This is a genomic window from Enterobacter sp. MALB-1 (assembly GCF_041021625.1).
GTDB classification, from domain to species: Bacteria; Pseudomonadota; Gammaproteobacteria; order Enterobacterales; family Enterobacteriaceae; genus Enterobacter; species Enterobacter oligotrophicus.
The window spans coordinates 57524-113754 of sequence record NZ_JBDPJL010000001.1; the positions used below are offsets into that span (position 1 = coordinate 57524).

Here is a 56231-nt window from a genome sequence, read left to right on the forward strand (position 1 = left end):
ATCTACCACAGTAAGATGACAATTTAAGCATTACTGTGATGAATGAATGAGAGCGATAAGGCAGGATTTGTAAACAAGAACGGCAACTAATGTTGCCAGTAATTTATGCGAGGCGCAGCAAAATGGCTCCGCCTGCAATACCCAGTGCTGCCGCGACGCGCAGGCCCGCAACCTTTTCTTTTAAAAGCACAAACGCAATCAGCGCCCCGAAAAGAATCGAGGTTTCACGCAGCGCCGCGACCACCGCCAGCGGTGCCTGCGTCATCGCCCAGAGCGCCAGACCATAAGAGCCCATGGTGCCAACCCCGCCGAGCAGCCCCTTTTTCCAGTGCAGACGCAGGTAGCTGGACGCTTCGCGCCGACGCGCCACCATCGCCCAGCTCAGCAGGCAGAAGCCGTTCATAAAGAAGGTCCATAGCGTGTAGCCCAGCGCGGTGTCCGATACCCGCACGCCAGTGCCGTCCACCAGGGTATACCCGGCAATAAAACAGGCGTTCAGCAGCGCCAGCCAGATCCCTTTGCGTGACTGCATGCGCCCGTTCATCGCCATCGCCAGTATCGACAGGCAGATCACCCCGATGCCGGCCCAGGCAAGCCAGGAAAGGTGATCCCCGAGCGCCAGTACGCTGATCAGCGCCACCAGCAGCGGCGCGGTGCCACGCATCAGCGGATAGGTCTGGCTCATATCGGAGACCTGATAGGTTTTCGCGACCAGCACGGTGTACACCACCTGTAAGGCACAGGAGACGATCAAAAACGGCCAGCTTGCGGCAGAGGGCTGTGGAGAGAAGGGGAGCAGCACCAGGGCAATCAGCGTGGCGGAGCCGCTGACGCTGATCGCGGAATAGAGCTTATCCATTCCGGCTTTAACGATGGCGTTCCAGCTGGCATGCAGCAGTGCGGCGAACAGCAAAATGCAGAAAACGGTGATGGTCATGGCGTATCGGGTGGTGAATTGTCACTTAACTGTAACATTCACATCCTGCTGCTGCCAGCCGGTTACACCGCGCAAAAAAGACGGTGCGTTACCCGCGGTTCGTCCGAGACCAGCGTGAAACCCGCCTGGTGATAAAATCCGTAAGCGGCGTCCGGGGCATGGGTATTGAGGAAATCAAACCAGATGCTGGCATCGGCCATCACCACGGTTAACAGCTGCTTGCCAATGCCCAGCCCGCGGCACTTCTCGCTCACGTAGAGATGACGGATGCGCCCGGCGCGTGGCTGCTGGCTGAACGGATCGCGGTTGAGGCCGCATACGCCCACCAGTTTGCCGTTGAGAAACGCACCCAGCAGCTTTTCACCCGGCGCGTTGAAGCGGTTTTCACCGCGCTGCCAGTTCTCTTCCAGCCTGCGCAGCATGTTGAAATTCAATGCGATACTTTCCGCCTTCAGGGCGATATAGCCCGGTTCATCTGGCGTAACAGGCTCAATTAACAGACGCGACATAGCATTCCCTCGTTATTAAAGAGGGGCGGTTGCCCGCCCCTCTCAGGTGCGACTTGAACCTGAATCACCGAAGGTATTTCAGGACAGCATCAAGCAGTTGCAATACAGCAACAATGAGTTTGAGGATAAGAACCACCATATCCACTACGCTCATACGCGTCTCCTTCTGGTCAAAAGGAGCACGATGCTGGCGTACCTTTCCGCCGCCTGTTGCCAGCACCTGGATTGACGTAACACAGTGTGCTCACTTCAGGGGGTTAAGGCACTGACGGCACCACCCGTTTCAGCCAGGACGTCGTTGCGCCGGTAGAACTGCGGCCCCCTCGCTCACTGCGAACACCTTCAGTATAGATAAATACTGTATGCATGAACAGTATTTTCTGGACAAATTTTAGAAGGCGATCCATACTCAAAAACGTCAAAATCCGTGCCGGAATTGCGCGTTCGTCTGCGATCGCGTATACTTTTTGCGTTGACGTAACACAGTGTGTTCTGCGGCGACCAACCGCAAAACCCTGATAAAAACCTCGCTTAGGCGGGGTTTTTTGTTTTCTGTCTTAGCGAAAATGATGTCTCCCGTTGACTTATTGGCAACAACTGTTATCGTTGCCATAATGGCAACGGACGCGGCAGGCATGCAGTATGCATTTAATCTCTATGAAGGCAATTTTGGATGCGGTAACCCAGTTTCCGCAGCACAAGGAAGAACTTCTTTTTTTAGGACGTATTATCGAAAAAAGCCATTGCCCAACGCCTGCTGCGCTAAGAAAAATCTTTCCGACGCTAGATAACTTCAAATATCTCGATAAGCATTATGTTATTGATGTTGCAAACAACAATCTCAGAGTAGTGGCTCTCATCTTCTTTGAAAGCCAAAAGTTTTATGTGCGCCATGTTTTTACTCATAAGGAATATGACCGTTTTACGGAGAAACATCGCACTAAGGGGAAGAAATGATGATCGTCGCTGATGCAATGAAAGCAACGCATGCCCTGGTTGCCGCTGTTCCTTTACTGGGTGAACATCCGAACGAGAAAGATTACCAGGACGCACTCGAACTGGTGGAATATTTGCTCATAAACGAGCCTGGTAGCCCGTTACTGGATCTGGTGTGCGCCAGAATTAGCCGTTACGAAGCGAACCGACCTGAAATGGTCGCATTACGCCAGGAGATGGAATCTGTTCCAGTAGGGATTGCGGTTTTAAGAACCCTTATGGATCAATACAAACTGACTCTCTCCGATTTTCAGGATGAAATTGGCAGTAAATCAATGGTTTCAAGGGTGCTTAATGGGCAGCGACAGCTCACGTTGAGCCACATTAAAAAACTGGCGGCCCGCTTTGGTATATCGCCTGCGCTTTTTATTGAGTGAGTTAAAACCGACTTTTTGAGTGTCATCATTCAATAAACGAAACGTGATCCCTGACGCATTTTTGCGCAGATGAAAATATTTCCATTGTCACGCTGAAAAACCTGTGGTTGTATAAATTCTATCAATGATTCCAAACACAGGTTCCTAATGACTCCATCTCTGTTCACCTCGACCCTACTAAAAACTGCGCAACCAGCCGCAGTGGTCGTCGTGCGTGTGGTGGTGGTCGTCGGCAATGCGCCGTAGGGACTGGATCAACACACGAATCCAAAACCCCGCCGGCGCAAACCGGGCGGGGTTTTTTGTTTAGACGCCTCCCGGAAAGTCGGCTCATAAAAGGACTGGAGCATGGCAATTTTGGGCACAACATCCACGAAGACGCGTTTTACGGGCGCGCAGTTAATCGTTCACTTACTGGAACGACAGGGCATTACCACGGTTGCGGGCATCCCTGGCGGGACAGTGCTGCCGCTGTATGATGCGTTAAGCCAAAGCACGCAGATCCGCCACGTACTGGCGCGCCATGAGCAGGGCGCAGGTTTTATCGCTCAGGGGATGGCGCGTACACAGGGCAAGCCGGCGGTCTGCATGGCCTGTAGCGGCCCTGGCGCAACCAACCTGGTGACCGCCATCGCCGACGCACGGCTCGACTCCATTCCGCTGATCTGCATCACCGGCCAGGTGCCGTCCTCAATGATCGGTACTGATGCGTTTCAGGAAGTGGACACCTACGGCATCTCTATCCCCATCACCAAACATAACTATTTAGTTCGCGATATCGCCGAGCTTCCACAGGTTATCAGTGATGCATTTCGCATTGCGCAGTCTGGCCGCCCAGGCCCGGTGTGGATAGACATTCCTAAGGATGTCCAGACCGCAGAAATTGAGATCGACGTGCTGCCGGAGCCGGGCGAGCGTGCCCCCGCGCCGGAATTCAGCGCTGAGAGCGTGCGCGATGCGGCGGCGATGATTAACGCCGCCAAACGTCCGGTGCTCTATCTGGGCGGCGGGGCGATTAACGCCGCGGATGAAATCCGTCAGTTCGCCGAAAAAGCCAGCCTGCCCACCACCATGACCCTGATGGCGCTCGGCATGCTGCCTAAAGCGCACCCGCTCTCTCTCGGCATGCTGGGCATGCACGGCGCGCGCAGCACCAACTACATCCTGCAAGAGGCTGATTTGCTGATTGTTATGGGGGCACGTTTTGATGACCGGGCGATTGGTAAAACCGAGCAGTTCTGTCCGAACGCCAAAATCATTCATGTGGATATCGACCGCGCCGAACTGGGTAAAATCAAGCAGCCGCACGTGGCGATTCAGGGCGATGTGGCTGAGGTACTGGCGCAGCTGATCCCGCAAACGGACGCGACCGGTCGCGAAGAGTGGCGTCAGCTGGTGGCCGATCTGCAAAACGAATTTCCGGGTGCGATCCCAACCGAGGGAGACCCGCTGAGCCACTACGGACTGATTAACGCCGTGGCCGCCTGCGTCGACGACAGCGCCATCATCACTACCGACGTCGGTCAGCATCAGATGTGGACCGCGCAGGCTTATCCATTGAACCGCCCGCGCCAGTGGCTGACCTCCGGCGGCCTGGGCACCATGGGCTTTGGCCTGCCCGCCGCAGTCGGCGCTGCACTGGCCAATCCCGATCGCAAGGTTATCTGTTTCTCCGGCGACGGCAGCCTGATGATGAACATTCAGGAAATGGCGACGGCGGCCGAAAATCAGTTAGACGTCAAAATCATTCTGATGAATAACGAAGCGCTGGGGCTGGTTCACCAGCAGCAGAGCCTGTTCTACAAACAGGGCGTGTTTGCGGCGACCTATCCGGGGATGATCAACTTTATGCAGATTGCCGCCGGCTTTGGCCTGCACACCTGCGATCTGAATGCCGAAGAGGATGCCCACGCGGCGCTGCAGACGGCGATCGATCGTCCTGGTCCGGCGCTGATCCACGTGCGTATCGACCCTGAACAAAAAGTGTATCCGATGGTCCCGCCGGGCGCGGCCAATACTGAGATGGTGGGAGAATAAGCCATGCAAAAACAACATGATAACGTCATTCTGGAACTCACCGTCCGCAACCACCCAGGCGTCATGACCCACGTCTGCGGGCTGTTTGCCCGCCGCGCGTTTAACGTGGAGGGCATTCTCTGTCTGCCGATTCAGGGCAGCGAGCACAGCCGCATCTGGCTGCTGGTCAACGATGACCAGCGTCTGGAGCAGATGATGGCGCAAATCGACAAGCTGGAAGACGTGACTAAAGTGGCGCGCAACCAGTCCGATCCCACCATGTTTAACAAAATTGCGGTGTTCTTCGAATAAATCGCTTAAGGTAAGCGCCCAGGTCGGCCTGCGAGTATCGCCCTTGTAGGCCGGATAAGCGCAGCGCCATCCGGCGCTTTCAGACCGCAGGAACAAACATGACCACCATCGCCCTTATCGACGACCATCTAATCGTTCGCTCCGGATTTGCCCAGCTTCTGAACCTTGAGCCTGATTTTCAGGTGGTGGCAGAGTTTGGCTCCGGCCGCGAGGCGCTGGCTGGCCTGCCGGGGCGTGGCGTGCAGGTCTGCATTTGCGATATCTCAATGCCGGATCTCTCCGGGCTGGAACTGCTGAGCCAGCTGCCGAAAGGGTTAGCGACGATTATGCTCTCAGTCCACGACAGCCCGGCGCTGGTGGAGCAGGCGCTCAACGCGGGCGGGCGTGGGTTCCTCTCAAAACGCTGCAGCCCGGACGAACTGATTGCCGCCGTGCGCACCGTCTCGACCGGTGGCTGCTACCTGACGCCGGATATCGCCATCAAGCTGGCGACAGGGCGGCAGGACCCGCTCACCAGACGCGAACGCCAGGTTGCGGAAAAACTCGCTCAGGGGATGTCGGTAAAAGAGATTGCCGCTGAACTGGCGCTGTCGCCAAAAACCGTCCACGTTCACCGCGCTAATCTGATGGAAAAACTTAACGTCAGCAACGACGTTGAGCTGGCGCGTCGTATGTTCGATAGCTGGCAATGAACGCCGTCTTTTCACGGCTGATCGCCGTTGTTGCCAGCTTTTTTATCTTTTCCGCCGCCTGGTTTTGCCTGTGGAGTATCAGCCTGCATCTGGTGGATCGCCCGGAGCTGGCAGTGTTGTTGTTCCCCTTTGGTTTGCGTCTGGGGCTGATGCTGCAATGCCCGCGTGCGTACTGGCCTGTGCTGCTGGGGGCTGAGTGGTTGATGCTGGCCTGGCTTGCGCAGGAGGTGGCACTGGCGCATTTGCCATTATTGATGACCGGAAGCGTACTCACGCTTCTTCCGGTTGCCCTTATCTCACGCTACCGCCACCAGCGAGACTGGCGCACGCTGCTGCGTCAGGGGGCGGTATTGATTGCCGCCGCGCTGCTGCAGTCCCTGCCGTGGACAGGCGAAAAGGAGATGCTCAACGCCCTGCTGCTGACGCTCACCGGTGGCCTGACCCTCGCGCCGACCTGTCTCGTTATCTGGCACTACCTCACCAGCACCGTCTGGCAGCCGCTCGGCCCTGCGCTGGTTTCTCAGCCGGTGAACTGGCGCGCCCGGCATCTTATCTGGTATCTGCTGCTGTTTGTGGTCAGTCTGTGGCTGCAGCTTGGCCTGCCTGCTGAACTCTCGCGCTTCACGCCGTTTTGCCTGGCGTTGCCGATCATTGCTCTCGCCTGGCATTACGGCTGGCAGGGCGCGCTGATCGCCACGCTGATGAACGCCATCGCGCTGATTGCCAGCCAGACCTGGCACGACCACCCGGTGGACTTGCTGCTTTCCCTGCTGGCCCAGAGCCTGACCGGGCTGCTACTGGGGGCGGGTATCCAGCGTCTGCGTGAACTGAATCAGTCTCTGCAAACCGAGCTGGCGCGCAACCGTCGTCTGGCGGAACGCCTGCTGGAGACGGAAGAGAGCGTGCGGCAGGAGGTTGCCCGCGAGCTGCATGACGACATCGGCCAGACCATCACCGCCATCCGCACCCAGGCGGGCATTGTTCAACGTCTGGCGGCGGAAAACGCGGGCGTGAAGCAGGGCGGGGCGCATATTGAACAGCTCTCGCTGGGCGTGTATGACTCCGTTCGCCGTCTGTTAGGGCGGCTGCGTCCGCGCCAGCTGGATGACCTCTCACTTGAGCAGGCGATACGTTCCCTGATGCGCGAGATGGAGCTGGAGAGCCGTGGCATCGTCAGCCATCTCGACTGGCGCATTGATGAACGCCCGCTGAGTGAAGGCCAGCGCGTCACGCTGTTCCGCGTCTGCCAGGAAGGGCTGAACAACATTGTGAAGCACGCCAGCGCCAGCGCGGTCACGCTGCAGGGCTGGCAGCAGGAGGAGAGCCTCAAGCTGGTGATTGAAGACGACGGCTGTGGCCTGCCGCCGGGTTCCGGCCAGCAGGGCTTTGGCCTGGCGGGTATGCGCGAGCGCGTGAAGGCGCTGGGCGGCACGCTGACGATCTCCTGTACCCACGGCACGCGCGTTAGCGTGAGTTTACCGCTGAGGAGTCACCATGTTTAAAACGCCTGTCAGTGCCGCGCCTGTAAGCGATAAAGCGGAAATCGACGCCCGCTACCGCTACTGGCGTCGCCATATTCTTTTCACTCTCTGGCTCGGCTACGCGCTGTTTTACTTCACGCGCAAAAGTTTCAACGCCGCCGCGCCGGAAATCCTCGCCAGCGGCGTGATGACCCGCACCGATATCGGCCTGCTGGCGACCCTGTTTTACATCACCTATGGTCTGTCGAAGTTCTTCTCTGGCATCGTCAGCGACCATTCTAACGCCCGTTATTTCATGGGCGTCGGGCTGATTGCCACCGGCGTGGTTAATATCCTGTTTGGCTTCTCCACTTCGCTGTGGGCCTTTGCGCTGCTGTGGGCGCTGAATGCCTTTTTCCAGGGCTGGGGCGCGCCGGTGTGCGCCCGCCTGCTTACCGCATGGTATTCGCGCAACGAGCGCGGCGGCTGGTGGGCGATATGGAACACAGCGCATAACGTCGGCGGGGCGCTGATCCCGATCGTGGTAGGCGCGGCGGCACTGCACTACGGCTGGCGTGCGGGGATGATGATCGCGGGCGGCCTGGCGATTATCGCCGGGCTGTTCCTCTGCTGGCGTTTGCGCGATCGCCCGCAAACCGTTGGCCTGCCTGCGGTGGGCGACTGGCGGCACGACGAGCTGGAAGTGGCGCAACAGCAGGAGGGCGCTGGGCTGACTCGCAAAGAGATCCTCACCAGATACGTGCTGCTGAACCCGTATATCTGGCTTCTCTCGCTCTGCTATGTGCTGGTCTACGTGGTGCGCGCAGCGATCAACGACTGGGGCAATCTGTACATGTCCGAGACGCTCGGCGTGGACCTGGTGACAGCCAACTCGGCGGTGACGATGTTTGAACTGGGCGGCTTTATCGGCGCGCTGGTGGCGGGCTGGGGCTCGGATAAGCTGTTCAATGGCAACCGTGGGCCGATGAACCTGATCTTCGCCGCCGGGATTTTGCTCTCCGTCGGCTCGTTGTGGCTGATGCCGTTTGCCAGCTATGTGATGCAGGCGGCGTGCTTCTTCACCATCGGCTTCTTCGTGTTTGGCCCGCAGATGCTGATCGGCATGGCGGCGGCGGAATGCTCGCACAAAGAGGCGGCAGGCGCGGCGACGGGTTTTGTCGGGCTGTTTGCCTATCTCGGCGCATCGCTCTCCGGCTGGCCGCTGGCGCGGGTGATCGACATTTGGCACTGGAGCGGGTTCTTCGCGGTGATCGCCATTGCAGCGGGAATTTCCGCGCTGCTGCTGCTGCCGTTTTTGCACGCACAGGCCCCGCGCGAAGCCAGTGTGATGTGATGCGCCTCACCTTTTCGCCCCGAATGGCGCAAAACTAAGAAATTTTCCCGGTTTTACCTGGACACTGTCTCAGGCATCTCTCCTGGCTGATTTTTACAATGCCTGCCATTCGCAGGTAAAAATCAGCTCAGGAGCAAACCATGCTGGCCTTCTTAAATCAGGTGCGCAAACCGACCCTGGATCTGCCGCTCGATGTGCGGCGCAAAATGTGGTTCAAACCGTTCATGCAGTCCTATCTGGTGGTCTTTATCGGCTACCTGACCATGTACCTGATCCGCAAAAACTTTAACATCGCGCAGAACGACATGATCTCCACCTATGGGCTGAGCATGACGCAACTGGGGATGATCGGCCTGGGCTTCTCCATCACCTACGGGGTGGGGAAAACCGTTGTGTCCTACTACGCGGACGGTAAAAACACCAAGCAGTTCCTGCCGTTTATGCTGATCCTCTCCGCCATCTGTATGCTCGGCTTCAGCGCCAGCATGGGCTCAGGCTCCGTCAGCCTGTTCCTGATGATCGCCTTCTACGCCCTGAGCGGTTTCTTCCAGAGCACCGGCGGGTCGTGCAGCTACTCCACCATCACCAAATGGACGCCGCGCCGCAAGCGTGGTTCCTACCTCGGCATGTGGAACATCTCCCACAACCTCGGCGGTGCGGGGGCGGCTGGCGTGGCGCTGTTTGGTGCTAACTACCTGTTCGACGGCCACGTGATCGGTATGTTTATCTTCCCGTCGATTATCGCCCTGATTGTCGGCTTTATCGGCCTGCGCTACGGCAGCGACTCCCCGGAATCCTACGGCCTCGGCAAAGCCGAAGAGCTATTTGGCGAGGAGATCAGCGAAGAGGACAAAGAGACCGAAGAAAACGAGATGTCCAAATGGCAGATCTTTGTTGAGTACGTGCTGAAAAACAAAGTGATCTGGCTGCTCTGCTTCTCGAACATCTTCCTCTACGTGGTGCGCATCGGCATTGACCAATGGTCTACCGTGTATGCCTTCCAGGAGCTGAAACTCTCTAAAGAGGTGGCGATTCAGGGCTTCACTCTGTTTGAAGTGGGGGCGCTGGTCGGCACGCTGCTATGGGGCTGGCTCTCCGACCTCGCAAACGGTCGTCGCGCGCTGGTGGCCTGCGTCGCGTTGGCGCTGATCATCGCCACGCTGGGTGTGTACCAGCACGCCAGCAACCAGTACGTTTACCTGGCTTCACTGTTCGCGCTCGGTTTCCTGGTGTTTGGCCCGCAGCTTTTAATCGGCGTGGCGGCAGTGGGCTTTGTCCCGAAAAAAGCGATCGGCGCGGCCGATGGGATTAAAGGCACCTTTGCTTACCTGATCGGCGACAGCTTCGCCAAATTAGGTCTGGGAATGATCGCCGACGGCACGCCAGTTTTCGGTCTCACCGGCTGGGCGGGCACCTTCGCGGCGCTGGATGCGGCAGCGATTGGCTGTATCGTACTGATGGCGATGGTGGCGGTACTGGAAGAACGTAAGATCCGCCGTGAAAATCGCGTGCAGAAATTGAAAGCAGCCTGAGTGTGCAGGTGACTTCTTTGCCCGGTGTGATGTCGGGCTTTTTTATGCCTGCCGCTGACTGGTCTCCAGCAGCAACCCGCGCAGCCACACCTGCGCGGGGTTTCGATGGGCTCTACCGTGCCAGGCCATGCTTTTGGTGAATCCCTGCACCGAAACCGGCGTATCACACACATATATTCCCACCCGGTTTTCCGCCATCCGCTCTGGCACCACGGCAATCATATCGCTGACCGCCAGCACTTCCGGCAGTACCAGAAAGCTACTCACCGATAATCCCACGTGCCGCTCGCGGCCCACACTCGCCAGCGCGTCATCAGTGACACCGTGAAAACTTTCACCCTCATAAGAGACCAGCACGTGCTCCAGCGCGCAGAATCGGTCTAACGTCAGCGGCTTTCCCGCATCAGGGTGATCGACACGCATCATGCACACGTACCGTTCATCAAAAAGTGCGCGGCTGTGGAGTTCGTCCGGCGTCGTGTGGGGGGTCAGCAGGGCGAGGTCGATTTTCCCCTGTTCGAGTTGGGCGACGAGACGATCGGGTTCAACCGGCACGACGCGCACACGAATAGCGGGAGCCTGTACCTTCAGCGCGGCGATAAACGGCACAATCACCGCGCGCAGGGCGTAATCGGTGGCGGCAAGGGTAAACGTCAGGTTTGCGCTGCCCGGCTCAAAAGTGACGGGCTGCAACAGCACGTCGATATCCGCCAGGATGCGCTTCACCGGTGCAGCCAGCGCTTCCGCGCGCAGGGTTGGCACGATGCCGTGCGGGGCGCGGATAAACAGCGGGTCGTCGAAGGCGTCCCGCAGGCGGTTGAGCATGCCGCTCACCGCGGGCTGGGTCAGTGCGAGACGCGCCGCCGCGCGGGTCACGCTGCGCTCGTCCAGCAGGGCGTCCAGCGCTTTCAGCAGGTTAAGATCCAGCGTGCGCAAATCCACTTTCATGGCGTTTTTCCACCTTTTTTCAGATCACTATTATGGCCTTGCCCGCTGTTGACGACATGCGTTTCCCGCTATGATGAGCGGCTGATTTAAGGAGAACGCATGGTCTGGATAATGCTGGCAACGCTTGCCGTGGTGTTTGTGGTCGGATTTCGGGTCCTGACCTCGGATTCCCGCCGGGCAATCAAACGGTTAAGCGAGCGACTGGGGATCACCCCGGTGCCGATAGAATCGATGATCGACCAGTTCGGTAAATCGTCCGGCAATGAGTTTATCCGCTACCTTGAGCGCCCCGACGAGGCTCACCTGCAAAACGCCGCTCAGGTATTGCTGATCTGGCAGGTCTGCATCGTAGATGGCAGTGAAGAGAACCTGCATACCTGGCACCGCCTGCTGCGTAAAGCTCGCCTGGCCGCGCCGATCACCGATGCGCAAATCCGCCTCGCGCTTGGTTTTATGCGCGAAATGGAGCCAGACCCGCAAGAGCTTAACGCCTTCCAGCTACGCTATAACACGCTCTTCCTGCCGGAAGAGGGCGTATTCTATCTGCACTGATATCATCAGGCGTGATGAAGAGTATAAAGCATCGTCATTAGATTTATATCACTCTGGCGTGCATCCTCACCTCATCAACCAATACGATGAGGTGAACCATGAAACAATCCGCCATTATCTGGCCGAACGATTACCTGCCAGGCACCACCGATAACTTTGCGTCTAACGAAATCATTGTCGCCGGTCTGACGGCAAAAGAGATCTGGGCGCAGCTTAACGACGCCACTCTGTGGCCCAGCTACTACAGCAACGCCGACGATATTCGTTTCCACGACGGCAGCGGCCCGGAACTGAGTGAGAACGCGCGCTTTCGCTTCACCACCTTTGGTTTTCCGGTTGAGGCGCAGGTGACGGAGTATGTTCCTCCCGTGGACGGTGAAGCCGCACGCATTGCCTGGCACGGCTGGGTCGAAGGCGATGCGAATTCGCGTCTGGATGTGATCCACGCCTGGCTGTTTGAAGACTTACCGGGCAACCGCGTGCGCATTCTGACCCAGGAGTCGCAGAAAGGCGTGCCGGCGCAGGAATTAGCGCGCACCGTGACGAACCCGATGATTAACGGGCATCAGGAGTGGATCGTGGGATTAGCGAATGCTGCCGCTAAGGCTCGCGGGTAATTTTGCCCGGTGGCGCTTCGCTTACCGGGCCTACAAGCCCCGTAGGCCGGTGCAAGCGCAGCGCCGCCCGACAAGAAAAGCAGCAAAAGTTGTCAAATCGTTAAATCCGTCACACTTTTGATGATAAACTGCGCGACTTTTCCGCACGTTTTTATCTTCAGGTGATGCCATGACAGAACATATCCAGCCCACGACCAGACCGCAGACCACCGAGGTTTCACGCCCTAACTGGTCGGCGGTTTTCTCCGTGGCATTCTGCGTTGCCTGCCTGATTACCGTTGAGTTTTTGCCGGTCAGCCTGCTGACGCCAATGGCGCAGGATCTGGGTATTTCCGAAGGCGTGGCGGGGCAGTCCGTCACCGTGACCGCGTTTGTGGCGATGTTCGCCAGCCTGTTTATCACTCAGGTAATCGGCACCGTCGACCGTCGTAAAGTGGTCATTCTTTTCAGCGTCCTGCTGACACTCTCTTGTCTGCTGGTCTCCTTCGCCAATAATTTCTTGCTGCTGTTGCTCGGACGGGCCTGCCTGGGGCTGGGACTAGGCGGCTTCTGGGCGATGTCCGCCTCGCTCACTATGCGCCTGGTGCCAGCACGCACGGTGCCAAAAGCGTTGTCCGTTATCTTCGGTGCGGTCTCTATCGCGCTGGTGATTGCCGCGCCGCTGGGCAGCTTCCTCGGCGGGATCATTGGCTGGCGTAACGTTTTCAACGCGGCGGCGGTGATGGGGTTACTTTGCATTGTGTGGGTGTGGAAAGCGCTGCCGTCCCTGCCGGGTGAGGCGGCGCACCATAAACAGAACATGTTTGCGCTGTTGAAGCGCCCCGGCGTGCTGGCGGGGATGACCGCCATTTTTATGGCCTTCGCCGGGCAGTTTGCCTTTTTCACTTACATCCGCCCGGTCTTTATGACCATGGCCGGGTTTGACGTGGATGGCCTGACGTTGGTGCTGCTGAGCTTTGGTATCGCCAGCTTTGTCGGCACCTCGCTGTCGTCCCAGTTCCTGAAACGCTCCCTGAAGGTGGCGCTGGCGGGGGCACCGCTGGTACTGGCGATCAGTGCCGCGGTGCTGGTGCTGTGGGGCAGCGACAAATGGGTTGCGTCGGCGATTGCGATTATCTGGGGCTTTGCCTTTGCGCTGGTGCCGGTGGGCTGGTCGACGTGGATCACCCGCTCGCTTGCCGATCAGGCGGAAAAAGCCGGGTCGATTCAGGTGGCGGTGATCCAGCTGGCGAACACCTGCGGCGCGGCGGTGGGCGGCGTGGCGCTCGACCATCTGGGGCTGACGTCACCGCTGGTGATTTCCGGCACGCTGATGCTGCTGACGGCGCTGCTGGTGGCGGGGAAGGTTAAAGCTCGTTGATTGATAAATAATCACCTCATCGATATACTTGTACCGTAACTTGTACAGGAGGAAGTATGCAGGTTGTGACGTTTACCGAAGCACGAAGCCGACTTAAAGATGTGTTGGACGACGTGAATGACAACGTGGAGACGACCATCATCAGCCGCCGCAACGGCGGTGATGCGGTGGTGATGTCTCTGCAGCACTACAACTCGATGATGGAAACCATCCATCTGATGAGTTCGCCTGCTAACGCCAGCCGACTGATGGAGTCAATCGCACAGGCAAATACCGGAAAAACCACGCAGAGGGATCTGATAGATGACCAGGCTACTGATTTGGACTGATAACGGCTGGGATGATTACCTGTGGTGGCAGGAGCAGGACAAGAAAACGCTTCGCAGAATCAATAAATTGATTGAAGATGCGAAGCGCCAACCCTTCGATGGCCTGGGTAAGCCGGAACCGCTCAAAGGTAATCTTTCCGGATACTGGTCCCGCCGAATCAACGATACCGATCGTCTGGTCTACGGGGTGTCGGATAGCGCTCTGACTATTTTGATGTGCCGCTATCACCATTATTCGTAGATCACGCCGATGTCTGAACCCGTCTTCTCGAATCCATTGAAATCAACACCACCGACGACACAATCAGCAGCGTCCCCAGCCAGTCCGGCAGGGTGAACGCCACGCCAAGCAAAACCACCGACAGCAACGCGCTGCTCAGCGGCTCGGCGCAGCTCAGAATGCTTGCCTTCGGCCCGCCTATCATCTGCGCGCCTTTCAGATACAGGCTGAATGTCAGCGCTGTGCCAATCACCACCAGATAGAAAAACGCCAGCAGCAGGCTGCCGTCGATCACAAACGTCGTCCCGCGCCCGGCGTAGAACGGCGTTAACATCAATCCCGCGATTAACATGCTCCAGCCGACAATCGGCAGCGTGCCGTAGCGGGCGATCAGCGTCGACGGATACGTGGTGTAAAATGCGGCGGCAAACGCCGAGGCGATGCCGAAGAACAGCGCGGCAGGGGAGATAGAGAGCGAGGTTGGGTCGCCGTGGGTCACCAGCAAAAACGTGCCGATAAGCGACGTCAGAATGGCGGACAGGACAAACACGCCGGGGCGCTTTTTCCGCGCCAGCGCAAACCACGCCACGATGACCGTCGGTGACAGAAACTGCAGCACGGTGGCGGTGGCGGCGTTGGATTTTTCAATCGTCAGCAGGAAGGTGAGCTGCACGGTGAGCGCGCCGACCAGCGAGAAAATCAGCAGGCTGAGGGCGTCTTTGCGATGTTTGATGACCGAGAAAATCTTGTCGCCGTGAACGAAAGAAAGCGTCAGTAAGATCACGCCGGTAAACAGCAGGCGAACCATGGTCAGGTAAGGCGAAGAAATGTGGCTTTTCTCCATGATGTACTGCGCGCAAACCCCGGAACTGCCCCATAAAACGGCGGCGATCAGGACGTTCAGCATCCCTTTGCGTGTGGAACCCATGTACTCCCCTGCTATGTTGGTTTTTTTCTAGCATAACATGGGATCTTGCCGGGTGGCGCTGCGCTTACCCGGCCTACAAAACCTTGTAGGCCCGTGCAAGCGCAGCGCCGCCGGGCGAAACAAACGACGCTCTACTAGAACCACGCCTCCCACATCGCGCCGACGTTGAAGTCGTCGAGCGTTTCGTCTTTGGTGCCGTTCACGCGCGCGGTGCGTTCGTTATCCACTTTGCCGCCGGTCACGTAGAAGCGCAGCATCGGGCGGAACTCCGGCCCCATGGCGATAGACATGTTCTGCGACAGGGTCAGCTTCCAGCCCTTGTTATCGCCGCCGTTGTCGTAATCCACGTGCTGCCAGCCCGCTTCCAGCCAGGTGGAGTGAACGTCGTTCCACCAGTGCATCGGGCGCACGATGGCGTTGTAGTTCTTGCGGTTGTCGGTTTTGTCGCGGCTGTTGTCGTAGTCGTGGAAGGCGAGGATGTACTCCACCTGCGTCTGTGGCGTGAATTTATGCAGCCCTTCGAAGCTGGCGTAGACCGTGGTCAGGTCCTCGGTTTTGTTAAACACGCTGTTATCCGAGTTATCAGAGTAGCGGGCAATCACCTTGTTTACGCCGCTGTCGTTGGTGTGGCTCAGCACCACGCCGCCTTGCCACGCGTTCAGACGCTCGTCGCTCTCCACCGCTTTCGAATCAAAGCCGTAGTTGGCGTACAGTTCCAGGTCGATCGGGCCGAGCTTCATGCCGTGGATTTTTGAGGTCGCCGCGTAGTTGCCCTTATCGCCTGTGCCGGAACCGCCGGTACAGGTGATGCGCGACGGGTTGGCTTCATCTTCCATCACTTCCGGGCTACAGGATTCCACTGCCGCCACGGTCGCCACGTCAAACTGCACGCCGCCGATGTCGAAGTTCTTCACCCCGGCACCCTGGCCGTCGTGGTTCATCCAGAAGTAATCGTTGATGCCCTGTTGCGGACGCTGGTGGAAGTCGCGACCGGCCCAGAAGTAGGCGTTCGGGTTAGACGCCATAATATTGGTCACGCCCGCGTAGGCTTTTTTCAGGTTAACTTCGTCGCCCCAGTGGTCGATCATCACGTTGATGTCCCAGATAGCGCCGTTTTCACCCTTAAAGGCTTTGGAGAGCTGGAACTCGCCGCCGTTGCCTTCGTTACCCAGTCGGCCAATCGCGGATGCGCCGTTGTAAGAGCCATCCACCGCCACGTATTTCTGATCGGCGGCCTGGAAATGCGCGCCGTAGCGGGCATAGCCGGTAAATTTAATCCCGAACGGAATCGCCATATCCGGGGATTGCGCCGCGCTTTGCGGCTCGGTCACCACGTCCGCTTTTTTCGCGACCGCCGCATCCATTTTGGCCTGACGTTCTGCCAGGGCTTTGTCCACCGCTTTGGCCACAATGGCGTCGATTTGCTCCTGCGTAAATTCTTGTGCAAGTACAGAAATTGGGCAAAGCGCGGCGATAACCGCCATTGTTAATGGAAGTTTTTTAATATTAGTCATGGTTATCTCAATATAGTTTAATTTTATCCAGACAATAACCATCCCGCTCCGATCTGACAGAATATGCCGCTATCATCAGAACAAGTTGATTTATATTTTAAGGTACAGAAGTTTTACATTAACGTTTATTTCGCCATAGGCTATCTCTGATATAAATGAATAATCTCTTCGGATAATTCACGCGCCAGCAGGGAGTTCATTAAATGATCCTGCGCGTGAACCATGATTAAGGTCATCGGCTGACGGGCTTCCCCCGCATCCTGCTCGATCAGCTTGGTCTGCATCTTGTGCGCCTGGCGCGCGTAGCCGTCGGCTTCGCGCAGCAGGCTTTTGGCCTCGTCAATGTTGCCCTGGCGCGCCGCGTGCAGCGCTTCAAAGCACAGGCTGCGGGACTGACCGGCGTTGACGATAATTTCCATTACGGCTTCTTCTAATGCGATCATCATCATTACTCTTTATCAAAGCTGTTATTTAAGGCGGTAGCGGCAAACCACTCTCCGCTCTTTTTGATGGTGCGTTTCTGCGTATTTAAATCGAGCTGGATAAATCCATAGCGATTTTTATAGGCATTGCACCACGACCAGTTATCAATAAATGTCCACATGTGGTAGCCAAGACAATTGCACCCTTCGCTAATACCTTTATGCAGCCAGGCTAAATGCTCAGAAATAAACGCGATGCGGTATTGATCGTTTATCTGGCCATTTTCAATAAAGCGCTGCTCGTTTTCGACGCCCATGCCGTTTTCAGAAATAAAGCAGCGAGGGTTGCCGTAATTGTCGCGCAGGTTAACCAGGATATCGTAAATACCCGGCTCATAGATTTCCCAGCCGCGGTACGGGTTCATCTTGCGACCCGGCATCTCATAATTGTCAAAGAACCACTCCGGCATAAACGGGGCCTGCGGGTTTACCGCGCTGTCGCGGCACTTCACGCGACGCGGCTGATAGTAGTTCACGCCGAGCAGGTCGATTTTCCCTTCCGCGATCAGGGTACTGTCTTCCGGTTTGCAGGCTGGAAGCTGATCGTATGCTTTCAGCAATGCCACCAGGTCTGCCGGATATTCACCGCGCAGAACCGGGTCGAGGAAGCTGCGGTTAAACATCAGATCCGCAATGTGCGCTGCCTTCACGTCCGCCGGGTTTTGCGAGCGCGGGTAGGACGGCGTCAGGTTCAGCACGATGCCGATCTCACCCGCGTAATGCCCGGCGCGGTAGGCGCGAACCGCCAGCGCATGAGCCAGGATGGTGTGATACGCCACGGTCGCCGCGCGACGGAAATCCACCACGTTCGGATAGTGAAAATCGTACAGGTAACCGCCCTCCACCGGCACGATCGGCTCGTTGAAGGTAAACCAGTGCAGCACGCGATCGCCGAACAGCTCGAAGCAAATCTGCGCATAACGGGCGTAAGCGTTCACCACGTCACGGTTTTCCCAGCCGCCGATCTCCTGCATCGCCATCGGCATATCGAAATGGAACAGGGTAATAAACGGCGTGATGCCCTGTTCAATCAGCTCGTCAATGACCTGATTATAAAAATCGACCGCGTCCGGGTTCACTTCACCGATACCGTCGGGGATCAGGCGCGCCCAGCTAATCGAGGTGCGAAAGCTGTTGTGGTTCAGCTGTTTTAACAGCTGAATGTCCGTTTTCCAGTGCTGATAAAACGTGGAGGTCTGTTGCGGCCCCACGCCGTTGTGAAAACGGTTCGGCTCGCGGGCAAACCAGTAATCCCACGTGGTTTCACCCTCTCGTGACCCTTCCGTCTGGAGAGCGGAGCTTGCGCTGCCCCACCAGAAGTTATCGGGAAATGCGTATTTCATGACTCTTCCTCTTTGACTTAATGGCTTGCTGTTTCAGCGGCACCGACGGTTGCCTGGGCTTTCTGCTCTTCGTTTTTGATGAGCGTACGTTCATAAGCACGCAGGAACGGCAGGTACATCAGCGCGGACATCGTCATGCACACGAGGCACATCACCACCGGGCTGAGCGCCCAGTTTGCCGCCCACGAAGCGCCAATCGGCGCGGGCGTGGTCCACGGCGTTAACGACACCACCTGCGCCAGCCAGCCGAGTTTGGTTGCGCCGTAGGCCAGGCAGGCGTTCACCAGCGGAACAAACACGAACGGGATGAACAGCATCGGGTTCATGATGATCGGCGCGCCGAACAGAATCGGTTCGTTGATGTTGAAGAAACTTGGCACCACGCCCATTTTGCCGATGGTGCGCAGATGCGTGACGCGGCTGCGCAGCAGCAGGAACGCCAGCGGTAACGTCGAGCCTACGCCGCCAATCAGCAGGTAGTGATCCCAGAAGCCCTGCAGGTAAACATGCGGCAGCGCCGCGCCTGCAGCCAGTGCCGCCTGGTTTGCGGAGAGGTTCGCCATCCAGAACGGGTTCATGATGCCGGTGACAATCAGCGAACCGTGGATACCAGCAAACCAGAAGATCTGGCACAGCAGCACGGAGAGCAGAATGGCGGGCAGCGAGTCAGACGCGGAAACCAGCGGCTCCAGCAGATGCATAATTGCCTGCGGGATAATCATCCCGGTTTGCGCTTCAATGAACAGATTCAGCGGGTGCAGGGTACCGATCACCACCATCACCGGGATCAGGATCTCGAACGAACGCGCCACGCCGGTCGGCACTTCTTTTGGCAGGCGGATGGTCACGTTGTTCTGCTTCAGCCACGCGTACACGCGGGTAGAGTAGATCGCGGTGATCAGCGCGGTGAAGATCCCCTGGCCCGACAGATACTGAGTGGAGATCTTGCCATCGGCATATGGCGCGGCAACCAGCAGAAACGCCATAAAGGCCAGCAGGCCGGACATCACCGGGTCGAGGTTAAACTGACGACCCAGGCTCGCGCCAATCCCCACCGAAATGAAGAAGGTCATCACGCCCATGCTGAGGTTAAACGGCAGCATCAGCTGTTCGCGGTAGGTCTGGGAGAAATCCAGCCAGCCGCGGGCGAAGCTGTTGGTGGTATCCGCCGAGAACGGCGGGAAGATGAACACCAGCATAAACGAGCCGATGATCATAAACGGCAGCGCGGCGGTAAAGCCGTCGCGGATTGCAATCACATACTTTTGCTGTCCGAGCTTAGCGGCCAGCGGGGTAATTGACTGCTCAATAACCGCGACCATGGATTGATATAACGAACTCATGTGAACACCTTTTAGTGTGCCGCTTCAATGAGCGACAGAGCATAGTCCAGTACCTTATCGCCACGTTGCATACCGTAGTCCATCATGTCGATGGGTTGCACCGGAATGCCTTTTGTAGCCGCCTTGTCTGAGAGTGTCTGTAACATGTATTTCACTTGCGGTCCGAGAAGGACAACCTGGTATTGCGGAAACTGCGTATCAAATTCGGAAACGCCATACGCATCAATCTTCACCGCCAAACCACGCTCTTTCGCGACATCGACCATTTTGCTGACCAGCAGGCTGGTGGACATCCCGGCAGAGCAGCACAGCATAATCTTGAACATCGACAACCATCCTCAAAGTGTAAAAAGTTATTGCGAGGCTGATTGGACATCATACGGAAACCGGTTTCCATTTATAAAAGACAGAAGTGTGACAACCATCAAGAACCTTTGCTTATGGGGCTTATTACCACGATCTGTGTCACGTAATTTGGCTGTTATGATGTCATTTTGAGTGGAAACGGAAAATCGGTTTCCATGAAAAACGGAAACGGATATACTCCGTACTGGCTATAATGTGAGCCGTAGCGGTAATGGAATTTGCAGGCGCGAGGATTGCCTGCCAGGGGAGAGAGATGTCTACAATCAACGATGTATCACGTCTGGCCGGGGTGTCCAAAGCCACGGTATCACGGGTGTTGAGCGGGTCGCGTGGCGTTAAGGAAGCCAGCCGTCAGGCCGTTCTGAAAGCGGTGGATGAGCTGAATTATCGGCCTAACGTGATTGCACAGTCGCTGCTCAGTCAGTCGACGGGGTGTATTGGCGTGATTTGCGCGCAAGAGAACATTAACCAGACCACCGGTTATCTGTACGCGCTGGAAAAACAGCTTAGCCAGCATCAAAAACATCTGCTGCTACGCTTCGCGCACAGCAAAGCGGAAGTGATGCACGCTCTCGAAGAACTCTCCTGTGGGTTATGTGATGACATCCTGGTGATTGGCGCGCGTTTCCCGCTGGATGTCGAGATGGACAACGTCATTCTGGTGGACTGTATGGAGGCCGATAACGCCAACAGCATCCAGTTTGATCACGCTTTCGCTGCTGAAACGGCCTGCAACTATCTCACCAGCCAGGGGCGTCGCCAGATTGCCCTCATCCACCCGCACGGCAGCGGTTTCGCCGATCAGGTGCTGCTGGGTTACAAACACGCGCTGGAAAAAAACTTCCTGCCCTTTAATCGCAACCTTGTCTTTATGGATGCGACTTCGTCGTCCGTTGCGCTGCAGGAGCTGCTTAACAATGCGAGCACCCTGAATTTCAACGCGCTGCTGGTGGCAGACGAACAGGAAGCTCAGCGGGTGATCCCGCAGCTGCAGGCGTTTAATAAATCGGTGCCGGAGGACATTATGGTCTTCAGCCTGGCCGGGTCGCTGCATCTGCCGGGAATTCCGGTGATCCCGGCGATTGAATATTCGATGGACGCCATGGCGGCGCGCATCGTGAGCTGGCTGAATGAAAAAACGCAGATGCTGGGGTCATATGTGCTGCGCGGGGATTTAATTATTCCGGATATGCGTAAGCGGTAAAAATGTTTTGTAGGCCGGGTAAGCGCAGCGCCACCCGGCGAGAAGCACGTGCCTAACCTTCAATAATCTTCCATGCAATCCACCTGGCCCACCGCGACCCAGTAGTTATCCAGATTGTCACGCTTCATGGCGGTGACGGCGTTCTTGATCAGCAACTGATTGGCCTCGGACGACAAAATCATCGTCTGCCACGCTTTATCGCTCTGCTTTTTCTGTGGCGTACAGGTTTTCTTGATATCTTTCAGTACCTGCTGTTTAAGCTGGGCATCTTTCGCCGGATCGTCCTTTTCCTGCGCGTGGACGAAGGCAGCAAACAGCAGGCAAAGGAGCAGGCAAACCAGGTGTGCAGATTTCATTGAAACCTCCTTTAAAAGTCACATGCTTCCCCTGAAATATATCGTTACATTCCCTCTTGCGACTCAAGTCGAAAGTATGAATTTACGCCTCCCATCGCATGAGAGGCGCTTTCATCATGTTACTGAATCCCACCGCCCAGCGACTGCCACAGCGTAATGCGGTTTTCCAGATCGGTTTGTTGTAATGCAATCAGCGATTCCTGCGCTGACCACAGCGATCGCTGTGCGGTCAGTACCGTCAGGTAATCCCCTGCGCCCGCCTGGTAGCTACGGGTCGCCACATCCAGCGTTTTCTGCTCCGCCGCCACGTATTCACGCTGGGCGTCGAGCTGCTCGCTCAGCGTTTCACGGCGTGCCAGCGCGTCGGCAACGTCTTTAAACGCGCTCTGAATGGTTTTCTCGTAGGTGGCGATCAGCCCTTTTTTCTCCGCTTCCGCATAGCGCAGCTGTGCCAGGTTGTTGCCCCCGCTAAACAGCGGCAGAGTGATGGACGGCGCAAATGACCAGATCTTCATGCCGTGGCTGAACAGAGAGGAGAGCGAATCGCTGCCAACGCCCGCGCTGGCGGTGAGTGAAATGGTCGGGAAGAAGTTGGCGCGCGCCGCGCCGATGTTGGCGTTAGCGCTCAGCAGATTGTGCTCGGCTTCCTGAATATCCGGGCGACGCAGCAGCACGCCGGAATTCACCCCCGCCGGGATCAGCGTGATGGCGTTATCACTCAGGCTCTCCAGCGTGCCGGGCAGCAGGTTCTCTGGCACCGTATCGCCCGCCAGCAGATTGAGGGCGTTTTTGTCCTGCATCACCAGTGTTTGATAGCTTGCCACGCTGGCGCGCGCCTGTTGGTATACCGCCATCGCCTCACTGACGTCCGTGGCCGCAGCCACGCCGACTTCCTGCTGGCGCTTCACAATCTTGAGCGAGTTTGCGGCGCTCGCCATGGTGGACTTCGCCAGCGCCAGATTGCTGTTATCTGCGGCCAGCGTCACCCAGGCCGTGGTCAGCTCGCTGACCATCGTCAGGCGCGTGTTCTGCGCGGTGAACTCGCTGGCAAGCCAGGTTTCCCGCGCGGCGCGGGAGAGGCTCTGGTTACGGCCAAACAGATCCAGCTCGAAGCTGGAGACCGCACCGTTGGCCTCATCGCTGGTGGTCACACCGCTCGCCAGCATGCGGCTGCGGGTATGGCTCAGTTCAGCATCCACCGTCGGGAAGAGGGAGGATCGTGTTTCGCCGTACTGGGCGCGGGCGGCATCGATATCCGCAATCGCTTTTTGCACGTCGCGGTTGCTGTTAAGCGCCATTGTCACCACGCTTTTCAGGCGAGTGTCGTTTATCACCTGTTGCCACTGGCTCACCACGGCGCTGGCTTCGCCATGCGCGCCGGGCAGTGTAGCCGGGACGGGAGCGTCCGGACGTTGATACGTTGGGTCTAACGACACACAGCCTGCGCTCAACAGGGCTAAGACTAAAACAGAGACACGAAACATTATGACCTCCGGTTCGCGTGCTTACCGGAGAACAGACGTTTCACCAGTACGAAGAATAAGGGAACGAAGAAGATTGCCAGCAGCGTCGCGGCCAGCGTCCCGCCGATGATGCCGGTCCCGATCGCCACGCGGCTGTTGGCTCCTGCGCCTGTTGCGATAGCCAGCGGTGTAACACCCGCAATAAATGCCAGCGAAGTCATGATGATCGGACGCAGACGCGTCTGAGCGGCACGCAGGGCGGCGCGCGTCAGGGAGTAGCCTTCCGCGACTTTCGCCTCGGCAAATTCAACTATCAGAATGGCGTTTTTCGACGACAGGCCGATGGTGGTCAGCAGCGCCACCTGGAAGTAGACATCGTTATTCAGGCCGCGCATTGAGGCGGCCAGCGCCGCACCCAGCACACCGAGCGGGATCACGAGGATGACCGAAATCGGCACCGACCAGCTCTCATACAGCGCCGCCAGACACAGGAACACCACCAGGATGGAGAGGGCGTAGAGGCTCATCGCCTGGCCGCTCGCCAGTTTTTCCTGCAACGACAAACCGCTCCACGCCCAGGTGGTGCCGGACGGCAGATTGTTTGCCAACTGTTCCATTTTGCTCATCGCTGTACCGGAACTTGCGCCGCTGGCGTTTTCGCCCTGAATCTCATACGCCGCCGAGCCGTTGTAGCGCACCAGACTTTCCGGACCATACTCCCAGCGCGTGGTGGCGAAAGCAGAGAACGGCGTCATGGTGCTGTCGCTGCCGCGCACAAACCATTTATTGAGATCCGATGGCACGGCGCGCGTGTCGCTGTCGCCCTGGATGTAGACCTTTTTCACGCGGCCGCGATCGATAAAGTCGTTCACGTAGGTGCCGCCCCAGGCGCTGGAGAGGGTGTCGGTGACGTCGCTCAAAGACAGCCCCAGCGAGACGGCTTTGTTGTTATCAATATCCACCTGAAGCTGCGGCATCTGCGGCAGATCGTTGGCGCGCACCGCGTGCAGCGAGGCGTCCTGGTTAGCTTCACCAATCAGTTGGTTACGCATCTTCAGCAACGTGTTGCGATCCGTGCCGCCGCTGGCCATCAGCTCAAAGGTAAAGCCGTTGCTCTGGCCTAAACCATCCACCGCCGGGGGAGTCATGGCGAAAATAGTGGCATCCCGAATGGTGCTCAGCTCCTGCGTGGCGCGCAGGGCAATGGCCTGCGCGGTATTCTCATCGCCTTTACGCTCGGACCAGTTTTTCAGGGAGACAAACGCCATCCCGGCGTTCTGGCCGCTGCCGCTAAAGCTGAAGCCCTCAATGGTGAAGATCACGTCGGTATTGGCTTTCTCTTTGGTCAGGAACCACTCGCGCACCTGGCGACTGATCTCGGCGGTACGTACCGCCGTTGCGCCTGCCGGCAGGGTGTACTGCACCATGATTTCGCCCTGATCTTCCGTCGGCAGGAAGCTGCCCGGCAGTTTCAGCATGGCGAACCCCATCGCGCCGCAGAGCAGGGCGTAGATGGCCAGCATGCCGCCGGAACGGCGCAGGGCGCGCAGGACCTTGTTCTGATAGCCGCGCTCGGTTTTGCCGTAAAAGCGGTTAAACGCGCCGAAGAAGCCTTTTTTGTGCGGGGCCGTGTGGCTCAGAATCGAGCCGCAGAGTGCGGGTGTCAGGGTTAACGCCACGACCACGGAAAGGAACATTGCCGAAATTATGGTGACCGAGAACTGACGGTAGATAACGCCGGTGGAACCACCAAAGAACGCCATCGGCAGGAACACGGCAGAGAGCACCAGCGCAATGGCGACCAGCGCGCCGGAGATTTCACCCATCGATTTTTCGGTCGCTTCGCGCGCGGGTAGCCCTTCGTCGCGCATAATGCGCTCGACGTTTTCCACCACCACGATGGCGTCATCCACCAAAAGCCCTATCGCCAGCACCATTGCAAACAGCGTCAGGGTGTTGATGGAGTAACCGAACAACGCCAGCACGCCAAACGTACCCAGCAGCACCACCGGCACCGCCAGCGCCGGGATCAGCGTGGCGCGGATGTTTTGCAGGAACAGGTACATCACCACCACCACGAGGATAATGGCTTCGAACAGGGTCTGAATCACGTCCTCAACCGAGATCTTGATGAACTCGGTGCTGTCTTTCGGGTAGGCCACGTCGTAGCCTTCCGGCATCGATTTTTTAAACTCGGCGATTTTATCTTTCACCGCTGTCGCGGTGTTGAGCGCGTTCGCACCCGGCGAGAGCATCACCGCCATCCCCGCTGCCGGGTGGCCGTTCAGCTTCGCGGTAGCGGTGTAATCTTCGCTGCCCATCTCCACGCGTGCGACGTCGCTGATGCGCACGACCGCGCCGTTGGACTGGCTCTTCACGATGATATTTTTAAACTGATCCACCGTCTGCAGGCGCGACTGAGCGCGCACGGTGGCGGTCAGTTGTTGCGCGTTTGACGAGGGCAGCGCGCCGATTTTACCGGCAGAGACCTGCACGTTCTGCGCTTCAATCGCGCTTTGCACGTCGGACGGCATCAGCGAGTACGACGCCAGCTTCGCCGGGTCGAGCCAGATGCGCATCGCGTATTCCGCCCCGAACACCTGCAGGCTCCCCACGCCTTCCACGCGCGCCAGCGGGTCCTGCATATTACTCACCAGCCAGTCGGCGATATCCGAGCTGCTGGCGGTGTCGGTTTTATCGTACACGCCCATGATCAGCAGGAAGTTACTCTGCGATTTTTGCACCGTGATACCGGACTGTTGTACTTCGGTCGGCAGGCGCGATTCCGCCTGCTGGACTTTGTTTTGCACCTGCACCTGCGCGGTGTCCGGGTCGGTCCCCTGTTCGAAGGTGACATTAATGCTCACCGAACCGTCCGAGCTGCTGGTGGAGGTGAAGTAGAGCAGGTTATCCAGCCCGGTGAGCTGTTGCTCAATGACCTGGGTCACGCTGTTTTCCAGCGTTTGCGCGGATGCGCCGGTATAGGTGGCCGAGATTTTGATCGACGGCGGGGCGACGTCCGGGTACTGCGCCACCGGCAGCGTGCGGATCGCCAGCATCCCGGCGAGCATGATGAGAATGGCGATCACCCAGGCAAAGACCGGGCGACGCACGAAGAAACGGGAAAACATCAGGCGTTTCCTCCGGTGGCTTTCATCTCTTCGGCTTTCACTTCCTGTCCGGCAGTGACTTTGTCGGTGCCTTCCACAATCAGCTTATCGCCCGCCTTCAGGCCGCTCAGGACCAGCCATTTGTCGCCGTAGGTGTCGCCCGTTTCCAGCTGACGCTGCTCGACCTTGTTGCTGGCATTCACTACCAGCGCGGTGGCATTGCCTTTCGCGTCACGGGTGACGCCCTGCTGTGGCGCGAGGATCGCATCGCTCATGATGCCTTCATCCACTCTGGCGCGGACAAACATGCCCGGCAAAAGCTGATGTTGCGGGTTGGGGAAGACGGCGCGGAGGGTCACCGATCCGGTCGATTCATCCACCGCCACTTCGGTGAGCGCCAGACGGCCCTTTTCGCTGTAGGTACTGCCGTCTTCCAGAATTAACGCCACGCTCAGCGTATCGCTGTTGGTGGCGAGGGTTTGCTTACGTAATCGCAGCAGATCGGCGCTGGAACGCGTGAGATCGACATACATGCTATCCAGACCGCGAATGGTGGCGAGAGCCGTATCCTGCTGGGCGGTTACCAGCGCGCCAGGCGTAACGGAGGAGATACCGATGCGCCCGGAAATTGGCGCGGTGACGGTGGTCCAGTTGAGATTAATGCGGGCGCTCTCCTGCGTGGCTTTCTTTGACTCGACGCTGGCCTTGTCCTGCGCGCAGGTGGATTTGGCGTCTTCGGCATCCTGACGCGACACGCCGTCGTCTTTCACCAGTTGCGCATAGCGCTGGGCTTTCTGGCAGTCGGCCTGCACCAGCGCCTGCGCCTGTTTCAGCGCCGCCGCCGCTTCATCGTAAGCGGCGCGGTAGCTGGCGGGGTCAATCTGATACAGCGCCTGTCCCGCTTTCACGGTATAGCCTTCGGTGAAGAGCCGCTTCTGGATAATGCCGCCCACCTGCGGGCGCACTTCGGCGCTCATCGCGGCGGTGGTGCGGCCAGTCAGTTCACTGACGACGGAAACTGGCTGGCTCATAAGCGTGACAATCCCCACTTCCGGAAGAGGACGCTGGGGAGCAGATGTTTGCGCATTATCGCACCCTGTCAGGAGGAGTAATGCCGCGATGGAGGTTGTTATGGTTTTCATAATCTTTTTCCAGGGTGAACGAAGCCTGCCCTGTTAATGGCTTAACAGGGAGGAGGGCTATTTAAAGGCACAGCGATACCGCATCTCCGGCAGAGCCGGAAATGAAATAAAGGGGAATTACCTGTTCCCGCTAATTATTCGAATATGATTACTTCGCAGTGAAAAGCATATTTAAAATATCCTGATAAATGGGCGCTAATTGTTCTGAGGGTACTTTTAACGGCGTAAGTCGACGGTAAATCGTTCCCTCGATCATTACAGCGGTAATCTCCACGCAGCAGCGAATATGTTCATCGCTCAGGTGGGGGAACTGCTTTTTAAGGTGCGCACAGGCGTTAGAAAACATGCGGGCTTCCGCTTCAACTAACATGGCCGCAACCTGCGGATTGCGCGTGGCCTCAGCGGACATTTCGAGCATCAGCGCATCATCATCTTCGCTGAGGGTTTGTCGCCAGGCGAGCGCCTGCGGCATCCCTTCTACCAGCGTTTTACCCTGCATCTCCGCAATGCGTGAGTCAATGATGCGGCGGATCATCTCTTCGATAATCGCGTCTTTGTTACTGAAATAACGGTAAATTTGCCCGACGCTGAGCTTCGCCTCGCTGGCAATTTGCGACATGCTGGCGGCGTGAAACCCGCTGGCGCGAAAGCAGCGGCGCGCGGCGGTGATGATCTCGTCCTGACGCTGTTTTTGTCGTTCTTCCAGTTTTGTACTCATCGTCGGCTACCGTGTAAAAAGTGAGAATGATCGTTCTCATTATACGTTTTAGGTGCGTATTGGAAAGGCTTTTTTTATTTACATATTGAATGAATATTTCCAGGTATAAACAATGGAGGAAATAAGGAGTTTTTATGAAGGTTAAGCTGTGAGATATTCAGATTGTGCTGAAAATAAGGAGAGTAATATGCATCTGAGCACGACTGATAATGTCACGCCGCAAGAAAAAGAAGCGTTATTAACGGGGTTGAGAGCCTGTAACGGTGCATTAAATCGTTAACCGCCGATCCCATTACCAATTACAGCCAGCGCATGACGCACAATTATCTCCGGCGAGAGGGCTTGTAGCCTCTCGTCATTGCGCATGCGTGAGAACGGCACCAGCACCAGGCTTAGTAAGGTGGTAAAAAGCAGTTCCGGCGCAAGCTCCCGGTTCAGTTTTCCTTGCTGCTGCCAGCCTTTGATGGTGGTTAGCGTCGTCTGATATTGCTCATCGCCAAACCGCGCCTGCAGGTGCATGCGCAGAACCGGCATTTCACCAATTACCTCCTGCATCCACAGCGGTGCAAACCAGTGATGCGTTTCGGCCAGCTCAGCCAGCACCTTCACCATTTCCGTGAGGGCATTAACTGGCGAATCCTGGTTGTTGGCGAAAATGGTGCCAATTTTGCTGCGTAAGGGCAGGAAACGCTCCTCAATCATTACATCGAGAAGTTGCTCTCTGGAATTAAAGTAGTAGTGCAGCATCGCAGGCGTTACGCCCGCTTCTTTGGCAATGGCGTTAAGTGACGTGTTGGCGATCCCCTGGCGAGAAAAGAGGTTCAGGGCGATATCCAGCAACTGCTCGCGGCTGGCGGTAATGCGCTTGCCACCGCGAGGGCGTCCGGGACGGCGGGGTTCAGAATTGTCCTTTTGTGCTGGCATAGTCACGGGATCTCTTGATCTTATTCATCACTTCCACAAATATTAATTATACGATTAATTAATTTCAAGCGATCTCTTATGGAGTCCGACGTAATGACTCAAACCCAATCTGCCGCCGGGCAACACGCGCCGTCGATCAAGCTGCTGTTCAGCGCGCTGTTGCTGGTGATGCTGCTTTCTGCGCTTGATCAAACCATCGTCTCCACGGCGCTGCCAACCATTGTCGGTGAGCTGGGCGGGCTGGATAAGCTCTCATGGGTAGTCACCGCCTATATCCTGAGTTCGACCATCGCGGTGCCGCTGTACGGCAAATTTGGCGATCTGTTTGGCCGTAAAATCGTCCTGCAAATTGCGATCGTGCTGTTTCTGGCCGGTTCCGTACTTTGCGGACTGGCACAAAATATGATCCAACTGGTGCTGATGCGCGCCCTGCAGGGGCTGGGCGGTGGTGGCCTGATGGTCATCAGTATGGCTGCCGTAGCAGATGTGATCCCGCCTGCGGAACGCGGCCGCTATCAGGGGCTGTTTGGCGGTGTGTTCGGTCTGGCGACGGTAATCGGGCCGCTGATCGGCGGATTTATCGTGCAGCACGCCTCCTGGCGCTGGATTTTCTACATCAACCTTCCGCTGGGGTTGTTTGCGCTGCTGGTGATTGGTGCCGTGTTCCAGGGCAGCTCCCGTCGCAACAAACATGAGATTGACTACCTGGGGGCGATTTACCTCAGCATGGCGCTGTTGTGCATCATCCTGTTCACGACCGAGGGTGGAACAATCCGCCCGTGGAGCGACCCGCAGCTGTGGTGCATCCTGGCGTTCGGCCTGACGGGGATCGCCGGGTTTATCTATGAGGAGCGGCTGGCGTGGGAGCCGATCATTCCGCTGTCGTTGTTCCGTAACCGTAGCTTCCTGCTCTGTAGCCTGATTGGTTTTATCATCGGGATGTCGCTGTTTGGCTCGGTCACGTTCCTGCCGCTCTATTTGCAGGTGGTAAAAGATGCCACGCCAACGCAGGCCGGTTTGCAGCTGATCCCGTTGATGGGTGGGCTGTTGCTGACGTCGATTATCAGCGGGCGCATTATCAGCCGTACCGGGAAATACCGCCTGTTCCCAATCCTCGGCACGCTGCTTGGGGTGGTAGGGATGTTTTTACTGACGCGAATTTCGATTCACTCTCCGACCTCGCAGCTTTATCTGTTCACCGGCGTGCTGGGCATGGGGCTTGGGCTGGTGATGCAGGTGCTGGTGCTGGCGGTGCAAAACAGCGTGTCTGCCGACCAGTACGGCGTGGCGACTTCCGGTGTGACGCTGTTCCGTTCTATCGGCGGGGCCATTGGCGTTGCGCTGTTTGGCGCGGTGTTCACGCATATTCTGCAATCGGGTCTGATGGATCGTATACCGGAGGGGGCCGAGCTGCCACGTGAGCTGAACCCAACGGCCATTCACCAGTTGCCGGATGCGCTGAGACTGGATTATCTGGATGCGTTCGGCTCGGCGATCCACGCCGTGTTCCTGCTGGCGGCAGGGATTATGGTGCTGGCGTTTGTGTTGTCGTGGTTTTTACGTGAAGCGCCGTTGCGACGCGGGCAGGCGTGAGGTTAGCGATTCGGCTATTTATTGCGAGTCGCTTTCTGAAATTGAAGTGTCGTGCTTGTCTTGCCTTCTCGTCGTAGCGCATGCTCTGGTCAGGTCAATAAACCAGCAGAGGTTGCAATGGAGCGCACAGCAAAACTGATCAAAAAGGGGCGAAAGCAGGTTGTTGTTCTGCCCGCTGAGTTCGCATTTGATGCAGAGAGTGTCTACATCCGCCGTGATGAGGCAGGGAATGTTGTTTTGACGGCAAAGGCTGCTCAGGTAAAAAGCTGGGATAATTTCTTCCGGCTTCTGGAAAATACCAGTGTGCCTGATTCATTTCTGAACAAGGAGGAGAGAAAGCAGAGTGTGACGAAAAGAGACCCTCTGGATGGAGTTTGTTCATGAGGCATATGCTTGATACGAATATTGTGAGCCATCTATTTAAAAAACATCCTGAAGTTGTCACCCGTATGGCTTGTTTGGCTCCAGGGGATGTCTGTATTTCGAGCATCACGGAAGCGGAATTACTCTATGGTGCCGATAAGAAGCAGAGCAGCGGCCTGAAAGAGACAATATTATCTTTTCTTGAAACCATCACTATCTGCGACTGGGATAGCGAAGCCGCAGCCACCTATGGCGAACTGCGTGCGGCAATGGAAAAGAAAGGGAAAGTGATGGGGGATCTCGATCAGTTGATTGCTGCGCATGCTATTAGCCGGGGCACGACGATTGTGACTAACGATCGTGCGTTCGGGATGGTGCAGGATCTCACGGTTGAGGACTGGACTACCGTAGCCTGATGCCCATCGCCCGGTGGCGCTACGCTTACCGGGCCTACATTACTCGCGCACCGACATATAACTTATCCTTCTTATTGATTCCTTTTCGTTTTTTAGCGTGCCGTCGCGTTGTCGATATAGTTACTAAAACATCTGTCAAAAGGAACTGTCTTGTGAAATGTCGATTGGGTGCGCTTCTCCTGACCGGCCTGCTGCTTGCAGGCTGTGATCAAAGCAGCAATGATGCCAGACACATTAAAGTCGGCGTGATTAACGGTGCCGAACAGGATGTGGCAGAAGTTGCCAAAAAGGTGGCGAAAGAGAAGTACGGTCTGGACGTAGAGCTGGTGGGTTTTAGCGGCTCGCTGTTGCCCAACGATGCGACTAATCAGGGGGAACTGGATGCCAACGTTTTCCAGCATCGCCCGTTCCTGGCGGAAGATAATAAAGCGCATAACTACAAGCTGGTTGCTGTCGCTAACACTTTCGTTTTCCCGATGGCGGGTTATTCTCGCAAGATTAAAGCGGTGTCTGAACTGAAGGACGGCGCTACCATTGCTATTCCAAACGATCCAACCAACCTTGGCCGCGCACTGCTGCTGTTGCAAAAAGAGAAGCTGATTACCCTGAAACCTGACGTGGGCCTGCTGCCCACCGCGCTGGATATCACTGCCAATCCCAAAAGCCTGAACATCATGGAACTGGAAGGTGCACAGCTTCCGCGTGTGCTGGATGACCCAAAAGTGGATGTTGCCATCATCAGCACCACCTACCTCCAGCAAACCGGGTTATCTCCGGTTCACGATAGCGTCTTTATTGAAGATAAAAACTCGCCCTACGTGAACATCGTGGTAACGCGGGAAGACAACAAAGATGCAGAAAACGTAAAAGCGTTTATTCAGTCTTATCAGTCACCTGAAGTGGCGAAAGCGGCGGAGACTATCTTTAACGGCGGCGCGGTGCCGGGCTGGTAATCTGCTGGTCTTAGAGCGTCACACGGGCATCAATTCGACTTTCCGGCCAGAGAAAACCCTGGCCGAACTGCGCCTCTGTTGCGCGGGCTCGCTCCAGATCCTGAGAATTTTCAATCCCTTCGATGAGGACAGGCCTCGCAATCTCACGTCTGACGTAGTGGATAAACGAGGCAAGCTGCGTGTGTCTCTTCAGCTCTGAACGATCGATTTTTACGCCATCCACCGGCAGGGCAAGACGCACGTAGTCTTCTGCCAGTTCGTGTGTCAGGTCATCCAGCCAGATTTTCCAGCCAGCGGCTTTCAGCCGATGCAGCGTTTCATGAAGCGTGTGTTGCTCCGCTTTACTCATCCGGGTCGGGGTCAGGGGGTCCTGAATTTCTATCGTTAAACGCTGCTGATGACGTAAAGCGAGCAACAAACTGATAGCCTGGGCATTGAGAAAATGTTCTGCTGGCAGGTTTAGCCAGTAATGGCCCCGCCCCGGCATCTGCAGAAGCGTATTAGCCTGCCAGAAAAAAATCTGCAGCGCGCAACGTGAGGGGAGCGACGCAAAAAGCACCTCAAGATTGACGTTGTGGATTTCCACAAGGACTTCGTGGGCGACAACCTGGCCTGAACGAAAATCAATAAGAGGCTGGAATCGCAGCCCTGAAATGTTCTGCAATACAGGAGAAGGAAGAACGGTATACATGGCAGCGCCTTCAGGAGATAAAAAAAGGTTCCCGCGGACACGGGAACAAAAGGCAAACGACACACGGTCAAATAGTTAATTCAATATCCAGCGGATGCTTTGATAGAACGACGGGCCCCGCACGGCTTTTAGCTTATTCATGGCATTGTTTTTATAAAAATAAACAAGCCTGACGTTGCAACCTAACTGTCGTGCAATTTGCTTGGTTTTGAGGTTGCAGGAATAGCCGCGCAAGACGCTGGCTTCCTCGCTGGACAATCTGGCCTGCGTGCGTTGTCGGGTCGTCATGCTGACCTTGTAAAGGCCGGACTCTTGCGGCGTCTGGCTCATCAGAATCTGCCAAAGTGCTTTGATATCCCCCAGCGACACTCTTTTACTGATCACGCCATCAACATGTTTAAATTTCAAATAGCCCACGGACAGCGAATAAATATAAATTTTTGCCCCTGGCTGTTTCTCTTTAATACATAAAATGTCGTCGTTGGTCGTTACCCTGAAATGGCGCGTATTCAGCGGATCATAAATGATGATATCAAAGCACTGTTCGCTTAGGGCAAGGTCTTCGATATTGGTAAACCCATGAAAAAAGACATCCTGTTGCATATCATTATCACGATTCACAAGGTATTGCAGGCCAATCATTGTGAATTCGCAGCTATCAACAACAGCCACATGTATTGTTTTTTTGTTTGACATTGGCTTTCTCCTTTCGCTGAGCAATCAGTCCATATAAGAGAAGGTGGCGGCCTCGCGATTTCTTAATTGCAAAAAGAATAGCGAACACCTCTTTTTTTAAATGTAATGTGATGGCGTAAATGTAAGCCAACCGAAACAGATGAGTAAAGGAAATGCTAATTGTTAGGGGAAGATAAAATTGAAAAATTGTTTTAATGATATATATTATCTCTTTAATCTTTTCATGACATTTAAATCAGATTTTTATCCTGATAACGCGCGAAACATAAGCATTGCTCTGGTGTTTAATGCCGTTAACCCACGGTTTTTTCGTGGTTTTACGGGTGTTACAGGAGAAATAATCATAGTCAGAAACGCGCAAGCCTTCGGTCCTGCCAATGTATTAAGATGACAGTTAAGAATAAAATAGAAAAAATTCTATTAATTTAATATGGTTGTTCAGATTTTTAGCATTCAGGAGGATAAAATCCTGGCGCGAAGAGGTTGTGAGCCAGGGATGCATAAACTATTATCGGCTTTTCTCCGGTTAAGATAATTCAGAAATGATATGATTAATGCTGAAAATCCCGTCAGGGTGATGGTGTTCTACAAAATAAATCTCTTTCAGGAAATAATATCCCTTGCGCTGCAAAATATCCTTCCTGATTATTCGCTTCACATCACGATAGTCGATTCCACTGAACAGCTTCTGGACGCGCTTGCTGATAATGATGTCGATATATTTTTTACTGAGTTTAATTACCTCCTCAATCATAAGGAGTGGAGTACGGAAACCAGCAGTCGATTAACGAGCCTGTGTAAATCGCGCCATGTCAGACGCGTACTCTTTGTTCCTGAATTGCATTATGGGCTTTTAAGAAAAGTTCTGGAGATGAAGTTTGAACTGACTATCAGCCTGCAGGACGAAATGGCGGAGCTGAAAAATGAATTACGAACGTTGATGGTGACCGATGCGCAAAAGCCTGTTGTCTCGACCTGGCTGCGGGGAGTGATGCGTGCCGGATCGCGCTCGCGTTCTGTGCTTTCCGCCAGAGAGTGGGAGGTGATTCACCTTATTGTTGAGGGATATACGGTGACGGAGATCGCGCGTCATCGAAACCGTTCCATAAGTACCGTAGCCACGCAGAAACATAATGCGATGAAAAAACTCAATATTTCCAGCCACAGTGAGCTGATTAAATATCTGCATACGGTTGGAAAAATGGGCAGTTAAATCATGAATAGCCGGAATGTGTACCCATTCCGGCCAGTGCGTGTCAGGGATAAATAATATTCAACGTTGCTGAGGTATTCATCTTTCCCTGCGTCAGTTTCGCGGGAGACCAGACGTAATAGTACGCCGCCATCGGAAGGGTGAAATGTTCGCTCAGCGCACCACCTGCCGCCACGTTGAAAATCATTGTGGCGTTTCCACGGCTGGTGGTGGACGTCGAGAATGTCACGGGCATCTGCGGGTTATCTCGCTTGATGAGCCGCAGGCCAACGCCCTGGGCGGCACTGCTGCTGCTGTCGACCAGCACCGAGCTGTCGGTTGACAGCAATTGCGTGCTGGAAAGGAACATCTCAATCGCCCGGTCTGAATTGCCATTTACGCTCACGTTCTGACAGCTCATATTCAGCGTAAAAGGTGTCAGCCCTGGCTGAGCCGAGGCGCTGAGCTGGGGGATACCGAGCGTCGGGAGATTGACGGTCAGCCCGGCATTATCGAACGAGCAGGTGGTCAGTTTCGGTGCATATTTGATGGTCATTGGCTGGCCAAACATATCCCGGTTGTCATAAGGCCACTGAAAGCCGCTGAATAACCATTGCACAATCTTCACCATCTGATTAATCGGCCAGGTGATGATCTCCCAGAATGACATGCCGCTCATATCGCTGACGAACATCACGTCGCTCATGTTCGCCGTGTCTCCCGTGAGCGTTGTACCGCTCTGGCTGACGAGCGTGAAGCGGACGGTAAAAGGCGTATTAAGCTCTGAGGCAGTGTGGCTACCGCTTGCGGCCAGCGTTTTGTTGGCCTGCGTGCTGGTGATCTCCGCGCGCACCATATACTTATTATTACTAAAGCCCAAAATCGTGGCGTAGCTGTTGTCGGTCGACAGGATCGGTGTGTATGAAAACTCGCTGTTGCCGGTTGAGCAATTAAACGAGCCGCTGTATTGCGTGGTAAAACTTCCTGTCCATGTCGGCGTGGCCGGGCTGAGCTTATCGGACAAATCGATGCTGATCGGTGTGCCATAGACAATGCTGCCACCGGAGCAGGTAGCGTAGCTGGCTGTGCTGATGCAGAGCAGCGACAGAAAAGTGAATAACCGTATCATATTGATATTCCGTAATTAAAGGCAAACCGATGGTGGATTGTTCAGCCCCCACGCTGGCGTGGTGATTTCGCACTTTCCGCCACGGAGATGGACGTTAAGGACGCGCGGCGGCTGTTCGGCGCGGATGTACAGCACGCTTGCCTGGCCGACATAGCCGACCGATCCACCGTTTTCATCAAGCACTTCCGTTCCAAAAGGCAGCGGTTTGCCGTTGGCGCGCGTGGCCTGTAACACCCATGACTGACGTTTGTCAGTCTCAAAACGGACGTAATTGACTGCTCCATCGTAAGGCGCGACGTTAGCCATATTGCCGAGCACCTCAGCACCCGAGCTGTTTGCTGTTTCTGACAACGTGATGGCATTTTTACGGTACGGCGTGGCGTATGGCACCAGCGCGACACCGTCGTGGTTGGTCACGATACTTTCGTCACCATTGACCATCAGCCCTTCCGCCTGCGGCGCATCCACGATGGTCATGGTCGTACCGGTTTCGTTAGAGGCGAGGAGGTGCCACGGGAAGGCGACCAGGCTGCCGCGACCGCTGAGGCCCGTCTGACGGTAATCGGAGGATTCACTGTATGAGCCACCCAGCGTGGCAAAATTCGAGCGATACGCGGTATTCACGCTTGCCGAATTATGTCCCCCGCGGGCGTTGCTGCCGGAGAGGGTATAACTTAAGCGGTTCGACGCCAGCGCGTTGCCGCTCATACTGATATTGCTCTGCTCGTAATGCGAATCGCTGGCCGTCAGGCTGGAGGTGAGCCACGCATTGTTATCAAACAGCGAGAACGGCAGGCTAAGGGAGAGATAAAAGCGCGTCTCTTCTTCACTGTTGCTGTTGCGAACCCGGCTGGCCGAAACGGTATAACTGGCGCGGCCAATCGAGTTTGAGTAACCCGTCTGGTATTCACGTGTGGTTTGCTGCGAATTCCAGTAATCGCGCTGCGTGCCGGAAATAAAGACCGTGCCCCAGTTATCAGCCAGGCGCTGGTTGAGGTTGAGCGTGAACGTGTTTTTAGGCTGCGCGGCACGCAGGGCATCCCATGTGCTTAGCGACATCTCCGGGGCGACGCCGAATTTATCTTCATACTCGTCGTATTGCGCTTTCAGGCGCTGATAACCTTCCCGCGAATAGAGCGCATCGCTGAAGCTGTAATAGCCTTTAGTGGAATAACGGTAGGCTGCCAGCGTGAAGTTGGTGGCCGTGGTGTCGATAAATTTACTGTACGACACGCGAAAGCTCTGGCCGCTGTCTGTGCGATCCTGCAATGTGGTTTTTGCCTGCGTGACGTCCACAGAGACCGCGCCAAAGGGAAGGTTCCAGCCGGTTCCAATAAGCCCGGCCTGGTAGTTATCGCTGATAATCATCCCGGTGTAGCCAGTGATGAGATTATTAAATCCGTAACGCAGCGTAGCCTGCAGGAAAGCCGGTTCTGCATCGAGCGTGTTTTGGTGCACTTTACCCGCCACAACGCTGTACTGGCTGACGCCCTCTTTCAACATGCCGGGCACGGCTGAGAATGGCACCGTGAAGGACTGCTGTGAACCATCGGCCTCGCGCACGACAACTAACAGGTCCCCGGCCGAGCCGGTGGGTTGAATACTGTCGAGCGTGAACTGGCCCGGCGGAACGTTCTCCTGATAGATGATGTTACCGTTCTGGATCACCTTCACCAGGGCGTTGGTACGCGCGACGCCGTGAACTACCGGCGAGAAACCTTGCTGCGAGTTGGGCCGCATTTTCATGTCTGACGCCAGCGATACACCGCGCACGCGGAGGGAATCAAACAGATCGCCTGGGATATAAAAATCACCCATTGTCAGGTTTGATTTCAGCGAGGCCAGGGGGCGACGCAGGTAACGGGTATTGTTTTGCCAGCTACTGTCGCCGCTGGCCGTTTTACGCCAGGTGCTGCTGTCGCGAAACTGCCAGCCGAACAGGTTGGCACCGGAATCCAGCCCGGCATAAAAATCATCGTTCGTCTCTTTGGAAGTCCCTTTCGCACGGGTGTTGTACCAGGTGGTATTCCAGGAGAGCATGAGCGCGGGTATCCCTTCATCCCAGAACTGCGGGGCAATATAGCCCTCTTCGGTACGCAGCACCGCCGCCTGCGGAACGGTGAGCGCCAGGCTCAACGTGCTGGTATCGGTTTTGACCTCTCCGCCCTGCACCAGATCGTGCAGTTGTACCTGGCCCTGGGTAATAGCGGGGGCAGGCAGTGATTGGGTGTTAATGCCGAGCGTTTGCGCATCTTTCCAGGCAAGCCGAATGTCATCACGCTGTTCGCCGTAGGTAACGTTATAGCGCCCCTTCCAGCTACCGTTAACGTAGATATCCATCTCCTGATTGCCTGCTGGCATGGCGTTATTTTCATAGAAGCGTGACAGATCGGACTCACCGGATGCGCCAGCAAGCAGGGAGGTATCAAACGACACGGCCCCGGATTTATGCGAAAGCAGAAGCGAGCAGACTGCCAGAAGGTAGAGCCTGTTTTGTTTCAATTTCATGGTGAGTCTTTCCGATCACTGGCTGGTGAAAGTCCGGGTTTTATACGCACCCAGATCGTCCACATACATCACCTGGAAGGTCTGACCGCGTTTCACCGCGTTTTTTGTGGCTACCGTCAGTTGTCCAAAAGGCGACACCATCGGAGAATCCTGGAGTAATTTGGTTTTACCCTGCGAAATGTTGGCGACGGTAATATGGTACGGGCTGTTATTACTGATGCGGAATTGATCCCCGTTGGCGACAAGCGTCAGTTTTTTAACGGCGTCATCCAGCGAGCCTGTCAGCGACGCCGGGCGATAAAAAAGTTTAATGCGCGATTTAATCGCCAGCTGAACGGTATTTTGGTTCTGAAGATTTTCAGGTTTCGGCGGAATGTCGAGCACGTTCAGGAAAAACACCGATTCACGATCCGCAGGCAAATTTGCCGGGAGCTTTTTAATGCGCAACTGCTGACCATTATGTTCGCTCACTTTAATGACCGGTGGTGAGAGCAGGAAGGGCACTTTTGCTGTTTCCGGTGTGGAGTTAATATCACCATCATCGATCCATGATTGCACCAGTGCGGGAGCATCTCCGGTATTCATTAACTGGACAATCACCTCTTTGTTATTTTCAGGATAAAGAACACGGGTGCCATTAATGACGATATTGGCCCATGATTGACCTGTGCTGAGCAGTAACACTGCCAGCAAAATAGCCTTACGCATGATTGCAACCTTAAATACAGGCTCTGCAAAGACAGAGCCTGAAAAAGTAATATTACAGGTAGGAAATGGTGTAAGTGACGTTGGAGCTTAACTCGCCGACCGTTGCGGCGGTGGCGTTAGTTTTATAGTAATAAACATCCAGCGTCAGCGTTTCTGAATCAGGTGCTGTTGCCGTCCCCATAATATCGGTTGTGTAAGCCTGATTCAGCGCAATTGGGGTAGATGCACCCGGTTTAACTAAAGCAAAGCCCACGTTACGCGCAACGCTTGTATCGCTTTCGTTAACGCTGTTATTCAGCAGGTATTTTCCGTCGGTAGAAATATTATCCGCACTGGAGAAGTACACTTTCAACGGTGTTCCTGTGGTGCCCGCCGCCGGGGAACAGCCGGAGAAGGTTAAGGCGATTGATTTTTTATTTTTGGTAATCAGGCCAACCGTTGTCCCGGCATCTTTTACCGAAATTGGCGAGAGCGCAACAGTAAAATCAGCGCTTTTACCGCCGTTAATGGTACAGGTGGTATCGGTAATGGCACCGGTAAAGTTAATTACACCCCCCGCTGAGTTATCTGCGGCAACCGCGCTGGTAGACGCCATAGCCGCGGCCAGCAAAGAAACGGTCATGATCGATTTGAACATGATAAACTCCATAATGTTTTGTTTTGTATAAAAATGAATGTTATTCGGCTGCGCAGCACGCGGTTAACGGGTAAAGCGCATAGCGACGTGAGAGACACGCCGTGACGAGATTATGTTGCATCAAAAAGATACAAAACAAAACATTATTCCGTTTTGTTTCGGTAATAGAGATTATAATCTTGCTATAATGTTTTTTTTAAGATCATAACCCAAATGCCTTCTTTCGAAGGTTTTAATTAATGAATTAATAATCCTTAATTAATGAAGTTTTCTATATCCGCTACTCAAATAATATTACTTGACTTGACCACACTAACTTTGGACTTATTATTGCGAGGGAAATACATAAATCTATAACAGTGGTGTAATAATAATATGAAGTATCTCATTGATCTCGCAATGCTTTATGAAGTAGACACCGGTATGATCATGATTAATGGAGAGGAGGAATCTTCCATTAAGTTATCAAATCAGGCTGCACGTTTACTGTATGAACTTATCATCAATAATGGTAAAACTCTCGACAGAGATGACCTGATAAAAAAGGTTTGGGAGGAACACGGCTTCTCAGGTTCATCGGTCAGTCTTAATGTTGCCATAAGTGAAATCAGAAAGGCGTTTCGTATTTTGGGGCGCGATCCGATGTTGATTAAAACGATTCGCGGTAAAGGTTTTAGTCTTGCGGCACATATTGAACATCACACGGTCAGGCCACCTGTTACCCCTCCCACTCCTGAACAGACGCTGGTGGAAGAATCGCATATTCAAATTCAGCAGCGAGATCCCGACCCTCCCAAACGATATCGTCATTTGCATACTGCCTTTATAATCTTATGCGCAGTATGCCTGGTGGCGATTGTTGGATTTGCCCATCTGTTTTTTCAGAAACAGTCATATGCAGACAACATGAAAGATTCTGACGTCCATCTGCTCGGCAAAGTGGACAGGTGTACGGTATACCTTATCGATAAGAACATGTTTCAGCCGCGACAGTTCTATTTTAACCGCGTTAAAGAGGTCATCGCGAAACGGCAAATCGACTGCGAACATCAAATTGCTGATGCTTACTATTCAAACTTCAAAAAGTCGCAGATGGAAAACTATTTTCTGGCTCTCTGTTACCAGCAGGACAGTGTCGATGATTATAAGAATTGCATTTCTTACAGAAGCCTGACCGGGAGTTAAAATATGTCAAGGACTCATAACCTGAGTGTGTTGTTTGGTGTCGTACTGGTGTTGTCTGTCATCGCATTGCTGTTCTTTTATTTTATGAGAACCCAGGAAGAGGGATTTGGCTGCCAGTCAGATACCGTTTCCTGGAAAACGTATTCCTCGGGTGATTTGACCGATATGTCATTAACGACCCTTTTTCTGTTTAACAGCACGGATGTCGTGACGGTCATTCATAAAGGCGTTCTCCGAAAGGGAGGGCACACTTACCTGATCGACCGCAATTACATCCTTAACGTTGAGAAGGTCGACGGAAGTAATATTTACTACATCAAAGATAAAAAGCTGAATAAATCCGAGGATGATATTGCGCCTGACGGAATTGTAAATGAAATGTTATTGGATAATATTAACTTCTTCTATATCAACAAAGTCAAAAAACACGCGTGGCTAATTAAAGGGCTGGTATTGCCTGTAATGATGTGCGTGGCTGTTCCGACATCCTGATATTTCACGTCAATAATAGAATCGATGATTATCTATTTTCTGAAAATCAAACGATTTATTCATTATGTAACAACAAGATACACATATTTATTTTTTATATTCATCTTTTATCGCGGGTGAGTGAATTTTTCTGTATTGCCTCGCTAATTTTGGCCTGACTATACTCCGCCTCGAAAAAGGGGCACCCCTTTTTATACATGTGGATTATTTTTTGAAGGATTAATTAAATGAACAAACTGAACGCTATCGTTCTGGGCTCTCTGCTGTCTCTTTCTGCCCTGAGCGCTGTTAATGCAGCGGAAACGACTGCTTCTGCTACCTGGCAGGCAACCGCGACCAAAGACAGCGAATCCGATCTGGTCGTTACGCCAACGCGTGCTTTGAACTTTGTTTACAGCGCAAATACGAAATCATTCAACACCGATACCGGTCTGTTTGATGTGGCTATCCGTGGCGATCACTCTACGGCGACGACGTTTAAGCTGGAAGCTATCCTCGACGACTCCAATAACACCCTGTTCAGTGTTGGTGGCGAAGCGACCAAACTGAAAGTCGGCGCTCGCTGGGGCGGCAACGACCTGGGCTCTATTGGCGGCTCTGTGGGGGCGAAATCTACCGCGTGGACCACGCTGGTTGACTCTGCGTCTAACACCGGTGTCTCTTCTGGCCTGTGGAACCTGACCACCAGCGCAGGCGCTGTGGCTGATACCGAGATCACCGGCCAGGACAAATTCGTGTTCTACGTTGATTCCGCTCAGGACAACGCAGGTGCCGCGAAAGAGTTCAAAGACCTGACCAACAGCCTGTGGGAAGGTACTGTGTCCGTTGCGTTCCGCGCAACCTGGGCTAAGGCCTGACAGATACAGGGGCGTAAGCCCCTGTTCAGGGGAATATCATGTTTAGCCTTAAATCCGCCTTCTTCTTTTTAATGTTTATCTCTTCCTCCGCGCTGGCGATTAATGTGGGCAAAGTCACCACCATTATTCCTGCCGATGCGGATACCACCTCAAAGGAATTAAAAAACGAAGCGGATACCGTGCGCATTGTCTCCGTTAGCGCACAGCGTATCAGCAGCCCGATGGATGAAGGGATCGTGATTAATCCAGAGAAAGTGGACGAACTGTTGTTGACGCCCACGCGGATGGTGATGCCCGCCGGAACCAGCAATATCGTCAAATTTTACTATCACGGTAACGCTGATAACAAAGAGCGCTATTACCGCATTACCTTCATTGACGAAGGGGTGAGTGAAGATCGCGATAACGGTTCGCAAATGAACGGGAAAGGGATGACGCGCGCGGTAGTGAGCACCATCCTGGTGGTGCAACCGAGGGATAAAAAGATCGATTTCGTCTATGTGGCGGGAAAGATCACCAATAAAGGCAACACCTCGTTTCGCGTCAATGCGACAGGGACGTGCCTGAAACCGAACCCGGAATCACCGTCTACGCCGTGTACCAAAAACTTCTATCTGATGCCCGAAACCTCACGCGCTATCGACGATATCAACGTTACGGATAACCATTTTCATCTCGGAATTTGGGACCTGAAACAGTTCATTCCTGTTAAGTAAGGATGCATGGTGAAAAATAAATTAGTGTTGCCGGTGATGATGGCTTGCGCATCCGGCACGCTGCCCGCGTTTGCGTATGCAGCCTCAAGCTCCGTGGTTATCGCTAATTACCGTTTTCCCGACGCGCTTTATGGATTGCTGGAGCAGGGGATCAAAATCCCCGTCTATTTGGTCAATACGCAACCAACAGAAGCGCAACACACCACGGCGAGCGAATATGTACGTATCGGTGACGTGACGCTTTTTGCGAAGGATCTCAAACTGGGGCTGAGGGATGTGCAGGTTCAGGAGTCCGATAACGGCATTCGTTTGTCGAAAGAGATGCGCACCCTGCTGCAGAGCATTAACGGCAAGCAGTTTAATGACCAGATGCGCATTCCGGTGAGTGCGGGCTCGGCGTTCGAACTGGATCAAAAAAAGATGCGCCTGCTGCTGAATCTGTCCCGAAGCGATTATGGGGTCAATATCCGCCCCCGTGAGGTGGATATTGATGCGCCGGAGTCTGACGATCTGAGCGGAACGTTCTCCTATAACCTCGGCGCGTACCACACCGAGAGTGGTTACGGTGATAGCTGGTCATCCGGCTATATCAACGCGAAAAGCTGGATCTCGATGGGCGTCGACCACCTGCTGATCGACGGCTCTGGCTATGTGAACGAAAACAGCAGCGACACCCAGATGAACGCGGCAATGTGGGAGCGTGATTATCAGGGGATGCGTTACGCCGCCGGTATGCTGAACGGCTGGGCGATGCAGTCCCTTGCCAGCGTCAGCGGGATCGCTGGCGGGGAAGTGTACGGCGTGTCGATGGGCAACCAGGCCAACTCGCGCAAGCGTGACAATACGCTCTCCCTGACGCCGGTCGTGGTCTATTTCCCGACGGCGGGCGAGGCCCGCATTCGTCGTGACGGCCAGCTGATTGGCATTCAGCGCTTTGACGTCGGCAACCATGAAATTGACACCAGCAGCCTGCCTTACGGGATTTACAGCGTTGAGGTGGAAGTGGTGAGCGGTAGCCGCACCGTGTCACGCAGCATGTACACCGTGAATAAACCGTTCTCCAGCAATGTGTCGGAAACGCTGCGCTGGCAGATGTGGGGTGGGATGTATAGCCGCGATAAATCCGTCGTCAATTACAAGAAATACGCCAAACGTAAAAACGAGCAGGACAACACTTACTACTACGATTACGACACCAAACATAAAGACACCATGTCGCTGGTGGGGGCCTCCTTCAGCAAACGCAGCGGGATGGTCGACTGGAATGCGTCGACCTACATGATGCGCGAGCACGTGGTCAGCGAGCTGTGGGCGTCGCTGAACCTGACGGACGCGTTCTCGGTGAACACGCAGACGATGGCGGCCTCCGACGGAACGTATCGCGCCAACTATGGCGCGAATCTCAGCCTGCCGTGGCAGATAGGCTCGGTCTGGTACTCCCACGAGCAGCTCTCCAGCGGCAAATTTCTCGATATCTATGAGAGTAAAGGCAACACCTGGGGGGCGTCATTTAGCCTGCCTTCTTTCGGCCTGCCCTCTGCGGGCAACCTGAGCCTGATGCGCCAGGAAGACGAAATGTACCGCTATAAGCGCTACCAGCTGGATTACTCCCAGGGGTTATACGCCGGACGCTACGGTACGGCACGCCTGCGCGTCGGCATGTCGCGCAACAAATACGATGGGTATTACGAAGAGAAAGATCGCTACGTGATGCTCGACTTCTCCATTCCGCTGGGTAACACCGTTTCGGTCGGCGTTTCCCATAACCGCGATACCGGTACGGCACTGAACGTCAGCGCCAGCCGCCAGTTCGACGGTGATTATCTGAAATCGGCCACGGCCAACGTCTCGAAAGCCTTTAACAGCACCCAGGATCGCAGCGTAAGCGGCGGGGGCAGCGTGAACGTTGACACACCGTGGAACAGCAACATCCTCAGCGTTCAGAGCGGCATGAGCAAAGGCTGGAACTCCACGCTGACCAGCGACGGCAGCGTTGGCTGGTCCAAAGAGGCCATTGCCGCCGGGAAAGGAACCGAAAGTGCAGGCGTGATTGTCAGCACTGGCCTCAAATCTGACGAGGCACTGACGCTGAAGCTCAACGGCCGCGCGGAACGTATCAAAGGCGATAAAACCTGGCTGTCATTGCCTGCGTATCAGGCCTATGACCTGGAAGTGATGAACAGTGAAACCGGCATCGAAAGTTACGAGATAGGCGCGAATGCGCGTCGTCATATCACGGTTTATCCGGGCAATACGGTGGTGATGAAGCCGCAGGTGAAGAAAATCGTCACCCTGTTCGGGCGTCTTGTCGATGCAAACGGCAATCCGATTCGCGCCACGCAAATCAAAAACCATGTCGGGCTGACCCGCACGGAAAACGACGGGCGCTTCGTTATTGATGTGGATAAAAACAACCCGGTTCTGAGCATTGCCACACCGGACGACAGCGTCTGCGAGGTGCATCTGGATATCGAGTCTAACCGCGGTGCGCTGTGGCTGGGGGACATCTCCTGCGATAAGGGCGATTACGTCTGGCAGGAAGTAAAAGGAACACAGGAACGTGACGATGAAAAAGATATTCGCTCTTAATTTGCTCCTGATGAGCGCGGTTGCCCAGGCGCAGCAAATGCCCTATTTCGCCATTAATAACCCTGACAACAACGGGACGGGAAACACTGCAGCGCTGTTCAGCCTGAACAGTACCTCGACCTCGTTTTTACACGGTTCACGTGAATGGCCAGCGCTCAGCGCCAAAACCAACAACGGGATTGCCACCTATATTCCGGACAACAGCTATAGCGGGCCGGCGGGCAGTGCGCTGACGATCAACTTTTCGGTGACGGGGTCCAGTGCCTCTCCGTTCTTTAAGGGCACTTCCTGTTCTTCATCCTGCGGCACCACGGGCTACACCCCGACGACAAGCTACACCGACACGTCAATGGTGGTGAAGCCTCCGGTGATTGAACCCGGCACCTCGTATGGCCGCTGGGTGTTGGGCGATCCGTTCTTTAACTACCTGCTCAACTCGGCACCGGGCGATGAAGTTACCATCACCTCTACGCCGCAAATCAGTTCCATCAATAAGGTGACGACCACCAACACGCTGCACAAGGTGGGGACGCTGACGATGACCAACTCCCGTGCGCTCAATCTGGGTATCGATCCGATTAGCGGCGAGGTCACGATAGTGGATGGTTCCACGGGAAGCGCCTGCACCAAATACACGCGAAATACGGTGTCGGGCGTGTTGTGTGAACTGCTGGAATATACTTTTGTCGGTGAGGATATCACCGGTTACAGCCCTGGCCTGGCGCTGACCTCATCGCGTGTCAACAGTGTGTTGCAGTCACACATGAGCGGCGGAACCGGTCTGGCTGCCGAGCTGACGTTTGATGAGAGCAACTGGTACAGCATTTCCGGCGGGATACTGAGCGATACCCGCGTGCTGGCTAATACCTTCCTTGCCGCGCCGCAGAAAAACGGCGGAAAAGCGTATCTCAAAATCTTTTTGCCTAAAGCGCTGATTTTAAGCGTGGCACAGGCGGGTGACGGCAGCAGCATTGGCAATATTGTCAGCCTGTGTCTGACGCCAGGGAACAGCTCGCTGGCTGCCGACTTCTGCTTCCAGCCTGGGGGCGGGCTGGTGATCAACCCGATCCAGCCAGGGCTGGCGATTGTGCCCGACAATCCTGATTATGCCCTTGACCCAAATGGCCTCGGCGGTTCCGGTAAAGGAACCATTGGTGAAACGCCCATTACGATCCCCTACACCATTACCTACAGCGGTGCGCAAAGCGATGCTGCCATCGGCGTCACGGTTAAGGTAAGTGGGCCGACGCAGAGCCTGAACGGGGTGGATTACTGTGCCTTCAGCGGTAACGGTTTTACTGTGCCCATTCCGGGCAATGTGCTGGTGGGAAAAAGCCAGACGCTACTGGCGCACAACTGTAAAGGCGAAGTGCTTCAGGTGCCTGCACCTGCCACCCATGCCGCAGAGTGGGACAAAATGAGTTCCGGCGTGACGGATGTGTGGCTGTGGAAAACGCCGCTGGTGCTGCAATTTGTTATGGATAATCCGGTATCGAAAACGACCTTTGATGGAAATAGCTGGTTTGGCGAAGTTACCGCTCAGGGGAAAATAGATGTCAGCGCATCCTGGAATTAAACGAATATGACTGCAAAATTCCTGGCTATTTTTGCAATAAATTGCTTCATTTCCTCAGGCGCAAATGCTTTAATTATCGAAAGTCTGAATATTGATTTTTTACCAGAAAAGGAAGTTGTTTTTCAGCCTATAAAAAACGATACCAGTGAGCGGCAGAATTATACCGTCTCGCTTATTCAGGTAGACGTTCCCAAAGAGAAAGGGAAAGAGACTGAAATAAAAGACGGCGAGTTGATGTTCTCGCCAAAGCAATTGACGCTGGGGAGCGGTGAACGGGCCGGATTTAAATTTTATTATACCGGCCCGCACGACAATAAAGAGCGCTACTATCGCGTAAAATTCACCGAGACGCCGCTCCAGGCGCGGGTTGTGATGAGTAAAGGCCAACGCATCCAGTCGGATGTGGTGGTTTCGCTTGAGGCAATTATGATTGTCCGTCCCTGGACCAGACATTTTGATTATGCGTTTAGCAACGGGGTGGTGAGTAATACGGGGAATACCTATTTTAAATATGTATCCTCGATCGGGTGCAGTACGCAATATAACAATTCGAAATATCTTCCACCGGGACAACGGCTGGAAATAGATAATGCCGGGCAGCCTGCAAGGCGGATGATTATTTATGGAAATAAAATCATTCCGCTTTCAACCTGCCCGTAGCAACCGCTTTCCTTCATAAAAGGAAATTAACCTTTAGCATCACGCTAAAGATCCATAACTACAGGAGAAAAAAATGAAAGCGATTTCATTCACAGAAGCGAAAGATATTATCGGCGGTGCGTTGAACCCGTTTGCTGGTCTGGTTAAAGGTGCACAGCTCGGTTACGACACCGGTGCCAGCATCATGGGCATGGTAGGCGGTGTGGTTGGCGGGATTCTGGGTGGCGCAATGGGCTTCCTGGGCGCGCTGGTTGGTAGCTACAACTAATTCACGTTAACAGGAAGAGAATCATGCAAGTTATCGATTTCAAAAAAGCACAGGCCATCATCGGTGGCTGGGACCCGTTTGCTGCGGCTATGCAGGGCGCAAGCGCTGGATATAACGCGGGCAGCCAGATGTTAGGCGCGCTGGGCGGTACTATCGGCGGTGTGTTCGGCCTGGTGGGCGGCTTCATTGGCGGCTTCTTCAGCGCATAAGTTTTTGACCTATGCACACATGGCCCGCATTGCCGGGCCATTTTTTTATTTCAGCCACGGATAATTATGTTTTCGCTTTTTCAGTATAAAAAACAGGGTAAGACACCTGTTATTCGCCAGCATGAATTTACCGAATGTGGACTGGCCTGCCTGGCGATGGTGATGGGGCACTATGAGCACCATGTCTCAGTAAGCCAGTTACGCCGGGAGATCTCGGTTTCCGCCGATGCGGGAACGTCCATGGCGGAACTCATGACCCTGGCCAGCGACAAAAATATGACCGGCCGGGTGTTAAAAGGCGAAATCACTGAAATTGAAACCTCGGAGCTACCGCTTATCGCCTTCTGGCGCGGTAACCATTTTGTGGTCATTGTGAAGGTCGACAGCCGCAGCGTCACTGTTCACGATCCCGCCAGCGGCGTGCGCCGTTACCGTCTCAAGGAGGCGGAAAAACTCTTCTCCGGCTATGTGCTGGAGCTTAAACCCACCCCGCGTTTCGAAAAGAAATCGCCGGACGAAAAGCTGACCCTGGGGCGATTAGCCAACAAATCTCCAAGCCTGTTCCAGCGCCAGCTACTGCTGTTTGTGCTCTCTATCTTTACGCTTATCACCATGCTGGCAAGCCCTACCTATGTGCAGCTGATCATGGATGAAGCCATTGCCCGCAACGACAACGACCTGGTGATCTTGCTCACCGCCATCTTTGCGATTGTCTTTATTTTTGAAGTCATTGGTAAATTCCTCAAGCAACTGCTTGAGATCCTGATGCGCAACATTGCCTATGACGACCTGAGTCAGTCGGTTCGCCACTACATGCTGCGCACCCAGACCAGCTGGTTTCGCTCGCGCCCGCCGGGCATCGTGCTGGCGATCGAAAAATCACTGCACGCCTGTGCGGAGTTTATCAGCAATGGCTATGTGCAAATCCTCTTCTCCAGCCTGATTGCCTTCACCAGCCTGCTGTTTATGCTGCTGTATAACGTAAAGATTGCGGTGCTGACGATGCTGCTGATGGGCGTCTTTTTCCTGATTCGCTTTTCGCTGATTGGCCCATATCAGCGCGCCGTGGATGACTCCATTGAGCGTACCGCACAGTACGAGTCGCTGCTGGTGGAGACCCAGAAAGGGATCATTACGCTCAAAGCCAACAACATGGAGCAGGCGCGGGATGCGGTGATGGATAAATCCCAGCGCGAGCACATCGCGGGGCTGATGCGCAAAGAGCGGCTGCTGGCACGCTTTGACGTGGCCTCGCTGCTGGTTATCAACGCTGAACAACTGCTGGTCGTCTGCTTTGGCGCGTGGCTGATTCTGGAAGGGCAGATGAGCATCGGGATGCTCTATGCCTATATCAGCTACAAGCGCTATTTTTCCGATGCGATGGTGCAGGTGGCGCAAAAGCTGCTGGATAAAAATGCCCTGAAAGGGCCGCTGGATCGCGTGGGCGATCTGCTGTTTGCCCCCTCAGAAGCCAGCCAGTTTGGTAAACGGATTGTTACCTCACCCGTCAGCCTGGAATTTGAGGACGTTTCGTTTGCTTACCCTGGCCGCGAGGCAACGTTGCAACATATCACGATGACCCTCAAACAAGGGGAAGAGGCGGTGATTGTCGGCCAGAGCGGTTCGGGTAAAACCACGATGCTGCGCCTGATCTCCGGCATGCTGCTGGCGACATCGGGTTCGCTGCGGATCAACACGATCCCAATTAACGAATGCGATCTCTCTTCGCTGCGTCAGCATATTCGCATCGTACATGCGGACGATATTCTGTTTACCGGTTCGATACTGGACAACATTGCCTGTTTCGACAGCGCACCCGACAAAGAACAGGTGATTGCCGCCTGTCGGCTGGCGGAAGTAGACCACGTAGTGAGACGCCTGCCGCACGGTTATGAAACTGAACTCCTGCCGGGCAACACCTTTTTCTCTGCCGGGGAGATGCAGCGCCTGGTGCTGGCGCGTGCCCTGTACAGCCAGCCGAAGTTGCTGCTGTGCGACGAAGTGACGGCAAACCTGGATAAGACCACTGCGCAAAAGGTACTGGCGAATCTGCGCAGTCTTGGGATCGGCCTGGTATTTGTTACCCACTCACCGGATGTCGTTGGCTGCCAGGGACGTCTTTATTCCATGGAAAACGGCACGTTGCGGGAGTGTGGTCAATGATGTTTCTTCCGCGTCTCTATGCGCGGCTCTGCGCCCGTCACGTTGGCAGTTCGCTGCTGGCGAACCGGATCACGCAAAATTACAGCCAGTTTATGCATTGCCCGGAGGCCGATGTTCCGGCCGATTTTCTGCGTGAGAACGCATGGGAGCTGAGCGGTTTTGGCTTTGTGGAGCAGGTTTTTCCTCCTGCGCTCTGGCGACGTAATGTGCGTTTCGATCTGTACCAGCGCGTGGCAGAAATGACCCGCGAGCAGGATTTTTACTGCCAGCCACGCACGCTGCTGCTGGGGATGCGCTGGGCGGGTTTTGGGCTGGTCATGGATGCACTCTTATCCACCGCGCCGGACGATGTGCAATTTCAGTTTATTACCCACTATCCCGCCTTGCATAAGCTGATGGCCGCGCACGAAGCCCGACGCGCAGGCTCCTTCTTTGCCCGCCAGCGTCGGGTGACGGTGCTTATGATGGACGAGCGGCTGGCGGGGGCATCGTTGTTCATGACCCGCGCGGGTGAACAACCGGCGTGGCTAACGGATGTGTCGACGCGCTTTTTAACGCGTTACGGGTATGGCATTCGGACCTTGCTGCCTGCCTGCTCACTTCACTCCTCTGCGTTCAGGCTGGAGAGCCAGCGGTATGCGCCAGCAGATTACCGTCAGGCCGCTACTGCCACGCTGAATGCGCTGCGAAACACCCCCACGCTCTGGAGTGCCTGGGACGATCTTTCAGTGATTTATCATGGATGACATGTCGTGAAATTAAAAAACCGTAACCGGCAGCGCCGACCGCTGATCCCGCACCATTTTTCGAAAAGTTACCAGATTAATGCCCCCCGGCTGAAGGCTGTGCTGACGCTGTTCATTTCGTTTTTTCTCTGTCTGCTGGTCTTTTCCGTGGTGTTTAATTTTTCCGAAACTACGCTGGCGCGCGGCGTGCTGATCCCCGCTCAGGGCGATGTCGAAGTGCGGGCCAGAGAGTCCGGTACGATCGTTGATTTCGCGGTCCGGCCAGGTGAATACGTGAAGGAAAATGACCCGCTGTTTACCGTGTCGCAGGATTATGGCGGCAAGCAGGGATCGGTCGTGCAGTTCGATCGCCAGCAGATGGAAGCGGAAAAAAAGCGTAGCGAACAGCGCATACAGGCCATTGAGGATTCTGTCGCGTCATACCGTAAAAACCTGGCCCAGCAGCTTAAGATTACAGACAGACAGATTGCGGTTTCACGGGATAAGGTCACGAAGCTGCGTGCGCTGCTGAAAAACAGTACCGACACTTACGACGCCTGGAAAGCGATAGCGGGAAAGGGTTACGTTTCGAAGGTCGATCTCGATAAGAGCCATAACGACGTACTCAATGCCCAACTAAACCTGACGCTGGAAGAGAGCACGATCCTTGACCTGGAAGCGCGGAAAACCAGTTTGTCTGACAGTACGCAGTCGCAAATCGACTCCCTGAGCGAAGAGTTGTTGTACGTGAAGAACCGCATCAGCGAGATCGACCGTAATCTCTCCAGCCGGGGCAGTTCCACCATGGCTATGCTGGCACCATCCGATGGCTATGTGGTGGCGATTAACTTCCCGCCAGGCCGCGCCATTACGCAAAACAGCGAGGTGGTGGTGGTGATCCGCAAAAATACCACGGCAACGATGGAGGGGTATCTGTATGTTCCGGCGATGGGTGTCGGGCGAGTGGCGAAAGGGGATAAGGTCAAGCTGCGCTTTGACTCCTGGCCTGTGGACAAATATGGCTCAGTTGAAGCGACCCTGGCTGATTTTTATGAAGTGAATATTGATGCTCATTCGGCGCTGATCCCGCTCCAGGAAGGACAAAACTACTATCTTGCTAAAGTGCAGGTTCCCTCCTGGTTTACCGACCCGGACAAGAAAAAACGCCTGTTGATGGGCGGGATGACGGTGAATGCCGATATCGTTATCGATCGTAAGCCACTCATTAACTTGCTTATTGCCCCGCTTGAAAGGGTGCGGACGCGGTTTATTGATTGACCCCATTTTATCGAACGTCGCACCTGATTATGCATCACATAACTGTATGTAATTACAGTTTTTTATACGAAAAGCAAAAAAAGACGACAGTGAGGTGTCGTCGAAACGGGGTACTGCCTGGAGCCTCTGTGGGTCTGTGGGCTCCTCGCATTTTTATGTTCAGCTTACGGCCAGACGCAGAGCCAGGTTGTCCGGATAGGGATCAAAATAATTTTGCGTCATCAGGTAGCGGTCCGGGTATTCCGCCAGATAGTGCTTCAGCAGCGTAAGCGGGGCGAGGATTGGCAATAATCCATCGCGATAATGCAGGATCACATCCCTTAACTCCCCACGCTGGCGGTTGTTCAGCCGGTTACGGAAATAGCCCTGAATATGCATCAGCACGTTGGTATGGTTTTTCCGCGAGGCGGGTGTTTTCAGGATCGCCATCAATTTTTCGCGGTACGCCACGAAGAAGGCGTCCAGATCGTTCCATTCATGCAACGAGGCAACAAAAGGCCCAATTTCACGGTAACCCGCCTGGTGGTGCGCCAGCAGCTGGAGCTTGTAACGGCTGTGGAAGTCCAGCAGCGCGCGGCGCGTCAGGCCGTTGGCGCGCAGCGTATTCAGTTCGTGAAGCGCGAAGACGCGTTCAACGAAGTTTTCCCGCAGCATCGGATCGTGCAGGCGGCCATCTTCCTCCACGGGCAGCCACGGCGAGGTTTCAAGAAGGGCGGCGGTGAACAGCCCGACACCCTCCTTGCGGCCCCGGTTGCCGTTTTCATCATATAGCCGCACGCGTTCCATGCCGCAGCTTGGCGATTTTGCACAAACGATGAATCCCGCCAAATCGCCGATTTTTGGCAGATATTCCGCCGTAAAGTCGGCCATTTTCTGCGTAATATCATCATGAGGCGGCTTGCTGAAACGCAGCCGGGTCTCATTGCTTGTCGTCAGCGTAAGCCGTATCGCCGGGCGCGGCGTCGGCAGACCGATCGCCATTTCAGGACAGACGGGCCTGAAGTTCACCCACCGGGCCAGTTCATCCATGACGAAGGCCATACGCTTATGCCCGCCGTCAAAGCGAACGGCAGAACCGGTAAGACATCCGCTAATACCAATGACGGGTTTATTCATGTTGTGCCTCCTCTTACGCTCTCCTTAAAATTTGCACAACATTGTTTATTTGTCTAAGTTTTATTGTGTGTTTTTTGTAATGTACAAAATAATCAACGTATTAAAATGAGATAGTCAGGCACGGGAAGAGAAGGCGTCAGAGGATAATGATGTCAAGTGAGAGGGCCTTCTGCCACTCCGTCAGCTGTTTTTGGCGCGCGGCGGTTAATTTGCCACTGGTGACCAGCAGCCATTTGCGATCCGGGAAAATGTCCGGTGCCAGCGCGGTGAGGGGAGTGGGTAAGATGTCGATACGGTGGCCCTGGCCGGTGCGCGTCAGGGCTTCGAGCCAGACCTCACAGGCGTCGTTCAGATACCAGCCGCTCAGCAGGATGTTATCGCCTGGGGCTTTTTTATCGCCTTCCATGCAAAACGAGGTGTACGCCATAAGGATGCCGTCGAGGATTGCGCGCAGGGTCATGGCGGCTGGAATGTTGGCCGACACCTGGCTGCGCAACGGGCGTAATACGTTAGCGACCAGTTCTGCTCGGGGATATTCACGGCCGGCATCGTAAATCATCTGGCGCAGGGAATCGATTTTCCCCTCTTTGAGTCGCGCCAGCAGAGACTGTTGCAGGGTTTGCCAGTTGTCCGTCCGACGCGGCGCAGGGCGCTCCAGCAGCGTTTTTACCTGGCCGATTGGGACACCTTTTTTTACCCAGTCGAGGATCTGCAGCGCCTGCTGAACGTCCGCTTCGCTGTACAGACGATGGCCGCCCTCCGTCCGCCCCGGTTTGAGTAAACCGTAGCGACGTTGCCACGCCCGCAGCGTCGTGGCGCTGATCCCGCTGAGTCTGGCGAATTCGCCGATGGAGTAAGCCATGTCGGTGTCCACAGAGGAAGAATAGTCTCAATATACTACGAATTGTTCCCGACGGAATGAAGCATCGAAGCGGTGCGCTACACTTTACTTCCCACGGCATGCGCTCCGGGCTTCCGGGTCGATCGGCTGGTATGGGTGAAACACCGATCCTTACTGATACGAAAACGTGATGCTTGCCAGCGCGTTTGCCGTGCCCGGTATTAGCTCGCCAGTGCGGATATACTGCGCCTGGAACGGCAGCGACAACGTTTGTGCTGCCGTCGTTGTCTGGATAAAGAACTGGTTCGTGGTGCCTGCAGCCGAACTGTCCGGCCCCACCATCAGTGGCCCGGTGCCGTTATAGAAAAACTGCACGCCCACGCCGGAAGCGGTGGAGTCACCTGTCAGCGTAACCACTGACGAGGTGTTTGACGGTGTGGTTTGATCGGTCATCACGGCGTTAACCGCCACGTTCGCATCGCAGGTCAGGCCGACGTTAAATGCCCCCGACGGCGAGGTGCTGCCCACGGTGGGCAGGGTGCGGACATCAATCGTGCCCAAATCGACGTTTGCACTTTGGGTGCCGACGGTGCAGCCGCTCGCCGTGACGGTGATAGTGGTGGGGTTGATAATGACCTGCGCGGTTTTAACTTCGTTGTTATAAGCGGTCAGGATGGCGGCGTTGATTGTCGGCGTTTGATAAACGCCCGATTTCAGCGCCGTGCCGGTTTTAATGAAGGTCACTTTTGCCGACCAGCCTAAATTTGCCGCGTAGCCGCTCGTGCCGTCCGCAGGGTAGCTTTGTGTAATGCCCGTTTGCAGCGGAACGTATGTGGTGCCCTTAAAATCCTTTAACCCGATGATATAGCCCACCCCTGGAACACCGGTTTCGAAAATGGTGTAGTTCACACCATCGACAGTGACCGTCATCCCGCTTGATACGGCGCTGCCGGAAGGCTCCAGCGTGCCTTTGGTACAGGTAAAGACCCAGCCGCACCAGAATACTTCCTCCACGTCAGCAGTGGCGCTCCACGCCGAGCCGATGATATTGCCCGGTATGACGGAGTCCGCAGGCCCGCTGTAGGTCATCGGCTGCGGGGAGAGCACGATGTCGGATTTCCACTCCATCGCAAAGGTCGTCACAGAGACCATCAGCAAACTGATAAACATGAAGAAACGCATTATTGATACTCCGTAGTCCAGGTGGCGACTGCTGAAACGTCCCCGGCGCTGACGGGCGCGCCTGTGGCGGCCAGCCGCGCATAGAAGGTCATTTTTACGCTTTTATCCCCCGCTGCGCCGTATGCGGTGGTTTGGGTGTCCAGCGGGATCAGCACGCTGTCTTTATCAAGGATCTGGACTGCCACGCCGGTTGCGCCGCCTTCGGCAATTTTTACAAGCTGCGGATTGTCATCATCCGGTGTGCCGCTAAAACGGATTTTCACGCCAGCAAATGTCGGGCCGCACTCTTCAAGCGTGAGCGTGAAGGGCGTTTTGATATTGCTGACTGCTCCTGCCTTACTGAATTGCTTAAGGCCGATGGTGCCCAGCGGTACGGTTTGTTCC

At 55.0% G+C, this 56231-nt stretch carries 58 protein-coding genes (1 of these 58 cut by a window edge); 32 read left to right on the plus strand and 26 right to left on the minus strand.

All coding sequences use genetic code 11. The annotated features are described in order from the left end of the window. Positions 1–103: 103 nt before the first annotated feature. From ABGB15_RS00275 to tisB, 3 genes are all read right to left on the minus strand, one after another. Positions 104–937, minus strand: a complete 834-nt coding sequence (locus ABGB15_RS00275; protein ID WP_313326952.1) for an EamA family transporter — start codon at positions 935–937, stop codon at positions 104–106. Positions 938–999: 62 nt separating this feature from the next. After that, positions 1000–1446 (minus strand): GNAT family N-acetyltransferase, encoded by a 447-nt coding sequence (locus tag ABGB15_RS00280; RefSeq protein ID WP_215723128.1) that lies wholly within the window; start codon positions 1444–1446, stop codon positions 1000–1002. A gap of 64 nt (positions 1447–1510) precedes the next feature. Continuing rightward, positions 1511–1600, minus strand: a complete 90-nt coding sequence (gene tisB / locus ABGB15_RS00285) for a type I toxin-antitoxin system toxin TisB (protein ID WP_071599731.1) — start codon at positions 1598–1600, stop codon at positions 1511–1513. Positions 1601–2088: 488 nt separating this feature from the next. Here tisB and ABGB15_RS00290 point away from each other — a divergent pair, with 488 nt between their 5' ends. From ABGB15_RS00290 to uhpT, 9 genes are all read left to right on the plus strand, one after another. Further along, positions 2089–2403 (plus strand): type II toxin-antitoxin system HigB family toxin, encoded by a 315-nt coding sequence (locus ABGB15_RS00290; protein WP_152082789.1) that lies wholly within the window; start codon positions 2089–2091, stop codon positions 2401–2403. After that, positions 2400–2819, plus strand: coding sequence for a type II toxin-antitoxin system HigA family antitoxin (locus tag ABGB15_RS00295; protein ID WP_152082788.1), 420 nt, complete (start codon positions 2400–2402; stop codon positions 2817–2819). The genes ABGB15_RS00290 and ABGB15_RS00295 overlap by 4 nt, the downstream gene beginning before the upstream one ends. Before the next feature lie 147 nt (positions 2820–2966). Continuing rightward, the gene (gene ivbL / locus ABGB15_RS00300; RefSeq protein ID WP_023331688.1) at positions 2967–3065 is read left to right on the plus strand and encodes an ilvB operon leader peptide IvbL; all 99 of its coding nucleotides are present in this window, start codon (positions 2967–2969) and stop codon (positions 3063–3065) included. A gap of 102 nt (positions 3066–3167) precedes the next feature. Then, positions 3168–4856, plus strand: coding sequence for an acetolactate synthase large subunit (gene ilvB / locus ABGB15_RS00305; protein ID WP_215723127.1), 1689 nt, complete (start codon positions 3168–3170; stop codon positions 4854–4856). 3 nt (positions 4857–4859) lie between these two features. Then, a complete protein-coding gene (gene ilvN / locus ABGB15_RS00310; RefSeq protein ID WP_010426528.1) occupies positions 4860–5147 on the plus strand; it encodes an acetolactate synthase small subunit in 288 nt (95 codons plus the stop codon). Between the two features lie 98 nt (positions 5148–5245). Beyond that, positions 5246–5839 (plus strand): transcriptional regulator UhpA, encoded by a 594-nt coding sequence (gene uhpA, locus ABGB15_RS00315; RefSeq protein WP_369064091.1) that lies wholly within the window; start codon positions 5246–5248, stop codon positions 5837–5839. Next, positions 5836–7341 (plus strand): signal transduction histidine-protein kinase/phosphatase UhpB, encoded by a 1506-nt coding sequence (gene uhpB, locus ABGB15_RS00320; RefSeq protein WP_215723126.1) that lies wholly within the window; start codon positions 5836–5838, stop codon positions 7339–7341. The genes uhpA and uhpB overlap by 4 nt, the downstream gene beginning before the upstream one ends. Beyond that, positions 7334–8653: an MFS transporter gene (locus tag ABGB15_RS00325; RefSeq protein WP_152082784.1), complete on the plus strand. Its 1320-nt coding sequence runs from the start codon at positions 7334–7336 to the stop codon at positions 8651–8653. Before uhpB ends, ABGB15_RS00325 begins: the two co-directional genes overlap by 8 nt. Before the next feature lie 140 nt (positions 8654–8793). Beyond that, positions 8794–10185 carry a hexose-6-phosphate:phosphate antiporter gene (gene uhpT / locus ABGB15_RS00330; protein WP_215723125.1) on the plus strand — a complete coding sequence of 464 codons (1392 nt, stop codon included), beginning with the start codon at positions 8794–8796 and terminating at the stop codon, positions 10183–10185. 42 nt (positions 10186–10227) lie between these two features. Here the strand turns inward: uhpT and ABGB15_RS00335 are convergent, their stop codons facing one another. Beyond that, positions 10228–11133 (minus strand): LysR family transcriptional regulator, encoded by a 906-nt coding sequence (locus tag ABGB15_RS00335; protein ID WP_215723124.1) that lies wholly within the window; start codon positions 11131–11133, stop codon positions 10228–10230. Positions 11134–11232: 99 nt separating this feature from the next. Between ABGB15_RS00335 and ABGB15_RS00340 the strand changes: the two genes are divergently transcribed. From ABGB15_RS00340 to ABGB15_RS00360, 5 genes are all read left to right on the plus strand, one after another. Continuing rightward, the gene (locus ABGB15_RS00340) at positions 11233–11685 is read left to right on the plus strand and encodes a DUF1198 domain-containing protein (RefSeq protein ID WP_215723123.1); all 453 of its coding nucleotides are present in this window, start codon (positions 11233–11235) and stop codon (positions 11683–11685) included. Between the two features lie 98 nt (positions 11686–11783). Continuing rightward, positions 11784–12302 carry an SRPBCC domain-containing protein gene (locus ABGB15_RS00345; protein ID WP_215723122.1) on the plus strand — a complete coding sequence of 173 codons (519 nt, stop codon included), beginning with the start codon at positions 11784–11786 and terminating at the stop codon, positions 12300–12302. 169 nt (positions 12303–12471) lie between these two features. Continuing rightward, entirely contained in the window at positions 12472–13662 is a 1191-nt protein-coding gene (nepI, locus tag ABGB15_RS00350; RefSeq protein ID WP_215723121.1) for a purine ribonucleoside efflux pump NepI, read from the plus strand. 56 nt (positions 13663–13718) lie between these two features. Next, positions 13719–13991: a type II toxin-antitoxin system Phd/YefM family antitoxin gene (locus ABGB15_RS00355; protein ID WP_041911702.1), complete on the plus strand. Its 273-nt coding sequence runs from the start codon at positions 13719–13721 to the stop codon at positions 13989–13991. Further along, the gene (locus ABGB15_RS00360) at positions 13966–14232 is read left to right on the plus strand and encodes a Txe/YoeB family addiction module toxin (RefSeq protein WP_215723120.1); all 267 of its coding nucleotides are present in this window, start codon (positions 13966–13968) and stop codon (positions 14230–14232) included. Before ABGB15_RS00355 ends, ABGB15_RS00360 begins: the two co-directional genes overlap by 26 nt. 1 nt (position 14233) lies before the next feature. On the opposite strand, the gene ABGB15_RS00365 is transcribed toward ABGB15_RS00360, so the two are convergent. From ABGB15_RS00365 to ABGB15_RS00390, 6 genes are all read right to left on the minus strand, one after another. Then, positions 14234–15139 carry an EamA family transporter gene (locus ABGB15_RS00365; protein ID WP_215723119.1) on the minus strand — a complete coding sequence of 302 codons (906 nt, stop codon included), beginning with the start codon at positions 15137–15139 and terminating at the stop codon, positions 14234–14236. A gap of 134 nt (positions 15140–15273) precedes the next feature. Next, positions 15274–16653, minus strand: a complete 1380-nt coding sequence (locus tag ABGB15_RS00370; protein WP_152082776.1) for a carbohydrate porin — start codon at positions 16651–16653, stop codon at positions 15274–15276. A gap of 140 nt (positions 16654–16793) precedes the next feature. Next, the gene (locus ABGB15_RS00375; protein ID WP_008500136.1) at positions 16794–17096 is read right to left on the minus strand and encodes a PTS lactose/cellobiose transporter subunit IIA; all 303 of its coding nucleotides are present in this window, start codon (positions 17094–17096) and stop codon (positions 16794–16796) included. 5 nt (positions 17097–17101) lie between these two features. After that, positions 17102–18478, minus strand: a complete 1377-nt coding sequence (locus ABGB15_RS00380; RefSeq protein WP_215723114.1) for a glycoside hydrolase family 1 protein — start codon at positions 18476–18478, stop codon at positions 17102–17104. A gap of 17 nt (positions 18479–18495) precedes the next feature. Then, complete coding sequence (locus ABGB15_RS00385; RefSeq protein WP_215723113.1) at positions 18496–19821, minus strand: PTS sugar transporter subunit IIC; 1326 nt, start codon at positions 19819–19821, stop codon at positions 18496–18498. A gap of 11 nt (positions 19822–19832) precedes the next feature. After that, positions 19833–20147: a PTS sugar transporter subunit IIB gene (locus ABGB15_RS00390; protein WP_013094822.1), complete on the minus strand. Its 315-nt coding sequence runs from the start codon at positions 20145–20147 to the stop codon at positions 19833–19835. A gap of 293 nt (positions 20148–20440) precedes the next feature. On the opposite strand from ABGB15_RS00390, the gene ABGB15_RS00395 reads away from it, so the two are divergent. Beyond that, entirely contained in the window at positions 20441–21391 is a 951-nt protein-coding gene (locus tag ABGB15_RS00395) for a LacI family DNA-binding transcriptional regulator (RefSeq protein ID WP_152082773.1), read from the plus strand. 59 nt (positions 21392–21450) lie between these two features. Here ABGB15_RS00395 and ABGB15_RS00400 read toward each other — a convergent pair whose 3' ends face one another. The 6 genes from ABGB15_RS00400 to ABGB15_RS00425 form a co-directional block, all read right to left on the minus strand. After that, positions 21451–21747: a YicS family protein gene (locus ABGB15_RS00400; protein ID WP_215723112.1), complete on the minus strand. Its 297-nt coding sequence runs from the start codon at positions 21745–21747 to the stop codon at positions 21451–21453. 119 nt (positions 21748–21866) lie between these two features. Then, entirely contained in the window at positions 21867–23231 is a 1365-nt protein-coding gene (locus tag ABGB15_RS00405) for an efflux transporter outer membrane subunit (protein ID WP_215723111.1), read from the minus strand. Beyond that, positions 23231–26341, minus strand: a complete 3111-nt coding sequence (locus tag ABGB15_RS00410; RefSeq protein WP_215723110.1) for an efflux RND transporter permease subunit — start codon at positions 26339–26341, stop codon at positions 23231–23233. The genes ABGB15_RS00405 and ABGB15_RS00410 overlap by 1 nt, the downstream gene beginning before the upstream one ends. Further along, complete coding sequence (locus ABGB15_RS00415; RefSeq protein ID WP_215723109.1) at positions 26341–27462, minus strand: efflux RND transporter periplasmic adaptor subunit; 1122 nt, start codon at positions 27460–27462, stop codon at positions 26341–26343. The genes ABGB15_RS00410 and ABGB15_RS00415 overlap by 1 nt, the downstream gene beginning before the upstream one ends. 148 nt (positions 27463–27610) lie before the next feature. Continuing rightward, positions 27611–28180 carry a TetR/AcrR family transcriptional regulator gene (locus tag ABGB15_RS00420; RefSeq protein ID WP_152082768.1) on the minus strand — a complete coding sequence of 190 codons (570 nt, stop codon included), beginning with the start codon at positions 28178–28180 and terminating at the stop codon, positions 27611–27613. A 276-nt stretch (positions 28181–28456) separates the two neighbouring features. Beyond that, complete coding sequence (locus ABGB15_RS00425) at positions 28457–29104, minus strand: TetR/AcrR family transcriptional regulator (protein WP_152082767.1); 648 nt, start codon at positions 29102–29104, stop codon at positions 28457–28459. Between the two features lie 78 nt (positions 29105–29182). Here ABGB15_RS00425 and ABGB15_RS00430 point away from each other — a divergent pair, with 78 nt between their 5' ends. From ABGB15_RS00430 to nlpA, 4 genes are all read left to right on the plus strand, one after another. Then, positions 29183–30697 (plus strand): MDR family MFS transporter, encoded by a 1515-nt coding sequence (locus tag ABGB15_RS00430; protein WP_215723108.1) that lies wholly within the window; start codon positions 29183–29185, stop codon positions 30695–30697. A gap of 117 nt (positions 30698–30814) precedes the next feature. Beyond that, entirely contained in the window at positions 30815–31081 is a 267-nt protein-coding gene (locus tag ABGB15_RS00435; protein WP_152082765.1) for an antitoxin, read from the plus strand. Next, positions 31078–31476, plus strand: a complete 399-nt coding sequence (locus tag ABGB15_RS00440; protein WP_215723107.1) for a type II toxin-antitoxin system VapC family toxin — start codon at positions 31078–31080, stop codon at positions 31474–31476. The genes ABGB15_RS00435 and ABGB15_RS00440 overlap by 4 nt, the downstream gene beginning before the upstream one ends. Before the next feature lie 152 nt (positions 31477–31628). Further along, the gene (nlpA, locus tag ABGB15_RS00445) at positions 31629–32429 is read left to right on the plus strand and encodes a lipoprotein NlpA (protein WP_152082763.1); all 801 of its coding nucleotides are present in this window, start codon (positions 31629–31631) and stop codon (positions 32427–32429) included. A gap of 10 nt (positions 32430–32439) precedes the next feature. Here the strand turns inward: nlpA and ABGB15_RS00450 are convergent, their stop codons facing one another. Further along, the gene (locus ABGB15_RS00450) at positions 32440–33120 is read right to left on the minus strand and encodes an EAL domain-containing protein (RefSeq protein WP_215723106.1); all 681 of its coding nucleotides are present in this window, start codon (positions 33118–33120) and stop codon (positions 32440–32442) included. A 75-nt stretch (positions 33121–33195) separates the two neighbouring features. Next, complete coding sequence (locus ABGB15_RS00455; RefSeq protein WP_152082761.1) at positions 33196–33816, minus strand: LuxR C-terminal-related transcriptional regulator; 621 nt, start codon at positions 33814–33816, stop codon at positions 33196–33198. A gap of 577 nt (positions 33817–34393) precedes the next feature. On the opposite strand from ABGB15_RS00455, the gene ABGB15_RS00460 reads away from it, so the two are divergent. Beyond that, positions 34394–35029, plus strand: coding sequence for a response regulator transcription factor (locus tag ABGB15_RS00460; RefSeq protein WP_152084444.1), 636 nt, complete (start codon positions 34394–34396; stop codon positions 35027–35029). Positions 35030–35072: 43 nt separating this feature from the next. On the opposite strand, the gene ABGB15_RS00465 is transcribed toward ABGB15_RS00460, so the two are convergent. From ABGB15_RS00465 to ABGB15_RS00480, 4 genes are read right to left on the minus strand one after another with little or no spacing between them, the layout of a single operon-like run. Next, a complete protein-coding gene (locus ABGB15_RS00465; RefSeq protein WP_152082760.1) occupies positions 35073–36137 on the minus strand; it encodes a fimbrial protein in 1065 nt (354 codons plus the stop codon). Between the two features lie 15 nt (positions 36138–36152). Beyond that, positions 36153–38645: a fimbria/pilus outer membrane usher protein gene (locus tag ABGB15_RS00470; RefSeq protein ID WP_152082759.1), complete on the minus strand. Its 2493-nt coding sequence runs from the start codon at positions 38643–38645 to the stop codon at positions 36153–36155. Between the two features lie 15 nt (positions 38646–38660). Beyond that, a complete protein-coding gene (locus ABGB15_RS00475; RefSeq protein WP_152082758.1) occupies positions 38661–39353 on the minus strand; it encodes a molecular chaperone in 693 nt (230 codons plus the stop codon). A gap of 52 nt (positions 39354–39405) precedes the next feature. Beyond that, on the minus strand, positions 39406–39990 hold the full coding sequence (locus ABGB15_RS00480) for a fimbrial protein (RefSeq protein WP_152082757.1): 585 nt from the start codon (positions 39988–39990) through the stop codon (positions 39406–39408). 375 nt (positions 39991–40365) lie between these two features. On the opposite strand from ABGB15_RS00480, the gene ABGB15_RS00485 reads away from it, so the two are divergent. The 12 genes from ABGB15_RS00485 (at position 40366) to ABGB15_RS00540 (ending at position 52708) form a co-directional block, all read left to right on the plus strand. Continuing rightward, positions 40366–41175 carry a helix-turn-helix domain-containing protein gene (locus ABGB15_RS00485; protein ID WP_215723105.1) on the plus strand — a complete coding sequence of 270 codons (810 nt, stop codon included), beginning with the start codon at positions 40366–40368 and terminating at the stop codon, positions 41173–41175. A gap of 3 nt (positions 41176–41178) precedes the next feature. Next, positions 41179–41667 carry a hypothetical protein gene (locus ABGB15_RS00490; RefSeq protein ID WP_225903511.1) on the plus strand — a complete coding sequence of 163 codons (489 nt, stop codon included), beginning with the start codon at positions 41179–41181 and terminating at the stop codon, positions 41665–41667. A gap of 227 nt (positions 41668–41894) precedes the next feature. Further along, positions 41895–42524, plus strand: a complete 630-nt coding sequence (locus ABGB15_RS00495) for a common pilus major fimbrillin subunit EcpA (RefSeq protein WP_215723104.1) — start codon at positions 41895–41897, stop codon at positions 42522–42524. A gap of 38 nt (positions 42525–42562) precedes the next feature. Continuing rightward, on the plus strand, positions 42563–43240 hold the full coding sequence (locus tag ABGB15_RS00500) for a pilus assembly protein (protein WP_215723103.1): 678 nt from the start codon (positions 42563–42565) through the stop codon (positions 43238–43240). 6 nt (positions 43241–43246) lie between these two features. Beyond that, on the plus strand, positions 43247–45829 hold the full coding sequence (locus ABGB15_RS00505; protein WP_215723102.1) for a CS1-pili formation C-terminal domain-containing protein: 2583 nt from the start codon (positions 43247–43249) through the stop codon (positions 45827–45829). Continuing rightward, positions 45807–47405 carry a receptor gene (locus ABGB15_RS00510; protein ID WP_215723101.1) on the plus strand — a complete coding sequence of 533 codons (1599 nt, stop codon included), beginning with the start codon at positions 45807–45809 and terminating at the stop codon, positions 47403–47405. Before ABGB15_RS00505 ends, ABGB15_RS00510 begins: the two co-directional genes overlap by 23 nt. Before the next feature lie 6 nt (positions 47406–47411). Next, positions 47412–48065, plus strand: coding sequence for a hypothetical protein (locus ABGB15_RS00515; RefSeq protein WP_152082751.1), 654 nt, complete (start codon positions 47412–47414; stop codon positions 48063–48065). A 73-nt stretch (positions 48066–48138) separates the two neighbouring features. Further along, entirely contained in the window at positions 48139–48333 is a 195-nt protein-coding gene (locus tag ABGB15_RS00520) for a hypothetical protein (protein WP_023302847.1), read from the plus strand. Positions 48334–48356: 23 nt separating this feature from the next. Next, positions 48357–48542 (plus strand): hypothetical protein, encoded by a 186-nt coding sequence (locus ABGB15_RS00525; RefSeq protein WP_152082750.1) that lies wholly within the window; start codon positions 48357–48359, stop codon positions 48540–48542. Positions 48543–48608: 66 nt separating this feature from the next. Further along, complete coding sequence (locus ABGB15_RS00530) at positions 48609–50705, plus strand: peptidase domain-containing ABC transporter (protein ID WP_215723100.1); 2097 nt, start codon at positions 48609–48611, stop codon at positions 50703–50705. After that, positions 50702–51451 carry a hypothetical protein gene (locus ABGB15_RS00535; RefSeq protein ID WP_215723099.1) on the plus strand — a complete coding sequence of 250 codons (750 nt, stop codon included), beginning with the start codon at positions 50702–50704 and terminating at the stop codon, positions 51449–51451. The genes ABGB15_RS00530 and ABGB15_RS00535 overlap by 4 nt, the downstream gene beginning before the upstream one ends. Before the next feature lie 6 nt (positions 51452–51457). Continuing rightward, on the plus strand, positions 51458–52708 hold the full coding sequence (locus ABGB15_RS00540) for an HlyD family secretion protein (RefSeq protein ID WP_152082747.1): 1251 nt from the start codon (positions 51458–51460) through the stop codon (positions 52706–52708). A gap of 159 nt (positions 52709–52867) precedes the next feature. Here the strand turns inward: ABGB15_RS00540 and ABGB15_RS00545 are convergent, their stop codons facing one another. The 4 genes from ABGB15_RS00545 to ABGB15_RS00560 form a co-directional block, all read right to left on the minus strand. Next, complete coding sequence (locus ABGB15_RS00545; protein WP_215723098.1) at positions 52868–53824, minus strand: DUF523 and DUF1722 domain-containing protein; 957 nt, start codon at positions 53822–53824, stop codon at positions 52868–52870. Between the two features lie 136 nt (positions 53825–53960). Beyond that, complete coding sequence (locus tag ABGB15_RS00550; RefSeq protein WP_215723097.1) at positions 53961–54686, minus strand: MerR family transcriptional regulator; 726 nt, start codon at positions 54684–54686, stop codon at positions 53961–53963. Positions 54687–54836: 150 nt separating this feature from the next. Then, positions 54837–55847, minus strand: coding sequence for a fimbrial protein (locus tag ABGB15_RS00555; protein WP_215723096.1), 1011 nt, complete (start codon positions 55845–55847; stop codon positions 54837–54839). Continuing rightward, on the minus strand, positions 55847–56231 hold the 3' portion of the coding sequence (locus ABGB15_RS00560; protein WP_152082743.1) for a fimbrial protein. Its footprint extends 134 nt past the window's final position; only the last 385 of its 519 coding nucleotides appear in the window; the start codon falls outside the window, past its right edge — the gene reads right to left on this strand; its stop codon occupies positions 55847–55849. Before ABGB15_RS00560 ends, ABGB15_RS00555 begins: the two co-directional genes overlap by 1 nt.

Coding starts and splice junctions, on each gene's coding strand:
- ABGB15_RS00275 (WP_313326952.1), bottom strand. CDS start 937: ATGACCATCACCGTTTTCTGCATTTTGCTGTTCGCCGCACTGCTGCAT.
- ABGB15_RS00280 (WP_215723128.1), bottom strand. CDS start 1,446: ATGTCGCGTCTGTTAATTGAGCCTGTTACGCCAGATGAACCGGGCTAT.
- tisB (WP_071599731.1), bottom strand. CDS start 1,600: ATGAGCGTAGTGGATATGGTGGTTCTTATCCTCAAACTCATTGTTGCT.
- ABGB15_RS00290 (WP_152082789.1), top strand. CDS start 2,089: ATGCATTTAATCTCTATGAAGGCAATTTTGGATGCGGTAACCCAGTTT.
- ABGB15_RS00295 (WP_152082788.1), top strand. CDS start 2,400: ATGATGATCGTCGCTGATGCAATGAAAGCAACGCATGCCCTGGTTGCC.
- ivbL (WP_023331688.1), top strand. CDS start 2,967: ATGACTCCATCTCTGTTCACCTCGACCCTACTAAAAACTGCGCAACCA.
- ilvB (WP_215723127.1), top strand. CDS start 3,168: ATGGCAATTTTGGGCACAACATCCACGAAGACGCGTTTTACGGGCGCG.
- ilvN (WP_010426528.1), top strand. CDS start 4,860: ATGCAAAAACAACATGATAACGTCATTCTGGAACTCACCGTCCGCAAC.
- uhpA (WP_369064091.1), top strand. CDS start 5,246: ATGACCACCATCGCCCTTATCGACGACCATCTAATCGTTCGCTCCGGA.
- uhpB (WP_215723126.1), top strand. CDS start 5,836: ATGAACGCCGTCTTTTCACGGCTGATCGCCGTTGTTGCCAGCTTTTTT.
- ABGB15_RS00325 (WP_152082784.1), top strand. CDS start 7,334: ATGTTTAAAACGCCTGTCAGTGCCGCGCCTGTAAGCGATAAAGCGGAA.
- uhpT (WP_215723125.1), top strand. CDS start 8,794: ATGCTGGCCTTCTTAAATCAGGTGCGCAAACCGACCCTGGATCTGCCG.
- ABGB15_RS00335 (WP_215723124.1), bottom strand. CDS start 11,133: ATGAAAGTGGATTTGCGCACGCTGGATCTTAACCTGCTGAAAGCGCTG.
- ABGB15_RS00340 (WP_215723123.1), top strand. CDS start 11,233: ATGGTCTGGATAATGCTGGCAACGCTTGCCGTGGTGTTTGTGGTCGGA.
- ABGB15_RS00345 (WP_215723122.1), top strand. CDS start 11,784: ATGAAACAATCCGCCATTATCTGGCCGAACGATTACCTGCCAGGCACC.
- nepI (WP_215723121.1), top strand. CDS start 12,472: ATGACAGAACATATCCAGCCCACGACCAGACCGCAGACCACCGAGGTT.
- ABGB15_RS00355 (WP_041911702.1), top strand. CDS start 13,719: ATGCAGGTTGTGACGTTTACCGAAGCACGAAGCCGACTTAAAGATGTG.
- ABGB15_RS00360 (WP_215723120.1), top strand. CDS start 13,966: ATGACCAGGCTACTGATTTGGACTGATAACGGCTGGGATGATTACCTG.
- ABGB15_RS00365 (WP_215723119.1), bottom strand. CDS start 15,139: ATGGGTTCCACACGCAAAGGGATGCTGAACGTCCTGATCGCCGCCGTT.
- ABGB15_RS00370 (WP_152082776.1), bottom strand. CDS start 16,653: ATGACTAATATTAAAAAACTTCCATTAACAATGGCGGTTATCGCCGCG.
- ABGB15_RS00375 (WP_008500136.1), bottom strand. CDS start 17,096: ATGATCGCATTAGAAGAAGCCGTAATGGAAATTATCGTCAACGCCGGT.
- ABGB15_RS00380 (WP_215723114.1), bottom strand. CDS start 18,478: ATGAAATACGCATTTCCCGATAACTTCTGGTGGGGCAGCGCAAGCTCC.
- ABGB15_RS00385 (WP_215723113.1), bottom strand. CDS start 19,821: ATGAGTTCGTTATATCAATCCATGGTCGCGGTTATTGAGCAGTCAATT.
- ABGB15_RS00390 (WP_013094822.1), bottom strand. CDS start 20,147: ATGTTCAAGATTATGCTGTGCTGCTCTGCCGGGATGTCCACCAGCCTG.
- ABGB15_RS00395 (WP_152082773.1), top strand. CDS start 20,441: ATGTCTACAATCAACGATGTATCACGTCTGGCCGGGGTGTCCAAAGCC.
- ABGB15_RS00400 (WP_215723112.1), bottom strand. CDS start 21,747: ATGAAATCTGCACACCTGGTTTGCCTGCTCCTTTGCCTGCTGTTTGCT.
- ABGB15_RS00405 (WP_215723111.1), bottom strand. CDS start 23,231: ATGTTTCGTGTCTCTGTTTTAGTCTTAGCCCTGTTGAGCGCAGGCTGT.
- ABGB15_RS00410 (WP_215723110.1), bottom strand. CDS start 26,341: ATGTTTTCCCGTTTCTTCGTGCGTCGCCCGGTCTTTGCCTGGGTGATC.
- ABGB15_RS00415 (WP_215723109.1), bottom strand. CDS start 27,462: ATGAAAACCATAACAACCTCCATCGCGGCATTACTCCTCCTGACAGGG.
- ABGB15_RS00420 (WP_152082768.1), bottom strand. CDS start 28,180: ATGAGTACAAAACTGGAAGAACGACAAAAACAGCGTCAGGACGAGATC.
- ABGB15_RS00425 (WP_152082767.1), bottom strand. CDS start 29,104: ATGCCAGCACAAAAGGACAATTCTGAACCCCGCCGTCCCGGACGCCCT.
- ABGB15_RS00430 (WP_215723108.1), top strand. CDS start 29,183: ATGGAGTCCGACGTAATGACTCAAACCCAATCTGCCGCCGGGCAACAC.
- ABGB15_RS00435 (WP_152082765.1), top strand. CDS start 30,815: ATGGAGCGCACAGCAAAACTGATCAAAAAGGGGCGAAAGCAGGTTGTT.
- ABGB15_RS00440 (WP_215723107.1), top strand. CDS start 31,078: ATGAGGCATATGCTTGATACGAATATTGTGAGCCATCTATTTAAAAAA.
- ABGB15_RS00450 (WP_215723106.1), bottom strand. CDS start 33,120: ATGTATACCGTTCTTCCTTCTCCTGTATTGCAGAACATTTCAGGGCTG.
- ABGB15_RS00455 (WP_152082761.1), bottom strand. CDS start 33,816: ATGTCAAACAAAAAAACAATACATGTGGCTGTTGTTGATAGCTGCGAA.
- ABGB15_RS00460 (WP_152084444.1), top strand. CDS start 34,394: ATGGTGTTCTACAAAATAAATCTCTTTCAGGAAATAATATCCCTTGCG.
- ABGB15_RS00465 (WP_152082760.1), bottom strand. CDS start 36,137: ATGATACGGTTATTCACTTTTCTGTCGCTGCTCTGCATCAGCACAGCC.
- ABGB15_RS00470 (WP_152082759.1), bottom strand. CDS start 38,645: ATGAAATTGAAACAAAACAGGCTCTACCTTCTGGCAGTCTGCTCGCTT.
- ABGB15_RS00475 (WP_152082758.1), bottom strand. CDS start 39,353: ATGCGTAAGGCTATTTTGCTGGCAGTGTTACTGCTCAGCACAGGTCAA.
- ABGB15_RS00480 (WP_152082757.1), bottom strand. CDS start 39,990: ATGTTCAAATCGATCATGACCGTTTCTTTGCTGGCCGCGGCTATGGCG.
- ABGB15_RS00485 (WP_215723105.1), top strand. CDS start 40,366: ATGAAGTATCTCATTGATCTCGCAATGCTTTATGAAGTAGACACCGGT.
- ABGB15_RS00490 (WP_225903511.1), top strand. CDS start 41,179: ATGTCAAGGACTCATAACCTGAGTGTGTTGTTTGGTGTCGTACTGGTG.
- ABGB15_RS00495 (WP_215723104.1), top strand. CDS start 41,895: ATGAACAAACTGAACGCTATCGTTCTGGGCTCTCTGCTGTCTCTTTCT.
- ABGB15_RS00500 (WP_215723103.1), top strand. CDS start 42,563: ATGTTTAGCCTTAAATCCGCCTTCTTCTTTTTAATGTTTATCTCTTCC.
- ABGB15_RS00505 (WP_215723102.1), top strand. CDS start 43,247: ATGGTGAAAAATAAATTAGTGTTGCCGGTGATGATGGCTTGCGCATCC.
- ABGB15_RS00510 (WP_215723101.1), top strand. CDS start 45,807: ATGAAAAAGATATTCGCTCTTAATTTGCTCCTGATGAGCGCGGTTGCC.
- ABGB15_RS00515 (WP_152082751.1), top strand. CDS start 47,412: ATGACTGCAAAATTCCTGGCTATTTTTGCAATAAATTGCTTCATTTCC.
- ABGB15_RS00520 (WP_023302847.1), top strand. CDS start 48,139: ATGAAAGCGATTTCATTCACAGAAGCGAAAGATATTATCGGCGGTGCG.
- ABGB15_RS00525 (WP_152082750.1), top strand. CDS start 48,357: ATGCAAGTTATCGATTTCAAAAAAGCACAGGCCATCATCGGTGGCTGG.
- ABGB15_RS00530 (WP_215723100.1), top strand. CDS start 48,609: ATGTTTTCGCTTTTTCAGTATAAAAAACAGGGTAAGACACCTGTTATT.
- ABGB15_RS00535 (WP_215723099.1), top strand. CDS start 50,702: ATGATGTTTCTTCCGCGTCTCTATGCGCGGCTCTGCGCCCGTCACGTT.
- ABGB15_RS00545 (WP_215723098.1), bottom strand. CDS start 53,824: ATGAATAAACCCGTCATTGGTATTAGCGGATGTCTTACCGGTTCTGCC.
- ABGB15_RS00550 (WP_215723097.1), bottom strand. CDS start 54,686: ATGGCTTACTCCATCGGCGAATTCGCCAGACTCAGCGGGATCAGCGCC.
- ABGB15_RS00555 (WP_215723096.1), bottom strand. CDS start 55,847: ATGCGTTTCTTCATGTTTATCAGTTTGCTGATGGTCTCTGTGACGACC.